This is a genomic window from Pseudomonas sp. Z1-14 (genome assembly GCF_051132005.1).
GTDB lineage: Bacteria > Pseudomonadota > Gammaproteobacteria > Pseudomonadales > Pseudomonadaceae > Aquipseudomonas.
The window spans coordinates 897501-955171 of record NZ_CP071646.1 but is presented as its reverse complement, the minus strand read 5'-3'; the positions used below and the strand labels follow the sequence as shown (position 1 = coordinate 955171).

The window sequence follows — 57671 nt, the reverse complement described above, 5'->3', positions numbered from 1 at the left end:
GAAAGGCGTGGAATTCCTCAGGAAGCGCTTCGAGCTGATGCGCCAGCACCACGCGTTCGCCGACATGGAATACACCGAAGACCGCGAACAGATGGCCGAGTGGATGCCGCTGATGATGCCAGGCCGCCCGGCTGACGAAGTCATCGCCGCGACCCGCGTCATGAACGGTACCGACGTCAACTTCGGCGCCCTGACCAACCAGTTGCTCAAGCACCTGGGCAGCGCGCCGGACACCCAGATCAAATATTGCAAGCGCGTCACCGGCCTCAAGCGCAAGGGCGATGGCTGGACCGTGAGCATCAAAGACGTCAACTCCGGCAGCACCCGTGAAGTCGACGCCAAATTCGTCTTCCTCGGTGCCGGCGGCGCCGCGTTGCCGCTGCTGCAAGCTTCGGGCATTGAAGAGAGCAAGGGCTTCGGCGGTTTCCCGGTCAGCGGCCAGTGGCTGCGTTGCGACAACCCGGAAGTGGTCAAGCATCACCAGGCCAAGGTCTACAGCCAGGCCGCGGTGGGCTCGCCGCCGATGTCGGTGCCGCACCTCGATACTCGCGTGGTCGATGGCAAGAAATCCCTGCTGTTCGGGCCATACGCCGGCTTCACCACCAAGTTCCTCAAGCACGGCTCGCTGATGGACCTGCCGTTGTCGGTACGCGCCGGCAACATCGGCCCGATGCTGGCCGTGGCCCGGGACAACATGGACCTGACCAGGTACCTGATCAGCGAAGTGATGCAGTCCATGGAGCAGCGCCTGGAATCCCTGCGGCGCTTCTACCCCGAGGCGAAAGCCGAGGACTGGCGCCTGGAAGTGGCTGGCCAGCGCGTGCAGATCATCAAGAAAGACCCGAAGAAAGGCGGCATCCTGCAATTCGGTACCGAATTGGTGGCGGCCAAGGACGGCACTCTCGCCGCCTTGCTCGGCGCTTCACCAGGCGCTTCGGTCACCGTGTCGATCATGCTCGAACTGATCGAGCGCTGCTTCCCGGAAAAAGCCAAGGGAGAGTGGGCCGCCAAGCTCGCGGAAATCTTCCCGGCCCGGGAGAAGGTGCTGGAAACCGATGCGGCGCTGTATCGCAAGGTCAACGCGCAGAACAACATCGCGCTGGAACTGGTTGAAGCAAGCAGCGAAACCCAAAGCTACGCTTGATCTCCCGGATGAAAAAAACGCCCCGTTCTCCATGAGAGCGGGGCGTTTTTTTTTGCAGCTTTTCGTGGCGAGGGAGCTTACTCCCGCTGGCCTGCGCAGCAGGCCTGATCAATCAACCGCGAGCTTTCTTGATCAACTCAATATATTCCTCTGCATTGCGCTGATCATGGATCAACGCAACGAAATCGTTACCCTGTTCGTCCTTGCCATTCAGGTCGTAACCCGCCTCGACGAAAAACCCCAGGAAACGCTCGAAATCGTCGACACGCAGCCCACGGTAGGCCTTGATCAGTTTGTGCAGCGACGGCGAAGTGGCATCGACGGGCTCGAAATTGAGGAACAGCTTGATCTGTTCGTCGCCAATCTCGTCACCAATCACTTGTTTCTTGTCTTTACGCATTGCCGGCTCCAGCTCGCACAGTTCACGGGGCGGGCAGTTTACCCCCGGCGGGCCTCGGGGCTCAACGCGGGCGTGCGGCGCCAGTGTGCAGGTCGGCCCAGATATGGCCGTTGGCGTAGCTGAGGAACTGCACGTAGACCGTGTCGTTGCGCAACAGATCGATCACCACCCGGTACTGGGCCTGTGGATAAGACAGCGTCAGGGTCTTGCTCGCCTCATCGAATACCGGTTTCTTCAGGCTTTTGCTTTCGCCATCAAAATTGAGGATCACCTGGCTGATGATGGCTCCCTTGTTCAGGGGCTTGCCCTTGAGCCGCACCATCAGCGGCGAAGTGACCGGGATCGGCTGCTGGTTGGATGGGCGCTGGTTGCCCAGCACCACCGAATACTCGGTGACTTGCAGCAACTGCTGCTGTTCGGGCTGTTCCTGACGCGCCACCAGGTCATCGGGGGGCAGGAACTGGCTGTGCATCGGCGCGGCCACCGCCAGCAATGGCAGGCCGCAGATCAGCAGCAGAGCGGCACAGCGACGGATCGATACACTCATGACAGGCTCCGGAAGGCATGGCCGGGCACGCTAGCATCCCTTGAAAAAATATGCGACCCGGGTCAATACAGCGGGGTTTGCGGCGCGGCATACTCCGTGAGGCCATCGGTGTCGGCCCGCTGGCATATGCCGTTGTGGCGAGGGAGCTTGCTCCCGCTCGGCGGCGCAGCCGTCGTATCGGCTAACGCGTTCCGTCTGAAAGATTTCAATGGCCCGTTTTGGGTCTGCTGCGCAGCCCAGCGGGAGCAAGCTCCCTCGCCACGGGTTTATTGTCCAGTCTATGCGAGGAGCATCATGGCCTTCTCCGCCCCACCCCTGTTCGCCGCCTGGCGCCAAGCCTGGCGTGCCGGTTACACCCTTGAGCGCCTGCGCGGCGACCTGGTAGCCGGGCTTACGGTCGGCATCATCGCCATCCCCCTGGCCATGGCCCTGGCAATCGCCGTTGGCGTGCCGCCACAACACGGTCTTTACACCGTGCTGGTGGCCGCCCCCTTGATCGCCCTGACCGGCGGCTCGCGATTCAACGTGAGCGGGCCGACGGCCGCATTCGTCGTCATCCTGCTGCCCATCACTCAGCAATACGGCCTGGGCGGCCTGCTGCTGTGCACAATGCTTGCCGGCCTGATCCTGATTGCCCTGGGGCTGATGCGCGCCGGGCGCTTGATCCAGTTCATCCCTTATCCGGTGATCCTCGGTTTCACCGCCGGGATCGGCGTGGTGATCGCGACGCTGCAATTGAAGGACCTGTTGGGCCTGAGCACTGCGGGCCAGGCCACGCATTACATCGAACAGCTGGGCGAATTGATCGTGGCGCTGCCCGGCGCACGGCTTGGCGACGCCATTATCGGCGGGGCATGCCTGGCCGTATTGATTGTCTGGCCGCGCTGGGTGCCACGCGTTCCGGGCCATCTGGTCGCGCTGCTGATCGGCGCGTTGCTGGGGCTGGCCATCGAACGCGGCGGGCTGCCGGTCGCAACGCTGGGCGAACGCTTCAGCTATGTCGTCGACGGCATCGTCTACCCCGGCATCCCGCCTTTCCTGCCGCGCTTCGACTGGCCCTGGAACCTGCCGAATGGCCAGGGCGGTGCGTTGATACTTTCCTATGACCTGTTCCGCCAATTACTGGGCCCGGCCTTCGCCATCGCCATGCTCGGCGCCATCGAGTCATTGCTCTGCGCGGTGGTGGCGGATGGCATGACCGGGAGCAGGCACGACCCCAACGCCGAATTGATCGGCCAAGGCCTGGGCAACCTCGTGGCGCCGTTGTTCGGCGGCATCACCGCCACCGCCGCAATTGCCCGCAGCGCAACCAACGTGCGCAGCGGCGCGTCATCGCCCCTGGCGGCAATCATTCACAGCCTGGTGGTGCTGGTGGCGATTGTGTTGCTCGCGCCGCTGTTCAGTTACTTGCCGATGGCGGCACTGGCGGCGTTGCTGGTGATGGTCGCCTGGAACATGAGCGATGCCGGGCATGTGCTGCATACCCTGCGCATCGCCCCGCGCAGCGATGTGCTGGTGCTGCTGACCTGCCTGGGCCTGACGGTGCTGTTCGACATGGTCCTGGCCGTCGCCGTCGGCCTGTTGCTGGCCGCCGGGCTGTTCATCAAGCGCATGAGCGAACTGACCGACAGCGCTGAACTGCCACGCCATGCCCACCAGGCCTTGCTGGACATGCCCGAGCATGTTCGCTGCTACGCCATTCGCGGGCCGCTGTTCTTCGGTGCGGCGGAGAAGGCCCTGGATGTATTGCGCCGGTTCGACCCGAGTGTCCGGGTGGTGGTCGTGGACATGAGCGCCGTGCCGATGCTGGACATGACGGCCCTGGCCGCGCTGGAAAATATCCTCAGGGACTATCGAAAGCAGGGCATCGGCCTGATCCTGGTCGCGACCGCACCGAGGGTACGCCTGAAACTGCGCCGCGCCGGGGTCCACCGCGAGCAGCGGCAGTTGGCGTATGTGCAGACGCTGGAACAGGCGCGGAGTAAAAGTGAGCGCTGGCTGGCCGCGAGCGCAGCGCACTCAAGACTGGTTTGATTGTGTGGCGAGGGAGCTTGCTCCCGCTGGGCCGGCTGGCGCTCCAGTGCGCAGCAGGCCATCTTGCGGTTGCTGCGCAACCGAGCGGGAGCAAGCTCCCTCGCCACAAAAGCGTCCTTGCCACAGGGGATGCCGATCAATCGAACTGAGCGCGCATCCAGGCCTGGTATTGCGCCACGCCGGGCTCACCTTCGCGGGGCGCCCAGTGAGCCAGCTCACCGTCGCCCACCGGCCGGTACGGGCCGGCCTTGCATTCGAACATCAGGCTGTCGGCTTCAAGCACGACCAGGCCGTGATATACCCCGGCCGGCAGGTCGATGCCGAGGCAGTCACCGCCGGCCTGGAGGATTCGCTTGTCGATCACCGTCCCGGTTTCATCGAAGATCAACACACCGAGCCGGCCCCTGAGCACCAACAGGGTTTCCGCCTTGTCGGCGCTCAAATGGCGATGCGGCGGGATGTAGGTAGACGGCTGCAAGCCCACCGCCATGCGATGGCACGGTTCGTCCATCTGGTGAAGGTTGTGGTGTTGCCGTCCACGGGGATTGGCCGCGGCTTTCTCGGCCAGTTCATCGAACAGGGCTTGATCCAGGAACGTCGGCCGATCCATACGGTTACATCCCCTTGACGGCAAAAATACCATTGGCGTTACGCCAGTAGCCTTTGTAGTCCATGCCGTAGCCAAAAATGTAGCGATCGATGCACGGCAGCCCGACGAAGTCGGCCTTCAGGTCGGGACGGGCCTTGCGGTCGTGGTCCTTGTCGATCAGCACGGCGGTATGTACGGCACGGGCACCAGCGTGTTTGCAGAAGTCGATGATCGCGCCCAGGGTGTGACCTTCATCGAGGATATCGTCGATGATCAGCACGTCGCGGTCGATGAACGAGACTTCCGGCTTGGCTTTCCAGAACAGGTCGCCGCCGCTGGTTTCGTTGCGATAGCGGGTGGCGTGCAGATAGGAAGCTTCCAACGGGAAGTTCAGGCAGGTCAGCAGTTTGCCGGAGAAAATCAGCCCGCCATTCATCACGCAGAACACCACCGGGTTGCGGTCAGCCAACTGATCGTTGATTTGCGCACCGACACGGACAATGGCCGCTTCGACTTCAGCTTCGGTGTACAGGCAGTCAGCCTCTCGCATGACTTGACGGATATGCTCGAGATCAGCGGACATGGCGCTCTCCAAGGGTGGCGTTTGCGGAAAAGCGGGCAAAGGTACGCATCCCGCCCGGCCAGATCAAGCGTTTGTGGACTAACGTTCTGTATTGTCTATAGGACAACACCCTCGGATAGATTAATCTAGGCCGGTTTTTTTGCCCGCCGCCGGAGCCTTCCCCATGCCCATCCTCGAGATCCGCCACCCGCTGATCAGACATAAACTCGGCCTGATGCGCCGCGCCGACATCAGCACGAAGAACTTCCGCGAGCTCGCCCAGGAAGTCGGTGCCCTGCTCACCTACGAAGCCACCAAGGACCTGCCGCTGGAGTCCTACGAGATCGCCGGTTGGGCGGGCACGGTGCAGGTGGAAAAAATCGCCGGCAAGAAGATTACCGTGGTGCCGATCCTGCGTGCCGGTATCGGCATGCTCGAAGGCGTCCTGAGCCTGATTCCGGGTGCCAAGGTCAGCGCCGTCGGCGTGGCCCGCAACGAGGAAACCCTGCAGGCCCATACCTACCTGGAAAAACTGGTGCCGGAGATCGACGAGCGCCTGGCGATGATCATCGACCCGATGCTCGCCACCGGCAGCTCCATGGTTGCCACCATCGACCTGCTGAAAAAAGCCGGTTGCCGGGACATCCGCGCCATGGTCCTGGTCGCCGCGCCCGAAGGCATCCAGGCCGTGGAAGATGCCCACCCCGACGTGACCATCTACACCGCCTCCATTGACCAGAAACTCAACGAGCACGGCTACATCATCCCCGGCCTGGGCGATGCCGGCGACAAGATCTTCGGCACCAAGCAGAAGGACGCCTGAGCATGCAGGACGAATTCAACGATCCGCTCTGGCGTCAGGTGCTGTCCGGCGCACAGATGCTGTTCGTCGCCTTCGGCGCGCTGGTGCTGATGCCGCTGATCACCGGCCTGGACCCGAACGTGGCGCTGTTCACCGCGGGCCTGGGGACGATCCTGTTCCAGATCGTTACCGGGCGTCAGGTGCCGGTGTTCCTGGCGTCGAGTTTTGCCTTCATCACGCCGATCATTCTTGCCAAAGGCCAGTTCGGCCTGGCGGCGACCATGGGCGGCGTGATGGCGGCCGGTTTCGTCTATACGTTCCTGGGCCTGGCGGTGAAGATCAAGGGCACCGGCTTCATTGACCGGCTGCTGCCACCGGTGGTGATCGGCCCGGTGATCATTTCCATCGGCCTGGCAATGGCGCCAATCGCCGCCAACATGGCGATGGGCAAGGCCGGCGACGGCACCGAGCTGATTCACTATCAGACGGCGATGCTGATCTCGATGCCGGCGTTGCTCACTACCCTGATCGTCGCCGTGTTCGGCAAAGGCATTTTCCGCCTGGTGCCGATCATCTCCGGCGTATTGGTGGGTTTTGCCATGGCCTTTTTCTTCGGCGTCGTCGACACCGCGAAAATCGCCGCCGCCCCCTGGTTCGCCCTGCCGGCCTTCACCGCGCCGGAGTTCAACTGGCAAGCGATCCTGTTCATCGTGCCGGTAGCCCTGGCGCCAGCGATCGAACACATCGGTGGGGTAATTGCCGTGGGTAGCGTGACCGGTCGCGACTACCTGAAAAAACCCGGCCTGCACCGCACCTTGTTCGGTGACGGCATCGCCACCACCGCAGCCGGCCTGTTTGGCGGCCCGCCCAACACCACCTATGCCGAAGTGACTGGCGCGGTGATGCTGACCAAGAACTACAACCCGAAGATCATGACCTGGGCTTCGATCTTCGCCATCAGCCTGGCGTTCGTCGGCAAGTTCGGCGCACTGCTGCAAAGCATTCCGGTGCCGGTGATGGGCGGGATCCTGTGCCTGTTGTTCGGTTCGATCGCGGCGGTGGGCATGAACACACTGATCCGCCACAAGATCGACCTGGGCGAAGCACGCAACCTGGTGATCGTTTCGGTGACGCTGGTGTTCGGCATCGGCGGCGTACTGGTCGGCACCGGTACCGGCCCGGACGACTTCGGCCTCAAGGGCATCGCGCTGTGCGCCGTGGTGGCGATCGCGTTGAACCTGATGTTGCCGGGCAACGATGGCTGGAAGCAGAAGAAGGCGGATGAGCCGCTGATCTGAGTTTTGTGTCGTCAGTCAGAAAGCTATCGCGAGCAAGCTCGCTCCCACAAGGGGATCTGTTGTGAACACAAATTTTGTGACCACTCGAGATCCACTGTGGGAGCGAGCTTGCTCGCGATGAGGCCCTTGAACCTCACAAAGCAATCGGTGCCCGCTCGCAAAGGGTGCTCAACACCTTCGCCCACTGCGGATCGTCATTGAGACACGGCACCAGTACCAACTCCTCCCCTCCCGCTTCGCGAAACTGCTCGCGCCCGCGGTCGCCGATTTCTTCCAGCGTCTCGATGCAATCGGCAACGAATGCCGGGCACATCACCAGTACTTTCTTCACGCCGCTTTTGGCTAGTTCGTCCAGGCGCGCCTCGGTATACGGTTCGATCCACTTGGCCCGTCCCAGTCGCGACTGAAACGACACCGACCATTTTCCATCCGCCAGCCCCATCTGCCGGGCGAACAGCTCGGCGGTACGAATACACTGGGCGCGGTAACACGTGGCCATGACTTCCGGCGGCGCGTTCCGGCAGCAATCGGCGTCCTTGAAGCAGTGATAGCCCGTAGGGTCGAGCTTGGTCAGGTGCCGTTCCGGCAGGCCATGAAAACTCAGCAACAGATGATCGTAATCCTGCATCAGGTAGGGCTTGGCGCTGGCAGCCAAGGCATCGATATATTCCGGCTGGTCATAGAAGGGCTGGAGAATCGAGAACTGCACCTTGAGCTTTTTTTCGCGCACTACCCGCTTGGCTTCTTCGATGACCGTGGTTACGGTGCTGTCGGCGAACTGCGGATACAGCGGCGCCAGGGTGACTTTCGTGTGCCCCTGGCTTGCCAGGCGCACCAGGGTCGATTCGATCGATGGCTCGCCATAACGCATCGCCAGCTCCACCGGGCCCTGGGTCCATTGCGCTTTCATGGCCTGTTGCAGGCGGCGACTGAGGACCACCAGTGGCGAGCCCTCTTCCCACCAGATCGAGGCATAGGCGTGGGCCGATTGCTCGGGGCGCTTGACCAGGATCAGCGACACCAGCAGCCGCCGCACCGGCCATGGCAGGTCGATGACGTAGGGGTCCATCAGAAATTGGTTGAGGTAGCGGCGTACATCGGCCACCGAGGTGGAGGCAGGCGAACCCAGATTCACCAGAAGCAACGCGTGATCGGTCATGCAACGTCCTATTTCAAAGGCGACCCGACAAATCTTCCAGGGCCGCAGACAACTCAGTGAACCGGAATGAAAACCCCGCCGCCTGCAATCGGGTGGGCGTGGCGCGCTGGCCTCCCAGCAACAGCAATGACAACTCCCCCAATGCGATTTTCAACGCAAGCTCCGGCATCGGCACCACGGCCGGGCGATGCAGCACGTGCCCCAGGGCCTTGGCGAAATCGCGGTTGCGCACCGGGTTCGGTGCGCAGGCATTATAAGGACCGCTGGCATCGCTGCGGTGCAGAAGAAAATCAATCAGGGCGATTTGATCGTCGATATGGATCCAGGGCATCCACTGCCGCCCGCTGCCGATACGCCCGCCTATTGCCAGTTTGAACGGCAGCAACAGCCGCGACAAAAAGCCGCCCTCGGCAGACAGGACCAGGCCGGTGCGAACCAGCACCACGCGTATGCCCAGGGCTTCTGCACGTTGCGCGGTTTCTTCCCAGGCGATGCACAACTGGCTGGCGAAGTCTTCGCTGACCGGCCCGGATTCTTCGGTCAACTCCCGCTCGCCGCCGTCGCCATACCAGCCCACCGCAGAGCCGGAAATCAGCACCCGCGGTTTCTGTTCGCAACGCTCCAGCCAGGCCAGCAGATCCTCGGTCAGCGTGACGCGGCTGCTCCACAGCAGCATCTTGCGTTTATGGCTCCAGGGCCGGTCGCCAATAGGCGCGCCGGCAAGGTTGACGACCGCGTCCACCGGCTCGCCAAGCTCATCGAGGCTGGCGATACCGCGCACCTGCGCGCCACAGATTTTCGCCACCTGTTCGGGCCGACGACTCCAGACCGTCAGGCGATGTCCCTGCTCCAGCCAGTGCCGGCAGAGTTGACGTCCGATCAAACCAGTACCGCCGGTCAGCAATATGTGCATGAGATGTTCCTCGGCTCGCGTTTTACCTGGCCCATTAGTCTATTTTTATAAGTAGGCATTTTTCATATCGGACAGGGTCTGTACCTAACAATAGGACAACCCGCCAAAACGCGAACGGTAAAACTTATACCAAAAACCAGAATTGTACAGGATTAAACGACGGCGTAGTCTGTACAGAAAGGTAAACGAGGCCCTCATGACTGTACCCATCGCAATCATCGGCACCGGCATCGCCGGACTTTCAGCCGCCCAGGCCCTGACGGAGGCCGGGCATGTCGTTCAACTCTTCGATAAAAGCCATGGCAGCGGCGGCCGCATGTCGAGCAAGCGCAGCGACGCAGGCGCGCTGGACATGGGCGCACAATATTTCACCGCCCGGGATCGGCGCTTCGTCACGGAAGTCCAGCGCTGGCAAGCCAACGGCTGGGCGGCGGAATGGAACCCGCAGCTCTATCACTTCCAGGACGGGCAGATGAGCCCCTCGCCGGACGAGCAGACCCGCTGGGTCGGTACCCCGCGCATGAGCGCGATTACCCGCGCCCTGCTCGGCGAGCTGCAGGTGCAGTTTTCCTGCCGCATCACAGAGGTCTTTCGTGGCCAGGAACACTGGCACCTGCAGGACGCCGAAGGATTTACCCACGGCCCGTTCGGCCAGGTCGTGATTGCCACGCCCGCGCCTCAGGCCACGGCATTGCTCGCCGCCGTGCCGAAACTGGCCGGCGTCGCCGCCGGGGTGAAGATGGACCCCACCTGGGCAGTGGCGCTGGCTTTTGAACAACCCTTGGATACGCCCATGGAGGGCTGCTTCGTCCAGGACAGCCCCCTCGACTGGCTGGCCCGCAACCGCAGTAAACCAGGGCGCGATGCCAAGCTCGACACCTGGGTGCTGCATGCAACCAGCGACTGGAGCCGCCAGCACATCGACATGCCCAAGGAAGCGGTGATCGAGCATTTGCACGGCGCCTTCGCAGAACTGCTGCACAGCGCGATGCCCGCGCCGAGCTTCAGCGTGGCCCATCGCTGGCTCTACGCCCGTCCCGCCGGCAGCCACGAATGGGGCGCCCTGGCCGATGCCGACCTGGGCTTGTATGTGTGCGGAGACTGGTGCCTGTCCGGCCGGGTCGAAGGAGCATGGCTCAGTGGCCAGGATGCCGCCCGTCGCTTGCACGCCAGCCTTCAGTGAGCGCATTCCCCAAGCCATCCGCTGCTGTCGCGAGAGGCAGCAGCCGGCGGCCAGGTCACGACACCGCCCTTCGGCCTGGAACAATCGGTTGACTTGTTCGCGTACCGACCTATGATGAAAATATTGTACAAACAATAGTATATGTACAAGATTTACCCAGCAGAGGTCGCCCCATGCCCAACGAAGCTATCGCCAAACCGAAAATTGCCATCAGCGCCTGCCTGATGGGTGCCGAAGTGCGCTTCAATGGTGGTCACAAGCAATCGCCGTTGTGCAGCCGCACGCTGGTCGAGTACTTCGATTTCGTGCCGGTGTGTCCGGAAGTTGCCATTGGCCTGGGCGTCCCTCGCGAGCCGATCCGGCTGGTTGGCAACCCCGCGCGCCCCGACGCGGTCGGCACGGTGAAGCGAGACCTCGACGTGACCCAGCCATTGACCGATTACGGACAACAAATGGCCGCTGAGCTGGATGACATCTGCGGCTATATCTTCATGCAGAAGTCGCCGTCCTGCGGGCTGGAGCGGGTCAAGGTCTACGACCACAACGGCGTCCCGCAGGACGGCGGCGGACGTGGTGTCTACGCCCAGGCCTTTTGCGAGCGCCACCCCGATCTGCCGGTGGAAGAAGACGGCCGCCTCAACGATCCGGTACTGCGCGAGAACTTTCTGACCCGTGTATTCGCCTATGCCGCCTGGCAACCCCTGCGCCGCCGGGGGCTGACCCGACGCGACCTGATTGAATTTCACTCACGCTACAAGTACCTGTTGATGGCCCACAACCCTGAGCAATACAAGGCGTTGGGCAACATGTTGGGCAACATGGGCAAGGCTGATCCCGACGAACTGGGCCAGCGTTATTTCAGCGCGCTGATGGCGGCCTTGAAGAAATGCGCCACCCGACGCACGCATACCAACGTCCTGCAGCACCTGAGCGGTTACCTCAAGCGCGCCATCGATGCCGATGACAAGCAGGAGGTGCAGCACCTGATCGGGCAGTACCGTCTTGGTATCGTGCCACTGGTGGTGCCGCTGACGTTGCTCAAGCATCATCTGCGTCAGCACCCAGACCCCTATCTCGCGCAACAGGTCTACCTGCAACCGCACCCAGAGAACCTCAGCTTGCGAAACGCCATCTGATGAAAGACGAACTCGACTCCAGCGCCAGCGAAGACCTGGGCGCCGATTTCGCCAAGGCCCTCGCGCAGGGCTGGCTGCCCATCCGCGAAGTCGCCCGGCAAACCGGCGTCAATGCCGTCACGCTGCGAGCCTGGGAGCGGCGCTACGGGTTGATCGTGCCGCACCGTACGCCCAAGGGCCATCGCTTGTTCAATCGCGAACATGTGCAGCGGATCCTGAGCATCCTCACCTGGATCGATCGTGGCGTGGCAGTGAGCAAGATAAAACCGTTGCTCGACACACCGCAGCCGTCAGGCGAACCGTTGGAAGACGACTGGCAACGTCAGCGCCATGCCCTGATGCTGGCGGTGACGCAACTGGCCGAGCGTCAGGTCGATGAGTCGGTGAACCAGGCCATGGCGCTGTATCCGCCTTGGACTGTTTGTGAACAGTTGCTCCTGCCCTTGCTGGGCGAGTTGCAATTGCGCTGGCAGAGCCAATTCGGCGCGCAGCTGGAAAAGGTCTTCCTGTACTCCTGGCTGCGCAGCAAATTCGGCAGTCGGATCTACCACAACAACCGCCAGTTGCGCGGCGCACCGCTGTTGATGATCAACCAGTCCGAGGTGCCGCAGGAGCCCCAGTTGTGGCTCACCGCCTGGCTGGCAAGCAGCGCCGACTGCCCCGTGGAGGTGTTCGACGGGCCGCTCCCGGCCGGTGAGCTGGCGTTGGCGGTCGAACGGCTCAAGGCCCGCGGCGTGCTGCTGTATTCCAGCCAGGCACTGAATCTGTCGCAATTGCCCAGGCTGCTGAGCGGGCTCGACTGCCCGATCATCATCGCCGGCCCCGCCGCCTCGATTCACCAGGCCAAGCTGTCTGCAAGCGCGGCAATGAGCAACGTCAGCTGGGCCGAAGACCCGCTATCGGCTCATCGCGAACTGAGCCGCAGAGAACTTCTTTAGTTGGAAAAATCCATGCAATTGATCTGGCTGCGCAGCGACTTGCGCCTGCACGACAACACCGCCCTGGCGGCCGCCGCTGCCCGGGGGCCCTGCGTAGCGGTCTACCTGCCGAGCCCGAAGCAATGGGCGGCCCATGACGATGCACCCTGCAAGATCGATTTCTGGTTGCGCAACCTCGCGGCATTGAGCACGGCCCTGGCGGAACTGAACATCCCATTGCTGATCCGCAACACGGAGTATTGGAATCAGGCCCCGCAAGTGCTGGTCACTTTATGTCGCGAGCTGGGCATCGGTGCCGTACACGTCAACGAGGAATACGGCCTGAATGAAACCCGGCGCGACGCCGACGTCGCCCGGGCGCTAAAGGATGAGGGCGTGGAATTTCACAGCCATCTCGACCAGCTCCTGTTCAAGCCCGGTAGCGTCCTGACCAAGACCGGCAGTTATTTCAAGGTGTTCAGCCAATTTCGCAAGGTCTGCTATAGCCGTCTGCATTTTTCGTTACCGAGCCTGGTGCCCGCGCCTGTCCGCCAGGCGCCTACCGCCATCACCTGCGATCCGCTGCCGACGCAGGTCGAAGGATTCAACCCGCCAAATGCGGCGCTGCGCGATCTCTGGCCCGCCGGCGAAAGCGAAGCCCGGCGCCGGCTCGAGTCGTTCGTCGAGCAACACATCGATTACTACCAGAGCGAACGGGATTTTCCGGCCAGACCCGGGACCAGCCAGCTGTCGGCCTATCTGGTGGCCGGCGTGGTTTCACCGCGCCAGTGCCTGCACGCCGCGCTACAGGCCAATCAGGGCGAGTTCGAAAGCGGAAACGTCGGAACCGTGACCTGGATTAACGAACTGCTCTGGCGCGAGTTTTATAAACACGTTCTGGTGGGATTCCCCCGCGTATCGCGCCACCGCGCGTTCCGCCCGGAAACCGAGGCCCTGGCCTGGCGCAACGACCCCCAGGCACTGGCGGCGTGGAAAGAAGCCCGTACAGGCTTGCCGATCATTGACGCTGCCATGCGCCAATTGCTGGAGACCGGCTGGATGCATAACCGCCTACGGATGGTGGTGGCGATGTTCCTGACCAAGAACCTGTTGATCGATTGGCGAGAGGGCGAACGCTTTTTCATGCAGCACCTGATCGACGGTGACCTGGCGGCAAACAATGGCGGCTGGCAGTGGAGCGCCTCGACCGGCACCGACTCGGCGCCCTGGTTCCGGATTTTCAATCCGTTGAGCCAATCGGAAAAATTCGACCGCGAGGGGTTGTTCATCAAACGCTGGTTACCCGAACTGAACGATCTCGATAAGCCGGATGTCCATAACCCGAATACCCGTGGCGATTTGTTTGGCGCGGTGGACTACCCCGCTCCGATCGTCGACCTCAGCCAGTCCAGGGCCCGTGCCCTGGCAGCATTCAGAAACCTGCCGTCACGGCAGGACGCCGGTTGAGGATTTTTGCGGTGAACGAACAGGGGTCGGCCGATGCGGGCTGCCATTCTCAATAGTATGACGATATAGTCGTTAAAAAAGGCGCATCGTCCGGTAAACAAGGAGTGAGGAATGGGTTCGACACCGCCACGGCGATACTGGCTGACCGGCGCCGGTAACGGAATTGGCGCCACTTTGGCCGAATCGATACTGCGTACCGGCGCCCATCTGGCTGTCAGCTCACGCTTGCCGTGCGATGCGCTTTTGGCAAGATATCCAGGACAGGTCCTGGTCGTGGCCGGCAATCTGACCGACAGTCAGGCCGTACGCGAGGCGGGCGAGCGAATCGCCCAGGAATGGGGCTCCCTGGATACCGTGATCATCAACGCCGGAACCGCCGAATACATCAGCGGACAACCCGTTAACCCATCGATCATCGAACACATCGTGCGCAGCAACCTGCTGGCCGCCAGCCTGTGTATCGAGGCGGCCGCGCCATTGCTGCGCGCCGGCAACGGGACCCATCTGGTGGGCATCGCCAGTCCGCTGACCTATCTGCCGCCCTCGCAATTCGAGGCCGGGGACCAAGGGATGCGCTTTCTATTCGAATCGGCTCGCGGCAAACTGGCCCGCGATGGCATCGACGTGACCATCGTGCACCCAGGGTTCGACAACTCATCGCCGGCCATCGACGATGGCTTGCCGCCGTCGATTCGCTGGTCTGCTGAAGCGGCAGCCGATCACATCCTGACCCAACTGACCGAACGTCCGCCTGAAGTGATCCTGCCTGCCATGACCATGAACCTGCTTTGGCCATTGCCATCGAACGACACGGTGCTGGCGGGCGCGCATTCACGTTCGGACAGTTACCAGTGCCCGATCAAGGGACACCCCTGAACAGCGCGCTTGCCTTACACTGCGCGCCATGAAGACCATCCCGCTGCACGAAATCCCCGCCCCGGCCGTCACGTGTTCAACGTGTGCGGCGTGCTGCTGCCAACTGGAAGTCATGTTGATCACCGACACCGGCGTGCCCGAGCGCTTCATCGACACGGATGACTGGGGTGGAGAAGTGATGCTGCGTCTTGACGACGGCTGGTGCGCGGCGTTGGATCGCGACACCATGAGATGCACGATCTACGAAAGACGTCCGCTGATCTGCCGGGAGTTCGAGATGGGTGCGCCAGAATGCCTGGAAGAGCGACAGGGCATTGCAACGGCATACAGGTAGAAGAAGCTTTTTGTGGGAGCGAGCCTGCTCGCGAATGCGCCGGGTCAGCCAATATTATCCAGGCTGACCCAACGTTTCGCGAGCAGGCTCGCTCCCACAGTGCCAAGCGCTTTGTTACAGCGGCATTGTGTAATGCAATGCGTAGCTTTCCACACCATCGTTGGTCGACTTGATCCCGGCGTTGGAATAGTGAGTGGCACGGATGCCGACTTCATGCCCGCCATTGAAGCGCAGGCCAAAGCCGATGCGGTCTTCGAACTGGAACGCAGTGCCGAGCTTGTTGCTTTCGATTTCAGTGTTTTCAAACAGCGCAACACCGACGCCTGCCTCGATGTAAGGCTTCACGTTCTGACCGGCAAACTCATACACCAGGACTGGCGAGAACGACAGGCTGTGGTTGCTCGAAGTTTCGTCCCCCTCCCAGTACGTATAGGCACCGCTCCAGTAACCGGTCAGGCGACCCACGTCGCTCTGCAGCCAGCTCTTGTCCCAATCGAATTGCATGCCCAGGCGATAGGTCATGGTCGAGTCGCCGGTCTGGCCAACCCCGAATTCCACGCCCGCCGCCTGTGCGGTGTAAGTGTGCCCCAGCAACGCAGCCGCAAATGCGGCAAAGCAGAATAAACGCTTCATTAGAAACATCCTTTTCCGACAGCCTTAGTTAGTTTTTCTTACAGAAGACACAGCTATAGAAATCCACGCCAAATCAGAAGTTCAGCACGATTCACATAATTTTCACGTTTTTTTACAGAACGAAGCTTCGCACAATGCCAGACGAATTCCATAGCATCGGTAGGATATTTCTTAAATGTATCGGATCAGCGCTACTCCAGAACTGAGTTTCGCTGGCAGGCCCGTCAGCCAGTAGCGCCCGCTCCGCCAACAAGCGCTGGAGTTGCCGGGCCACGGCGGCGCCCGTATCGATCAGGCTGATATGGGCCGGGATCATCTGTTTGAGCAACGGCTTGAGGAATGGATAGTGGGTACATCCAAGGATCAGTGTGTCGCAGCCAGCCGCCAGCAACGGGTTGACGTAGCCCTGTAGCAGTTGGTGCAAGGCCGAACTGTGCAGGTCGCCCGCCTCGATCAATTCCACCAGCCCCGGACAGGGCTGCGTGATCACGCGGACATCCGTGGCGAAGCGGTCGAGCAACGCGGCAAATTTGGCGCTCTGCAAGGTGCCAGTCGTTGCCAGCACGCCAACGATGCCGCTTCGCGTCGCGGCGGCAGCCGGCTTGACCGCCGGCTCCATACCAACGATGGGCCAGTCGGGGTAGTCGCGACGCAGGTCAGCCACCCCGGCAACTGTCGCGGTGTTACAGGCCACCACCAGGGCCTTGGCGCCCTCGCGCTGGAAAAAGTCGGCAATGACCGCGCAGCGCTGCCGGATGAATTCCGGGCTTTTTTCGCCATAGGGAATATGCCCGCAGTCACCAACGTACAGCAGCGACTCATTGGGCAACAGCCGACGGATTTCCCCCAGCACCGACAGCCCGCCGACACCCGAGTCGAACACACCGACCGGCGCCTCACGCATGCCGGTTACCGCAGACACCGCAGCGCGGATCGCGCTTGACGCGTAGTTCGCGAAAACGCGTGCCCAGGGCATCGATCAGCAGCAGGCGCCCCACCAGGGGCTCACCGAAACCCGCCAGCAACTTCAAGGCTTCCAGCGCCTGGAGACTGCCTACCAAACCCACCAGCGGCCCAAGCACACCGGCTTCGCTGCAGGTCAGCTCGGCTTCGCTGCCATGCCCGTAAAGGCAGTGGTAACAAGGACTTTCGGGGCGACGTGGGTCGAATACCGACAGTTGCCCTTCCAGGCGAATCGCTGCGCCGCTGACCAGGGGCTTGGCGGCGGTGACACACGCCGCATTCACCGCTTCGCGGGTAGCAAAGTTGTCGGAACAGTCGAGCACCACATCCACCGCCGCCACCGCGCCGGCCAGGGAGTCTTCATCCATGGCGGTCGAATGGGAAACCAGGCGAACCTCGGGATTGATGGCGGTCAGGCGACGCACCGCCGAATCGACCTTGGTGAGGCCGACGCTATCGGTGTCGTGAATGATCTGTCGCTGAAGATTGGTCAGGTCGACCGTGTCGAAATCCGCCAGGTGCAACTCGCCGACGCCGGCGGCGGCCAGGTACAACGCCACCGGGGCGCCCAGGCCCCCGAGGCCGATGATCAATACGCGGCCCTGCTTGAGGCGCAGCTGCCCATCGATGTCGATGTGCTGCAACAGAATCTGGCGACTGTAGCGCAGCAGTTCTTGATCATTCAGCACGGCAGGCGTCCCAGGCTGATGCGTTCGTGATTACCCAGATCCTTGCGACTGTGGACTTCGGCAAACCCTTGCTTTTGCAACAGACCGCGCACCGCCTCGGCCTGGTCATAACCGTGCTCCAGTATCAGCCAGCCGCCTGTCTCGAGATGATCGGGGGCCTGGGCGATGATTGCACGCAAGTCGTCGAGACCGTCCGCCCCCGCCACCAGCGCACTGGCCGGCTCGAAGCGCACATCGCCCTCGGCCAGGTGCGGATCGCTGGCGGCTATATAAGGCGGGTTGCTGATGATCAGGTCGAAACGCTCGCCTTCCAGGGCGCTGAACCAGTGACTGCTGAGCACCGTGACATTGCGCAGGCCCAGGCGCTGACGATTGCGCTCGGCCAGGGCTACGGCTTCCAGCACCCGGTCGACCGCCGTGACATTCCAGGCCGGACGCTCGCTGGCCAGCGCCAGGGCAATCGCGCCGCTGCCGGTGCCAAGGTCGAGGACCCGGGCGGGCGTGGCTGGCAACAATGCCAGTGCGGTCTCGACCAACAGTTCGGTGTCGGGTCGTGGGATCAGCGTATGGGGCGCGACTTCCAGATCGAGCTTCCAGAAACCCTGCTGCCCGAGAATATAAGCCACCGGCTCGCCGGAGCGACGGCGACGCAAGTATTCGGAAAACAACAGCGCCGCCTCGCTCGGCACGATTCGCTCGGGCCAGGTGTGCAGGAAGCTGCGGGACTTGCCCAGGGCGGCGGCCAGCAACAGCTCGGCGTCCAGTCGTGGGCTGGGCGAATCCGGCAATTGCGCGGCGCGAAGCAAGCTGGCGATGATGGTCATGGGTTTACCTCTGCTTACTCGCCAATCGCGGCCAGCTGGTCGGCCTGGTATTCAGCGAGCAAGGGCTCGATGACGGCGTCGACACCACCTGCAAGAATTTCGTCGAGGGAATACAGGGTCAGGTTGACACGGTGGTCGGTGACCCGGCCCTGGGCAAAGTTGTAGGTACGGATCCGCTCGGAACGGTCGCCCGAGCCCACCAGCAGCTTGCGTTCGCTGGCGATGGCATTGGCGGCGGCGCTGGTTTGCTGGTCGTTGAGCTTGGCCGACAACCAGGCCATCGCCCGCGCGCGGTTCTTGTGCTGGGAGCGCTCTTCCTGGCACTCCACCACGATGCCCGAGGGCAAGTGCGTGATGCGGATCGCCGAGTCGGTCTTGTTCACGTGCTGGCCGCCCGCGCCGGAGGACCGGTAGGTGTCGACGCGCAGGTCCGCCGGGTTGATCTCGATGGCTTCCTGTTCGTCCGGCTCGGGCAAGACCGCCACGGTGCAGGCGGACGTGTGGATGCGCCCCTGGGATTCGGTGGCCGGCACGCGTTGTACGCGGTGGGCGCCGGACTCGAACTTCAACTTGCCATAGACGTTATCGCCCTCGACCCGGGCGATGACTTCTTTATAGCCGCCGTGTTCGCCTTCGTTTTCCGAGAGGATCTCGACCCGCCAGCCGCGACGCTCGGCGTAGCGCGAATACATGCGGAACAGGTCGCCGGAAAAGATCGCCGCCTCGTCGCCGCCAGTGCCGGCGCGGATTTCGAGGAACACGTTGCGCCCGTCGTTCGGGTCCTTGGGCAACAGCATGCGTTGCAGGTTGCTTTCCAGCTCGACCAGTTGCTCCTTGGCTTCGCGAACTTCTTCCACGGCCATCTCGCGCAGGTCCGGATCGCTGTCCTTGAGCAGCGCCTGGGCGCCCTCAAGGTCGCTCTGCACCTTGAGCAACTGCTTGTAGGTCGCAACGATCGGCTCGACTTCCGCGTACTCCTTGGAGTAGGTGCGAAATTTGTTCTGGTCGGAAATGACTTCGCCATCGCCCAGCAAGGCGGTCAGTTCCTCGAAACGGTCCTGGAGAATATCCAGCTTATTGAGCAGTGACGCTTTCATTGCGGTTTCTTATCCGATAAGCCATCCGGTGAAGCTTCACCGAGGGCGAAAAGTTCCTGGGCCATGGCCAGCGCATCGAGGCGGCCTTCGGCGGTCAGCTTCTTGAGCTGGACACTGGGCGCGTGAAGCAATTTGTTGGTCAGGCCACGCGCCAGTTGCACCAACACCTCTTCGGCGCTGCCGCCGTTGGCCAGCAGGCGCTGGGCCTTTTGCAGTTCTTCGTCGCGCAGCCGCTCGCTTTGCTGACGATACGCCTTGAGCACATCCACCGCCGCCAGCTCGCGCAGGCGCACCATGAAGTCCTCGGCGCCGACGGTGATCATTTCCTCTGCCGCCTGAGCCGCGCCCTGACGGCTCTTGAGGTTCTCGGCGACGACTTCGTGCAGGTCATCGACACTGTAGAGGTAAACGTCGTCGAGTTCGCCAACTTCCGGCTCGATGTCGCGGGGAACGGCGATATCGACCATGAAGATCGGCTTGTGCTTGCGCAGCTTCAGGGCACTTTCCACCGCGCCCTTGCCGAGGATCGGCAATTGGCTGGCGGTGGAACTGATGACGATGTCGCTGTGCACCAGCTCGGCGGGAATGTCCGAGAGCAGCACTGCATGAGCGCCAAACTGCTCGGCCAGGGTGCTGGCGCGCTCCAGGGTGCGGTTGGCGACCACAATGCGCTTCACGCCGAGGTCGTGCAGGTGCCGGGCGACCAGGGTGATGGTCTCGCCCGCGCCGATCAACAGCGCCTGGCTGCGTTGCAGATCACTGAAAATCTGTTTCGCCAGGCTGACGGCGGCGAACGCCACGGACACCGGGTTTTCGCCAATGGCCGTGTCGGTGCGTACTTGCTTGGCGGCATTGAAGGTGGCCTGGAACAGACGCCCCAGCAGCGGGCCAACCGTTCCGGCCTCGCGGGCCACGGCGTAGGCCGATTTCATCTGGCCGAGAATCTGCGGTTCGCCCAGCACCAGCGAATCGAGCCCGGAGGCGACGCGCATCATGTGACGAACTGCCGCATCGTCCTCATGCACATAGGCACTGGCGCGCAGCTCTTCAAGGCTCAGATCATGGTATTGGGCCAGCCAGCGCAGCACCGAGTCGGCCGAAACGTGATCCTGCTCTATATAAAGCTCACTGCGATTGCAGGTGGAGAGAATCGCGGCTTCTCGGCTGTCGGTGAGTCGGCAGAGCTGCTGCAGGGCCTCCACCAGCTGCTCAGGCGTAAAGGCCACGCGCTCGCGGACGTCTACTGAAGCAGTCTTGTGGTTGATACCAAGTGCAAGGAAGGCCATTCAAGGTCGCTGGTGGTGACGTGAAGCCGGCAATTGTCCTACTTCGTCAGATTCAGAACAACCACCACCGACTATTGTCACAATTACCTGTGCCTATGAGGCATCCACCGAGACTCGGTTATGTTTGGCCGATGGCTTGTGTCATGATGATCCGACCGCAGGTTAGTCGCCCTCTTCCTATATGAATAGATCTTTCGCGTTGCTCCTCGCTTTTGCCTTCCTCGGCGGCTGCCAGTCCATGGCCCCCGTCTCGACGGACGGTACGCCACCGGTCGAAGACACCACCCCGACCCCCGAAAAGCCCAAGGTCTACGGATCGTTCAGCGAAGAAACCATCTTCAGCCTGTTGAGCGCCGAACTCGCCGGCCAGCGCAATCGCTTCGATATTGCCCTGGACAACTACGTGACCCAGGCCGTCAACACCCAGGACCCGGGCATCTCCGAGCGGGCCTTTCGCATCGCCGAATACCTGGGGGCCGACCAGCCCGCGCTGGATACGGCGTTGATCTGGGCCAGGAACGCACCGGACGATCTCGAAGCGCAACGCGCCGCCGCCGTGCAACTGGCGCGCGCCGGCCGTTACGACGACTCCATGATGTATATGGAGAAAGTCCTGCTGGGCAAGGGCGATACCCATTTCGATTTCCTCGCGCTGTCTGCGGCCGATACCGACCAGGAAACCCGCGACGGCCTGATGAAGAGTTTCGACCGCCTGCTGCAGCGTCACCCGAACAACGGGCAGCTGATTTTTGGCAAGGCCTTGCTCTTGCAACAGAACGGCGACTCCCAGGGCGCCCTCACGCTGCTGGAAGACAACCCGCCGGAACCCGGCGAAGTGGCGCCTATCCTGCTGCGCGCCCGCCTCTTGCAAAGCATGAATCGCGGCGATGAAGCCCTGCCGCTGATGGAAAAAAGCATCAAGAAATACCCGGACGACAAACGCCTGCGCCTCACCTATGCACGCATGCTGGTGGAAAACAACCGCATGGATGATGCCAAGGTCGAGTTTTCCAGCCTGGTCCAGCAGTACCCTGAAGACGACGACCTGCGCTATTCGCTGGCGTTGGTCTGCCTGGAAGCCAAGGCCTGGGAAGAAGCCAAGGGCTATCTGGAAGACCTGATCGCCCGCGAAAGCCACGTCGATTCGGCCCACCTGAACCTGGGGCGCATCGCCGAAGAACGCAACGACCCCGAAAGCGCGCTGATCGAGTACGCCCAGGTCGGCCCGGGTAACGACTACCTGCCCGCGCAGTTGCGCCAGGCCGACATCCTGATCGGCAATGGTCGGGCGGCCGAGGCCCAGAGTCGCCTGGCCATCCAGCGCGACACCCAGCCGGACTACGGCATCCAGCTCTACCTGATCGAGGCCGAGACCCTGGCGGCGAACAACCAGAGCGACAAAGCCTGGGCCGTGCTGCAACAAGCCTTGAAGCAATACCCGGACGACCTGAACCTGTTGTATACCCGATCCATGCTGGCGGAAAAACGCAATGACCTGGCCCAGATGGAAAAGGACCTGCGTCTGATCATCCAGCGTGATCCCGACAACGCCATGGCGCTCAACGCCCTCGGCTACACCTTGTCGGATCGCACCACCCGCTACGATGAAGCCAAGGTGCTGATCGAGAAAGCCCATCAGATCAATCCGGAAGACCCTGCTGTGCTCGACAGCCTTGGCTGGGTGAATTTCCGCCTGGGCAATCTCGACGAAGCCGAACGCCTGTTGCGCCAGGCCCTGGAGCGCTTCCCCGACCAGGAAGTAGCCGCTCACCTGGGTGAAGTCCTGTGGGCCAACGGCAAACAGCGCGAGGCCCGGCAAATCTGGAGCAAATTCCTCAAGGAACAGCCCGACAGCCCGATTCTGCGCAGCACCATCAAACGCCTGACCGGATCAGAGACTCTTTAAGCCATGTTTTTGCGCCACTTCATCGTCTTCAGCTTTATCGCCCTGCTCGCCGGTTGCGCGGGCTTCGGCGCCCGTGAATCCGTCCAGGGCCAAGGCAACCAGGCCCAGTGGCGCGCGCACAAGGAACAACTGAGCGGCCTCGACGGCTGGCAGATCGACGGCAAGATCGGTATTCGCGCGCCTAAAGACTCGGGCAGCGGCACCTTGTTCTGGTTGCAGCGCCAGGATTACTACGACATTCGCCTTTCCGGCCCGCTGGGTCGTGGCGCGGCACGGCTGACCGGCAGGCCAGGCCAGGTTTCGCTGGAAGTCGCCAACCAGGGACGCTACGAGGCGCCCAGCCCCGAGGCGTTGCTGGAAGAACAGCTGGGCTGGAAACTGCCGGTATCGCACCTTACCTGGTGGGTCCGCGGCCTTCCGGCGCCGGACAGCAAAAGCCGCCTGACCTTGGATGCCGACAGTCGCCTGTCCAATCTGGAACAGGATGAGTGGCAGATCGAATACCTCAGCTATGCCCAGCAGAACGGTTACTGGTTGCCCGAGCGCATCAAGCTGCACGGCAGCAACCTCGACGTCACGCTGGTCATCAAGCAATGGCAGCCGCGCAAGCTGGGGCAATGACATGAGCGCAACACGCCTGACGCTGCCCTCCCCGGCCAAGCTCAACCTGATGCTGCATATCCTCGGCCGGCGTCCGGACGGTTACCACGAATTGCAGACGATTTTTCAGTTCCTCGACTACGGCGACGAGATCACCTTTGCCGTACGCGATGACGGCGTGATCTATCTTCACACCGAGTTCGACGGCGTACCCCATGACAGCAACCTGATCGTCAAGGCCGCGAAAAAACTCCAGGAGCAATCCGGTTGTTCACTGGGCATCGACATCTGGATCGAAAAAATCCTGCCCATGGGCGGCGGTATCGGTGGCGGCAGTTCGAATGCGGCGACGACTCTGCTGGGCCTAAACCATTTGTGGCAGCTTGGCTGGGACCTGGATCGCCTGGCAGCGCTGGGCCTGACACTGGGCGCCGACGTACCGGTTTTCGTGCGTGGCCACGCGGCTTTTGCCGAGGGCGTCGGGGAAAAACTCACCCCGGTGGAACCCGAAGAACCCTGGTATCTGGTACTGGTGCCGCAAGTATCTGTAAGTACAGCAGAAATTTTTTCAGATCCGCTGTTGACACGTAACTCGGAGCCCATTAAAGTGCGCCCCGTTCCCAAGGGAAACAGTCGAAATGACTGCTTACCGGTGGTAGCAAGGCGTTATCCAGATGTTCGTAACGCTTTGAATTTGTTAGGTAAATTTACCGAAGCAAAACTCACCGGAACTGGAAGTTGTGTGTTTGGGGGCTTCCCAAGCAAAGCTGAAGCTGATAAAGTCTCGGCCCTTCTGACAGAGACCCTTACAGGGTTTGTAGCAAAGGGAAGCAACGTTTCGATGTTGCATCGCAAGCTGCAAAGTCTGCTCTAAAAGGAATCGAGTGCTGGGCACTCGCAGCAACAGATACAGGGGCGTCGCCAAGCGGTAAGGCAGCAGGTTTTGATCCTGCCATGCGTTGGTTCGAATCCAGCCGCCCCTGCCATTTTCCTATACTCATCCAGGTATACCCTCAGCCTTCAGGTACTGCGCGTGTCCAAGATGATGGTCTTTACGGGGAACGCTAACCCCGATCTGGCTCGGCGTGTAGTACGTCAGCTGCATATCCCTCTCGGTGACATTTCTGTCGGTAAGTTCTCCGACGGCGAAATCACTGCCGAGATCAATGAAAACGTTCGCGGTAAAGACGTCTTCATTATTCAGCCGACTTGCGCTCCGACCAACGATAACCTGATGGAACTCGTCGTGATGGCTGATGCCTTCCGCCGCTCCTCGGCTACTCGTATTACTGCTGTTATTCCTTACTTTGGTTATGCCCGTCAGGATCGCCGTCCGCGTTCCGCACGTGTGGCTATCAGCGCGAAAGTCGTCGCCGATATGCTGACCGTAGTCGGCATCGATCGTGTACTCACGGTCGATCTGCATGCTGACCAGATCCAGGGCTTCTTCGATATTCCCGTGGACAACATCTACGGCTCCCCGGTCCTGGTGGATGACATTGAAGATCAGCGCTTCGAAAACCTGATGATCGTGTCCCCGGATATCGGCGGCGTCGTGCGTGCACGGGCTGTTGCCAAATCCCTGGGCGTGGATCTGGGTATCATCGACAAACGCCGTGAGAAGGCCAATCACTCCGAAGTGATGCACATCATCGGCGACGTCGAAGGGCGTACCTGTATTCTGGTCGATGACATGGTCGATACCGCCGGCACCCTGTGCCACGCGGCCAAGGCCCTGAAAGAGCATGGCGCTGCCAAGGTCTTTGCCTACTGCACACACCCTGTGCTGTCGGGTCGAGCGATCGAAAACATTGAAAATTCCGTGCTGGACGAGCTGGTGGTAACCAATACCATCCCGCTGTCCGCTGCAGCACAAGCCTGTGCGCGTATCCGTCAACTGGATATCGCACCGGTGGTTGCCGAGGCGGTTCGCCGCATCAGCAATGAAGAATCGATCAGTGCGATGTTCCGTTAAGGGCCCTGCCCTTTCCAGGATGTCTCGTTGACGAAAAGCGCCCCGCCCCGGCATCACCTGTCGGGGCGGGGCTTTTTTGCCCATACCGTGCCTGGCGCTGGTCGCAAACGCCACTCGGTTATGGCTATTTTGGAGATACAACATGAACGATTTTACTCTGAATGCTGAAGTGCGTTCCGACCTGGGGAAAGGTGCGAGCCGCCGCCTGCGTCGTCTCGCAAGCCTGGTTCCAGCTGTAGTCTACGGTGGCGACAAAGCCCCTGAGTCCATCAGCATGCTGGCCAAAGAAGTTGCCAAACTGCTCGAAAACGAAGCGGCCTACAGCCACATCATCGAGCTGAACGTTGGTGGCACCAAGCAAAACGTCGTGATCAAAGCCCTGCAGCGTCACCCGGCCAAAGGCCACGTGATGCACGCTGACTTCGTCCGCGTTGTTGCCGGTCAGAAGCTGACTGCTGTTGTTCCAGTGCACTTCATCAACGAAGCTGCTCCGGTCAAGAAAGGCGGCGAGATCTCGCACGTGACTTCCGAGCTGGAAGTTTCCTGCCTGCCGAAAGACCTGCCTGAATTCATCGAAGTCGACCTGGCTGACGCCGAAATCGGCACGATCATTCACCTGTCCGACCTCAAGGCCCCTAAAGGCGTTGAGTTTGTTGCCCTGGCTCACGGTGATGACAAGGCTGTTGCCAACGTCCACGCTCCACGTGTTGCTCCAGAAGCTACTGAAGAAGGCGCTGCAGAGTAATTTCACTCTGTCGCCGGGGTGACCGGAAACATCGCGGACTGGAACGTAGCGAGACAACGGGCAAGAACGCGAAGTTTACTTAACGGTAGATCCGCAATTTTCGTTCGTTGTCGCCATACACCTGACCGCGACATGTTATCCACACTCCAGGAAGGGCCCCTATCGTGACTGCCATCAAACTGATCGTTGGCCTGGGAAATCCAGGCGCTGAATACGAACAGACCCGGCATAACGCAGGGGCCCTTTTTGTTGAGCGCATCGCGCACGCCCAAGGCGTCAGCCTGGCTGCCGATCGCAAATATTTCGGCCTGACCGGGCGCTTCTCGCATCAAGGTCAGGATGTTCGCCTGTTGATTCCCACCACCTACATGAACCGCAGCGGCCAGGCCGTGGCGGCATTGGCCGGTTTCTTTCGCATCAAGCCTGAAGAAATCCTGGTGGCCCACGACGAACTCGATCTGCCTCCGGGCGTTGCCAAGCTCAAGCAGGGCGGCGGCCATGGCGGTCACAACGGGTTGCGCGACATCATCGCGCAACTGGGCAATCAGAATACGTTCTACCGCCTGCGGCTCGGCATCGGCCACCCGGGCGTTGCCAGTATGGTTTCAAACTTTGTCCTGGGTCGCGCGCCTCGCGCCGAACAGGAAAAACTCGATGCCAGCATCGATTTTGCCCTCGGCGTGCTGCCGGATATCCTCGCCGGTGAATGGAACCGTGCGATGAAAAACCTGCACAGCCAGAAGGCTTGACACTTATCCGAGGGGAAACACCATGGGATTCAATTGCGGCATCGTCGGCCTGCCTAACGTCGGCAAGTCCACCCTGTTCAACGCCCTGACCAAATCCGGGATCGCGGCCGAGAACTTCCCCTTCTGCACCATCGAGCCGAACAGCGGCATCGTGCCGATGCCCGACCCGCGCCTGGAAGCTCTGGCAGCCATCGTCAACCCCAAGCGCATCCTGCCGACCACCATGGAATTCGTCGATATCGCCGGCCTGGTGGCGGGCGCCTCGAAAGGTGAAGGCCTGGGCAACAAGTTCCTGGCGAACATCCGTGAAACCGATGCAATCGCCCACGTGGTGCGCTGCTTTGAAGACGAAAACGTGATTCACGTTTCCAACAGCGTCGACCCGAAACGCGACATCGAAATCATCGACCTGGAATTGATTTTTGCCGACCTCGACAGTTGCGAAAAACAACTGCAGAAAGTCGCTCGCAACGCCAAGGGTGGCGACAAGGACGCAGTAGTCCAGAAGGGCCTGCTTGAGCAGTTGATCGCCCACTTCACTGAAGGCAACCCTGCCCGCAGCTTGATGAAGAACATGAGCACCGATGAAAAACTGGTGATCAAGGGCTTCCACCTGCTGACCACAAAGCCGGTCATGTACATCGCCAACGTCGCTGAAGACGGCTTCGAGAACAACCCGCACCTGGACGTGGTCAAGGCCATCGCCGAAGAAGAAGGTGCCATGGTCGTTCCGGTCTGCAACAAGATCGAAGCGGAAATCGCCGAGCTGGACGACGGTGAAGAGAAGGACATGTTCCTCGAGGCCCTGGGCCTGGAAGAGCCTGGCCTGAACCGCGTGATCCGCGCCGGCTACGAAATGCTTCACCTGCAGACCTACTTCACCGCCGGTGTCGAAGAAGTCCGCGCCTGGACCGTTCGTGTTGGCGCGACCGCCCCGCAAGCCGCCGGCGTGATCCACACCGACTTCGAAAAAGGCTTCATCCGCGCCGAAGTCGTCGCCTACTCGGATTTCATCCAGTACAAGGGCGAAGCCGGTGCCAAGGAAGCCGGCAAATGGCGTCTGGAAGGCAAGGAATACATCGTCAAGGATGGCGACGTGATGCACTTCCGCTTCAACGTTTGAAATAAAAAAAACACCGCGTGGCAGCAACTGTCACGCGGTGTTTTTTTATGGGCGTCAACTCAACAAATGCCATTGATCGACGTCTGGCACCACCCCGATCAGGCCTAATTCGGCGTCGGGAGCCGCAGCGGGAGCAAAGACCATGTTGTCTTCGCCAAGGCTTTCCCGCCAGTCCCCAGCCAGCGCAATCTGGAACGCATGGCCTTGCGCGTCCGCTTCCGCATCCTTCAGGTAAGTGCGGTCCAATGCCTCGTTGTAAACCAACTTCAGCGTCGTGTCCGTCCCCTCTCCGAAGCCGGTATAGCCCAGTGCCGATACATCGATCTTGTCGTCAACCGTAAAGCCCTCGATAAGGTCGGCAAAGCTCTGGCTGTCGGTACGGTAGCTGTCTTCGGTGGAGAGATAGCGGAATACGTCGGCGTTTTCCCGATTGTCCGTCCACAACGAAATGTCGGCCCTGTCTCCGCCGTTGAGACGGTCGGCGCCCGCGCCACCGATGATGACGTCTGGTCCGGCGCCGCCATTGATACGGTCATTGCCGTCCAGGCCACGGATGATCTCTGACAAGGCCGAACCGGTGATCGTATCGTTGGCAGACGTACCTTCGACGGTGGGCGCGGTAAACACCAGATTGGTGCTGTTCAGTTGCCCTACCAGATTGCCGTCCAGGGACAGTTCAAAGCGTTGCCCGGCGGCATCGGCGTCGTAGCTCTTGAGGTAGGTGCGGGAGCCGTCCGCGCTGGCCTGGATGGCCAAGGTGCCGTCATGGCCGTCGCCAATTCCGGTGAAGCCCAGGCCAATCAGGTCGATGCGGTCCTGTGACACATCGAAGTCCCGGACCCGGTCGCTATTGTTCAGCGCAGCCGTGCGGAAACTGTCGCCCAGTTCGGTAAAGCGGAAGATGTCCGCGCCAGCGCCACCTTGCAGAACGTCACGCCCGCCATTGCCCTGGAGCACATCGTCGCCGGCCAGGCCGTGGATGATTTCGGCGGCAGCGGTCCCCCGCAGGATTTCCTCACCGGCGTGCCCATCCACATGGAGCTTGCCATCCTGGCTGCCGAAACTGCTGTCCAGACTGCCATCGGCGTTCAAGCGGATGACATTGAAATCGCCGTTGCTCGTGCCGGCGGCCAGGATCCTGCCATCTGCCTGTACCGTCAATGCCACTGGCGTGTCGGCCTCGAAGGTCACCCTGCCGTTATCGCCAAAGTGGCTGTCGAAGGACCCGTCAGCGTTAAGCCGCGCGATGGTGGCCAAGGTACCGCCCTGAGCGTGGCCCATGACAACGATCTTGCCGTCAGCCTGAATAGTGACCGTCGAGTCTTCGCCAAAACCCATCGCAGCGCTCAAGCGCAGGACACCGTTGTCACCAAAACGGGTGTCCAATTGACCGTCGGGGTTGTAGCGCTGTAACGCGAACGTCGGATCACCCGCCCCGGCGGCATTGTAGGCAGCCCCGACCACGACACCTCCATCGGCCTGCACCGCAGTAGAGATTGCTCCGTTGAAATACGGGTCTTCGGCAATGTTGACGGTCAGCACGCCCTCGCTGCCAAAGCCGTCGACGAAGGTGCCGTCATCGCCGACCTTGGTGATAGTGGCCTGGTCGAACCCGCGCGCGCTGACCTGGAAGGTGCCGTCCGTGTTGGCTGTCAGGTCGATGTCCTTGAAGTCATGGCTGATGGCGACCGTCACGGCGCCGTTCTGACCAAAGGCTGCATCGCGTGTCCCGTCGCTGTTGAAGCGCTCCACCTGTATGCCGGTGTTCAGCGCGACAGCGACAAGCACCTTGCCATCGGCCTGCACCGCCGTCAGCTCGTAGCGGGACGACGGGGCTATTGTGGCAGGAACAATGTCGACGCCGCCGTCGTGGAAGCCGGTGTCCAGGCTGCCATCCGCGTTCAGGCGGACAACCGAATGGTTCTGTTCGTAGCCGTAGCTTTCCTCGCCTGGCGCGCCGGGGTAACCCCATGCCAGGTATTCGGTATAACCGCCAATCAGTATCTTGCCGTCCGGCTGGATAATGATGCTCTGGTTGTCATCGGAATGGCCGGTGAGGTCGACCTGGACAGTGCCCGGGCCCGTTCTCACGATATGGGAACCGGTTCCCGTGCTATCGGTAGTTGCCATGGTTTAATCCTTTAAATGGGTGCTGGATTCGTCACTCTAGTAAAGCGATCAGGGTTTGCACGCCGCCCGCCCCTGAGCAAGACCAGTGGTTTTGGTGGCCACTGGCCTCGTCGGAGCTGATCGAGATGATCGCTTTTTTACGGAGATATCAACGAGCGGCAAGTTCACTTGCGGCTGGAGGAAGACGACCAAAGGAACGTCTGGCGTCGGGGTGCACTGGTGACGGAAACCATCGACTCGCTCCCGTACATGGAGCGAGCCAACGACTCAGTCAGGTGAAGGGTGATTCGTCTATTCGAACCTGGCAACGGCTACGGATCGGTGACGGTGGGTAGCAAAGCGCCTTGTGCGATCAACCCCGCCGTGGCTAAAAAAGATAGCCCATATAGATCGCAGCGCCACCACCGGCCTGCAGGCCAGCGTTCACCCCCCCCATGAGCAGCGCTCCCTTGGCTGACAGAGCCAATCGGCGACTGACGGTGGCGGACGCAATGAGCGAGGTCGCCGGGTTGGAGCTCAGGGCCACCGACAATGCCAACAGCTTCGGATCGAGCCCGAACAGCAGAGCAGTGCCCGAAACGCCTCCCACCAAGCCGAAGCCCGCCTCGGTATACATGCAAGGCCCCGTGATATCGTCGCTGGTGAGGTCGCGATCGGCCAGGGCGTCGCTGACAAACACCCGGCCAATGCTGAAAAAAGACTCCGCCGCACCCGCACCCGATACGCTCTTGCCCTTGATCTGGATATTGATCTTGCCAAAGCGCGGCAATCGCGCGCCAATCCCCGCACCTACACCGACGCCGCCATAGCGGTAACTGATGTCCTCGCCCTGGGGCGAACGCAGGATGATCGAACCGCCACTGCCCGCCACCATGACCACGGTCAGACCGCCACCGCTGGCGGTCTGATATGTCCAGCGACTTTTGTTGACCGGGATCGGGATGTTATAGCTCATACGTTCAAAGTCCTTTAAGTGAATGAACCGCACCGCGACCGCGCTGGCGGATGGCTTTCAGCGAGCCGACCAGCGTGAAGAACAGCCCCATTGCCCCCAGCATCACAGGCGTCCCCCACAGGGCGCCTCGATCAACGATGATGGGGTTGTCGGCCGGCTGCTCGGGCAAGTAATACACTCGCACCGGCTGCCCCGGCTCATAGCCGAAGATGAAGCCACCCTGGGGGTAGGAAATTTTTTCACCTTTGCCGGTAGTGAACGCGATTTCGGGGTGAGAACCACCGGCATTCAACCGACTGACGATGCCATCGGCGATCTGCGCTCGGGCGAGAAATTCGTGGCGTTCGAGGATGAGAAGAACGGTGCCGCCCAACAACACAATGCCAATCAGGGCGAAGAGCAGGCCCAGCAGTGTTTGTCCAAGGCGTGAAGGGGCGTGTCCAGCCATAGCGTGTCCAGTATCCGTCCATGATAGAAGGCGCTCAGAGTAGCAAAGAAGCCTCACCGTCCGCATCCGTGCCAGATTATTGCGAGTGTCTGAGGACCGTAGCGAGGACGCTTGCTCACTCGCCACGGTCAGAAACGAATATCAGGAAGGAGCATTGCGCCCGACTCAGGCCTTTTTGGTCCTCGGCAGGAAAATCGCCAGCACCCCAAGCAGCGGCAGGAACGAACACAACCAGTACACATATTCGATGCCACGGATGTCTGCCAGATGCCCCAGCAGCGCGGCACCGATCCCACCGAAACCGAACATCAGGCCGAAGAACACGCCGGCAATCATCCCGACATTGCCCGGCACCAGTTCCTGGGCATACACCACGATGGCGGAGAATGCCGAGGCCAGGATGAAGCCGATCACCACGCTGAGGATACTGGTCCACAGCAGATCAACGTGAGGCAGGATCAGCGTGAATGGCGCCACGCCGAGGATCGAGAACCAGATCACCGCCTTGCGTCCGATCCGGTCACCGATCGGTCCGCCAAAAAACGTTCCGGCCGCTACCGCGCCAAGAAAGAGGAACAGGTGCAACTGGGAAGACGCCACCGACAAGTCGAATTTCTCGATCAGGTAGAAGGTGAAGTAGCTGGTGAAACTGGCCATGTAGAAATACTTGGAAAACACCAGTAACCCCAGCACCACCAAGGCGCTCAAGACCCGGCCCCTGGATAAGCCGTGGGTCGCCGCCTGGCCTTGCTTGAGCTTGAACAGGTTCAGGTGATTGGCGTACCAGCGGCTGATGCGGTACAGCACGAACAAGGCGAACAGCGCGAACAAGCCAAACCAGGCCACGTTGCCCTGCCCGTAGGGAATGATGATCGCCGCCGCCAGCAACGGCCCGAAGGCGGAACCGGCGTTGCCGCCCACCTGGAACGTCGATTGTGCCAGGCCGTAGCGGCCGCCGGAGGCCAGGCGTGCCACGCGCGACGCTTCGGGGTGGAAGGTCGAGGAGCCGATTCCGATCAATCCGGCCGCCAGCAGGATCAAGGCAAAACTGCCGACCATCGACATCATCACGATACCGACCAAGGTGCAGATTGTTCCTGCCGGCAAAAGCCAGGGCTTGGGGTGTCGATCAGTGTGGTAACCCACCCAGGGCTGCAGCAGCGAGGCCGTGAGCTGGAAGGTCAGCGTGATCAGGCCGACCTGGGTAAACGTCAGGCCGTAGCTTTCCTTGAGCATTGGATAGATTGACGGCAGCACGGCCTGGATCAGGTCATTGATCAGATGGGCCAGCGCCACCGCACCAATGATGCGCATGACTAACGGGCTGCTTTGAGGCGTAGCGGCTGGCGACGTCGTGTCGGCCTGGGTATTGCTGATAGCCATGGGAGTTTCCATACGGCGGATGGGTGCACACGGGCAGGTGCGTCAATGTGCCATTTTTCGGTGCGGCAAGGCTATCCCCTTAGCTTGCTATCTACCTATAAAAAATAGTCGCCGAACAAGGTGATAGCGCAACGCCATGGTCTGAATCTTGCCTTGTTTATGCTCTACGACGCGGCTCCTTACAAAGGGGACCGAGAATGGGAAGTTTCGCTACAGAGCAGGCCCACAGAGCCAGCCTGGACAAACTTTCGAGGCCTTTTAAAAGGGCACCTGTTTCGACAAGCGTGTCGAAACGCACAAAAACAGTGCAAAGGGTGTTCAGGGGAGTATGGGCATGCAGGCTTTTCTATCACCGGGCATCCGGTTGCTGGGGCATTTTGGTTTCGCCCGTAAATTCCAATTGTTGTTCCTGTTGTTCATCCTGCCGCTCATGGGCAGCCTGTGGCTGATCGGCCAGGATTACCGGGACAAGCTCAACCTAATTTCCGGGGAACGTGCCGGGGTGCGTCAGTTGCTGGCGCTGGACAACCTGGACAACCTGCTCGCCGCCCAGCGCAATCGCGCGGCGCGCTGGAGAGCAACGGAAACCAACCGCCAACCGACCCCGGCGACACTGGCCGCCATGGCCGCGTTCGATGCCGTGCAACCGGCGCTCAACCAGGCCGCCAGCGACCTCGGCGCGACCCTGCAAGCCGAAGGCGCGGAGGCCGACACCCTCGCCCGCTATCAGACATTGCAAACCAGCCTCAACGGCCTGGATTCCAAAAGCCTCGGCACGGTCGGTTGGTGGCCGGACGGCTATGATCGTTTCACCGCGGCCCTCGGCGCGCTGCAAGCGTTGCGTGAACAGATCGTCATGGACAATCGCCTGACGCTCGCCTCCTGGCTGGAAACCTATCTGCTGACCCAGATCTCGACCCAGCAGACACCCGACCTGATCGAACGTGTCGGCCGCCTGGCCAGCGTTGGCCAGGCCTCGGTGGTGTCAGGCCAGTTCACTTTGCAGAGCCGCCTGCAACTGCGCGACTTGCGCAGCCGCATCGGCGATGCCCGGGACCAGTTGGTCAAGACCGGTGCGCTGCTGGAAACGCGCCTGCCCAGCGAGCTGCAAACCTGGGCCGGCCAGTTCCAGGGCAGCCTGAAAAACCTCGACGGTGGTTTGAAAATCCTCGATGACGGCGTGTTCGGCGGCGCCATCAATCTCAAGCCGGAAGGCTTCGAGAAACAGATGGATGCCCTCCTCCTCGATCTGGCGACCCTGCGCCAACAATCATTGACCGCTCTGGATAACCGGCTGGAGCACTATCACAGCTCGGCGATCCGTCAGTTCACCTTGGTGGCCACCGTGCTGGGCTGCCTGCTGCTGGCCGCGCTGTATCTGTTCATCTGCCTGCAGACCTCGATCCGGCGCAGCGCCAGCGGCATCACCGTGCTGGCCGAAGCCCTGCGTGACGGGAACCTGAGCGTGCAAGTGCCGGTGCAGGGCCGCGACGAACTGGCGGCGATCAGCACCGCTCTCAACGTCGCCGTGGTGCAATTGCGCAACAGCCTGCTGGGCGTCGACCACGAGACCCTGCAACTGAGCGATGCCGTGCGCACCCTCAACACCCATTCCAGCGGAGCCCTGGGCGAGGTCGAGGCACAACAGATACAGATCAGCCAGATCGCCGCTGCCGCGACGCAACTGGCGGCAACGTCCCAAGGCGTCGCGAGAAGTTGTGAACAGGCATCCGACAGCGCCCAACAGACCCGCCAGATCGCCGCCGACAGCAGTCGCGACAGCCAGCGCACCACGGCGAGCATCCAGCAACTCAACCAGCGTCTCAACGAAACCGCCGCGGCGCTGGGCCGGGTCAGCGAGCAGGGCCAGCAGATCCAATTGGTGGTCGACACCATTCGTGGCGTGGCCGAGCAGACCAACCTGCTGGCGCTCAACGCCGCCATCGAGGCCGCCCGCGCCGGCGAACAAGGCCGCGGGTTTGCCGTGGTTGCCGATGAAGTGCGCAGCCTGTCGCAGCGCACCCAGTCCTCGACGCAGCAGATTGCCGGCACCGTCGACAGCCTGCGCGCCACGGTCAACGAGGCCGTCAACCTGATGGAAGCCGCCTGCGGCCAGGCCCAGACCGACGCCCAAGCCGTCACCGGGCTTGGCGAACGACTGGGCGAAATTGCCAGCGCCGTGCAAAGCGTCACCGATACCCTGGCGCAAATCGCCACCGCGGTTGACGAACAGGCCAGCACCGCCGACGAAGTCAGCGGCAATATCCAACAGGTGGATCAGGCCGCCATGCGCTTGCTGGAAGGTGCCCGCGCCGTGAACCTGGCGGCGGACACATTGAGCCAAGGCAGCCAGGCCTTGAGCGCGAACACGGGGAGATTTCAACTCAACTGACGAGCGCTGGCGGCGGGGATGGATAAGCGGTTGAAAGCGCAGAGAAATATTTTGGATTCACGCTTGACACATCTTCGTTACCAGCGAATAATGCGCGCCACTTGGCTACATAGCTCAGTTGGTTAGAGCATAGCATTCATAATGCTGGGGTCCGGGGTTCAAGTCCCTGTGTAGCCACCAAGTCCTGTTCAAAGATGTTCTCGAATGTCTTTGAACAACAAGAAGCCCGCCTAGTGCGGGCTTTCTTGTTTCTGGCTGTATCTCCTTCTCCCCTCCTTCGTATATCCCTCCAGGTTGCAGTGCGGTTATGCAGTCTCCTGGAAATCCATCTCCGGTGGCTGGCGCTGGAAGCCGCCCGTCAGCACCGCCAGGTACACCACGCCGATCGCCAGCCAACTCAGGCCAAGATAGATCGCCAGGTGGTCGAGGCTGACCATCAGCCACACATCCGCTGCCAGCCCTATGAACGGGAACAGCAGGAACAATACGAATTCACGCGGGCCCTTCTTTTCTGCGCCGATCCAGTAGTGAAAGATCACCGACAGGTTCACCAGGCTGAACGCCAGGAACGCGCCGAAGTTGATGAACGAGGTGGAGGTGGTGACGTCCAGTTTCAGCGCCAGCAACGCGACCACTGCGCACAACAGGATGCTGTTGATCGGCGTCCCGAAGCGCTCATGCAAGGTACCGAAGAAGGATTTTGGCAGCACACCGTCACGGCCCATGGCGAACAGCAGCCGCGAGCCGCTGGCCTGAGCCGACAGCCCCGACGCGAACTGACCAACGATCAGGCCGATCAGGAAGATCGACACGAACAGGTCGCCACCGATATTGCGGGCAATTTCATAGGCCGCCGCATCGACGCTGTCGAACTGGAACGACGGATGCGCGGCCTGCACGAAATACGACACGCTGACGAAGATCAATCCGCCGATCAGGGTGATCAGCATGATCGCGCGCGGAATGGTCCGGCGTGGGTCGCGGGTTTCTTCGGTCAAGGTGCTGACCGCGTCGAACCCGAGGAACGAATAACAGGCAATGGCCGCACCGCTCATGATCAGCGGCATCTGCATGTCTCCATTGAAGAACGGCTTGACCGACCACAACGGTGTGCTCGCATCACCACCGATGTAATGGACGCACAGCGCAACGAAGGCGATCAGTACCAGGAACTGCACCAGCATCAATAACGCGTTGATACCGTTGGCCAGTTTCAGACCGACGATATTGATCGCACTGGTTATGCCGATGAACAGCAGCACCCAGATCCACTGCGGCACCGCCGGGAATGCGGAATGGAGGTAGGCCGCGCCGATCAGCCAGATCGCCATGGGCAGGAACAGATAATCGAGCAGCACCGCCCAACCGGCGATGAACCCGAGTTTCGGGCTGATCGCCTTGCGCACGTAGCTGTAGGCCGAACCGGCGACGGGAAACGCTGCGGCCATGCGGCCGTAGCTCATCGCGGTGAAAAACATCGCCACCAATGCCGCGAGATAAGCGGCGGGGACCATGCCGGCGGTGGACTGAGCGAGGATGCCGAAGGTGCCGAGGACAATGATCGGTGTCATATAAGCGATGCCGAACAGCACCACCGACCCCAATGACAGGGTGCGTTGTAAACGAGCCATGAGCGACTACTCCGAATTATTGGATTTATGGCAGAGCCGAGTTCGGCGCAAGTTTTCGGGTGTTACGTTGTTGTTCTGGTTTTTCTTCAGCAAAGAGATTTTGCTGCTCAGGGCCTCTTCGCGCGCGGGCCCGCTCCCACAGTTGATCTCTGGCGTTCACACACCCAGTGTGGGAGCGGGCCTGCCCGCGAAGGCGTCAGCCCTACCCACACAGGATCAGGATCAACGCGCAGGAATCAGCAGCTCGCGCAACCCACAGGCATGCTCGACAATTTCCCCCGGCAACTTCAGGCGCTGATCATCCAGATACCGATAATCATGCCGCGCCGCCGTCAGCTGGTTCAGGTCCAGCTCCACCGCAAACTGCCCTTCCTCCCGCCCGGCCTCGAACAACAATTTGCCCAGCGGGTCCACCAACGCACTGCCGCCTGCAAACACCAACCCGCCGTCGCCCTCTTCCACCCGGTTGACCATCAGCGCAAACGCCTGGTTTTCCTGGGCGCGGGCCATGATCGCGGTGCGGTGGGTCGGGCCGTAGGGGTCCATGTTGCCGTTGGTGACGATCAGCAGTTCGGTCCCCAGTTGCGCCAGGGCCCGGGCGGTTTCCGGGAATTCGATGTCGTAGCAAATCAGCAGGCCGACCCGCACACCCTTCCATTCACACGTGGCGTAACGGTCGCCGGCCTCGAACACCCCGCGATCCGACGCCCACAGGTGTGTCTTGCGATATCTCAGCGCAATGCCTTGTGGCGTGACCAGCAGCGTGGTGTTGTAAAAGCGGCCGCGGTCGTTCTCGGCCACGCCGATCACCACGGCAACGTCATGTTCCCGAGCCGCAGCGAGCACCGCGCTGACGGTCGGACCGTCCAGCGGTTCGGCGGTTTCTGCCACCGTCTCAAGCGACGGAAACCCCATCAGGTGGGTTTCGGGGAACACGATCATCTGCGTATTGGCGGCACACGCGGCAATCGCCTTGAGCGCGCGTTCGAGGTTGTAAGCCGTGGCGTTATCACGGCCCGCCAACTGGGCGAGTTCGACTTTCATGGGTATTCCTTGTTCTTGATCGGCGGGTAGAAAGATTGCCCGCTCGGTGTCTGTGCGCCAGTATGCGCAGCAAGCCCGCGGCCGGGAAATCACGCCGCTGGGGTAACCCGATAGGGGTAGGGGCATGACACTTTCGCTGGATGACATCGCGTGGCACCGCTCGGTCGGGCAACTGATCGACGCCTTGGACAAGCCCAATTTCTGGACGCAGCTGGTACGGCTGTTGGATCAGTACGTGCCCTTCGACAGTTGGGTGGCGCTGCTTTTCAGTGCCGACCAGCGCCCGCAAGTGTTCGCCGAGTGCCCGGGCGCGGACGGCAGCCCCGATCAGTTGTTCCAGGATTACCTGCGCGGTTTGTATCTGCTCGATCCGTTCTACATCGCCTGTCGCGAGCAGTCGCGCACCGGGCTGTATCGCCTGTCGGAAGTCGCACCGGAACATTTCGAGCTGACCGAGTATTACCAACGCTACTTTCGGCTGAATGTGGTATCCGATGAAATCCAGTTCAATTGCCAGCTCGAAGGCGACCGCACGCTGTGCCTGTCGTTGGGCAGCAAGCAGCGCTTCAGTGGCGAGCAGATTGCGCTGCTGTCGCTGATCCAGCCTTGGGTACTCGGCTTGTTGCGCCAGCGCCTGCCTTACGAAATTAATGAAGTCGTGGCCCTCGCGCCAGCACCGTCGCAAGTCGACTGGCGAGTGCAGCTGGAAGCGTCAGTGCAGCAGCTCAAAGGCGCGCAATTGACGGCGCGGGAATTGGATGTCGGGCGCTTGATGCTCAGTGGCTGCTCCAGCAAGGAAGTCGCCCGCAAGCTGGAAATTTCTGTCGAGACCGTGAAAGTACATAAGAAGCACATGTACAGCAAACTGGGGATCAAGTCCCAGTCCGAGCTGTTTTCGATTTTTCTCCAGGCGCAGAATGCCTGACGTGTCTATCGGAGCGACGCTGAAAAGCGCTTATTGAAAGAAGCACGCCCTTGCTGATTTGCGCCCCACGTCCCGCATCGCTACAGTCGGCCTCAATATCCCTGGCCCATGGATGGAGCGACACGTGCTTTCAGACCTCAAACCGAATCTTCATCGCCTGTCAGCCGTTTCGCTGCTGGCCGTCGCCCTGACACTTGTTGCCTGTAAGACGCCGCCCGCCTCCACGACTGCCCCGCCATTGCCCACCGCTCCGGAAATCGCTTCCGGCTACCGCACCGACCTGCAGACTCGCCACGCCGACCGGCACATGGCCGCTGCGGCCAATCCTCTGGCGGCCGAGGCCGGGCGGGAAATGCTCCGGCGTGGAGGCTCGGCCATCGACGCGGCGATTGCGATGCAGGCAGTGCTGACGCTGGTGGAGCCGCAGTCTTCCGGCATCGGCGGTGGCGCGTTCATTGTGCTGTGGGACGGCAAGGCGGTGCGCACCTACGACGGTCGCGAAACGGCACCGGCCGGCGCCAGCGAAAAACTCTTCATCCAGGCCGACGGCAAACCCATGCCGTTCACCGCCGCGCAGATTGGCGGCCGTTCGGTAGGCACGCCTGGCGTGTTGCGCGCGCTGGAACTGGCTCATCGCAAACACGGTCGCCTGGAATGGTCGACGCTGTTCGAGCCGGCCATCAAACTGGCGGAACAGGGCTTCAGGATTTCCCCCCGGCTGCACTCGATGATCGCCGCCGATACAGCCTTGCCCAGCTCGCCCGAGATGGCCGCCTATTTCCTCAACGCCGATGGCAGCCCGAAAGCGGTGGGCACGCTGCTGAAAAATCCTGCCTTGGCCGGCGTACTTTCGCGTATTGCCCACGAAGGTCCCAGCGCTTTGTATGAGGGGCCGGTGGCTGCGGAGATCGTCGCCAAAGTGCAAGGCCATGGCAATCCCGGCAGCCTTTCGCTGAGCGACCTCAAGGGTTACGCCGCCCGGGAACGCGCGCCGTTGTGCACCGACTACAAGCGCTGGCAAGTCTGTGGCATGGCGCCACCGTCGTCCGGCGGGATCGCCGTGGCGCAGATCCTCGGGACATTGCAGGCCCTGGAACATCGCGACAGCCGCTCGGCCCTCGCGCCGTTGAAACCGCTACCGTCAGACAAGCCCGCGGGTATCGAGCCGGCGCCGCAAGCGGTGCACCTGATTTCCGAGGCTGAACGCCTGGCCTACGCCGACCGCGCCCAGTATGTCGCCGATGCGGACTTTGTCCCGGTGCCGCTCAAGGGTCTGGTCGACCCGGCTTATCTGGCCAGTCGCGCGAACCTGATCGGCCCACGCAGCATGGGTATCGCCAAGCCCGGCACACCGCCGGGTATTCAGGTGGCCTACGCACCGGACCGCTCGCCCCTGCGCATTTCCACCTCGCAAGTGGTGGCGGTGGATGACCAGGGTGGCGCCGTGTCGATGACCACCACGGTGGAGTCGGCCTTCGGTTCGCACTTGATGGTGCAGGGCTTCATGCTCAACAACCAGATGACCGATTTCTCGTTCATACCCGAAGAGAACGGACAGAAAGTCGCCAACCGCGTCGAGCCCGGCAAACGCCCGCGATCGTCCATGGCGCCGACGCTGATCTTCGATCGCCAGAGTGGCGAATTCCTAGCCGCGATTGGTTCGCCGGGCGGATCGCAGATCATCGAATACGTCGCCAAGTCGGTGATCGGCCTGCTGGACTGGAACCTGGACCCGCAAGCCGCCATCAACCTGCCCAACTTCGGCAGCCGCAACGGCGCCACCGAACTGGAGCAGGGCCAGTTCAGCCCGACGCTGATCCAGGCGCTGAAAGACCAGGGCCACACGGTGAGCGAGATCGACATGACCAGCGGCACCCAGGCCATCGTTCGGGTGCGCGATGCGCAAGGCAAGGCTTCACTGGCTGGCGGGGCGGATCCGCGGCGTGAGGGAGAGGCGCTGGGGGATTGAGCGCGCGGGGATCAGGTGAGGCCCGCTTGGTTTGATGGTGGATGGGTTGACGCCTTCGCGAGCAGGCTCGCTCCCACAATGGATCTGCGTGATACCTGTGACAACCCCGATCAACTGTGGGAGCGCGCCTGCTCGCGAAGGCGGCTCACTCAGCAAGTTCTCAAGTCGACAGCTGATTGGCGAACTGGCTCACCGCATCCACCACCTTTTTCGCCCCGTCCTGGATCTCGACGATGACCGTTCCCGCCTCGGCTGCCAGGGCCAGGCCCTGTTCGGCCTGATGTTGACCATCGGTCATCAGCGCCACGGCATTGCGAGCCATGTCCTGGTTCTGGCGGACCACGCCGATGATCTCGTCGGTCGCCTGACTGGTTCGCGAAGCCAGTTGCCGGACCTCATCGGCGACCACTGCGAAACCCCGTCCCTGCTCACCGGCCCGAGCAGCCTCGATGGCCGCGTTGAGCGCCAGCAGGTTGGTCTGCTCGGCGATGCCGCTGATGGTCTTGACGATGGTCCCGATGACCAGGGATTGCTCGTTCAGGGCCTCGATACCTTGACCGGCGGTTTGCATGTGTCGGGCCAGGTCACGCATCACGTCCACCGCCTGGGTCACGACTGTGGTTCCGCGCTGGGCGCTGCTATCGGTCTGCAATGACGTGCTGTAGGCGATGCTGGCGGCTTCGGCGACGGCTTTTTCCTGGTTGACCTGATCGGTGATATTGGTCGCGAACTTGACCACTTTGTAAAGACGCTCGTTGGCGTCGAGTACCGGATTGTAGGACGCCTCCAGCCACACCTCACGGCCATTGCTGTCGATGCGCTTGAAGCGGCCGGCGACAAATTCCCCGTTGTTCAGGCGTTTCCAGAAGTTCTGGTAGGCCGCGCTGTTGTACTCCTCGGGTTCGCAAAACGTGCGGTGGTGCTTGCCCTTGATCTGCGCAAGGTTGTAGCCCATGGCATTGAGAAAACGATCGTTCGCTGTCAGGACGTGGCCGCCCAGGTCGAACTCGATCACCGCTGTCGAACGCACCAAGGCGCCGATCAGGTTTTCATGCTCGCGGGAATTTTCGATGGTGCGGGTCAGGTCACTGGAATACATCGAGAAATAGCGGATTCGCCCATTGGCATCCCGTACCGGCTGGAGGATCGAGCGTAGCCAGGCCTCGTCGCCGTTGCCTCGTACCAGGCGAACGGCACCGGAGAAGTGCTCACCGCGGGTCAGCGCGGTCTTGAAACGAATCTGGAATTCGTTGGACCTCAGGTAGGCCGGCACCAGGTCCTCGACAGCGCGGCCAATCAAGTCCTGGCTCTTGTAGTGCATCTCATCGAGAAAGTTCTGATTGACCGATTGCACCCGCCCCTCGGCGTCCAGGGTCAGCGCCAACATCTCTCGATCCAGGCTTTCCTTGACTTGCATGATGCTCGAGAGTTCTTGGCGAAGAGCCAGCAGCTCCTGCTTGAGGCGGGTGTTGAACATGGGCATGCTCCGGCAGGCAGAGAATCTGTTGTGTTCCCATGCCATCGGCTTGGCGATTTGTTTCTGAAGAGTGCCGCTGGTCGGCCTGAAAAATAATCCAGTGGCGCTCGAACGCCGGTCCGGCTTCCACGGTCATTGGAATGTTCCGCCGTTGGCGTCCGACCGCTGATGCTTCGTCGCACCAGATACCCATAACCATAAAAACCGAGGTGATTGCCGTGACCACTGACATTGAAGACAGCCGCTCCGCCCGCTTCGCATTGCGCTGCTCCAGTTTCGCCGAGCGCTGGTTTCCCGACTCCTGGGTCTTCGCCGCGCTGGCGGTGCTGGTGGTCGCAATCGCCACGCAGTTCATCGGCGCGACGCCCACGGCAGCGGCGATGGCGTTTGGCGATGGCTTCTGGAGCCTGATTCCGTTCACCATGCAAATGGCCTTCGTGGTGATTGGCGGTTACGTGGTCGCCAGTTCGCCGCCCGCCGTCAAGCTGATCGATCGCCTGGCACGGATTCCAAAAAACGGCCGCAGCGCGGTGGCCTGGGTGGCCTTGATTTCCATGGTCGCGTCGCTGCTCAACTGGGGCCTGTCGCTGGTGTTCGGCGGCCTGCTGGTGCGGGCACTCGCCCGGCGCAGCGACTTGAAAATGGATTATCGCGCCGCTGGTGCCGCCGCCTATCTGGGCCTGGGCGCGGTGTGGGCGCTGGGATTGTCTTCATCGGCCGCGCAACTGCAGGCCAACCCGGCCAGCCTGCCGCCATCGATCCTGTCCATCACGGGCGTCATTCCGTTCACCCAGACCATTTTCCTCTGGCAGTCCGGGGTGATGTTGCTGGCGCTGATCGTGATTTCGCTGATCGTCGCCTACGCCACCGCTCCAGGGCCCAACAGCGCCCGTGATGCCGCCGCCTGCGGGATCGATCCGAGTTTCAGCATGTCGGCGTTGCAGCCTCGCACCCGTCCAGGAGAATGGCTGGAACACAGCCCGCTGTTGACCATCGCCTTGGTGCTGCTGGCTGCCGGCTGGCTGTTCCATGAGTTTTCCACCAAGCCTGCGATCAGTGCCATTTCCGGGCTGAACACCTACAACTTCCTCTTCATCATGCTCGGTGCATTGCTGCACTGGCGCCCGCGCAGCTTTCTCGACGCCGTGGCCCGCGCGGTGCCGACCACCACCGGGGTGTTGATCCAGTTTCCGCTGTACGGTTCGATCGCCGCGCTGCTGACCACGGTCAAGGGCAGCGACGCGCAGACGCTGGCCCACCATATCTCGACCTTTTTCGTACAGATCGCGTCGCATGACACCTACGCCTTGTTGATGGGCGTCTATTCGGCGGTGCTGGGCTTCTTCATTCCCTCGGGCGGGGGCAAGTGGATCATCGAAGCGCCCTACGTCATGCAGGTGGCCAATGACCTGAACTATCACCTGGGCTGGGCGGTGCAAATCTATAACGCCGCCGAGGCGCTGCCGAACCTGATCAATCCGTTCTACATGCTGCCGCTGCTGGGTGTCCTGGGGCTGAAGGCCAGGGATCTGATCGGTTTTTCGTTTGTACAGTTGCTGGTGCACACCCCTCTGGTGCTGGTACTGCTCTGGGCCTTGGGGACCACGCTGACCTATTTGCCGCCGGTGATGCCATAAAGCCATAAAAAAGGGCCGATATTTACATCGGCCCACTTCTTCTTCGGCTCCGTCTGTTTCAGTATGGATACACCCTGTTCAAAGGGACCCACACGCTGAAAAGGATCTGAGCATGTCCAAACTCGCCGTATTCTCTCTCGCCGCCCTGGCCTTCAGTGCCGCCGCCCATGCCGCCGACATCGATGTACAACTGGGCAGTACCGAACGTGTCACCCGTCTCTTCGCCTACCCCAACAACTGCAACGTCATCTGTTTTCGCAACTGGACGCTGGAGCAGACCGTCGAGCATTACCTGACGCAAAGCGTGCAACGCGACGGCTACGGTGCGGCCAAGGTCAGCGTCAAGCGCGATAACGACATCGTCTACGCGAACATCAGCGGGGTGCCGAAAAGCTACGGCCAACCGCTGGCCGCCCTGCTCAACGCCGGAGACCTGGCGTACAACGGCGCGACGAAACTCAACAATGACAAAAAGTGGGCCTACAACTGGTACCTGTTCCTGCCCCTGGGCATGGCCCTGGAAAACCGCAAGAGCGTCGAGTTGCTGCACTTCCCGCCGGATTACTCGCTGACCCAGGCCCAGGATTACCTCGAATCGGCCACTACCGACCGCTGGGCCACGCTGCTGACCGCCAATGGCATCGCCGCCGACCAGACGCCGGCTTACCAGACGATCATCGACATCGCGCCGATCGCCGCCCCGTCCAACGCCGGCCAGGCGCTGGAAGGCGTCTACGATTATTTCAACGACTACCAGACCACCATGGTCAAGCAGGTCAGCCAGAACGCCAGCGGCAATGCACTGCCGATGGTGGCCTTCGGCGCCCCGGTTCGGAACTGGATCAAGACCCAGTACGGCCCGACCGTGAATGTGCTCGGCCTGGCGACCATCACACCGACAGAAGGCGTCAAGGTTCCGGTACTCGGCTCCAATCACCCCAGCTATATCTGGTACGCCGCCGACCCTGAAAGCTATGACGGTGACCAAGCCAAGGCAGATGCTGCCGGCTTGAAAGTCATGGGACAGGACCTGAGCGCCGCATGCTGGCAAGCCGGGATGGGCAGCAAGCCCGATACCGATCCGACCCAGCAACTGAGCCAATGCACGCAGACCTGGCAGGTTACCCAGAAAGAGAAGACCTGCGAGTTGTTCTATACCTCGATTCGCAAACTGACGCCGGCCGAAGCGGCGACAAAATGCGCGGCGCCGGCGATCAAGTCGCAACTTCAGCAATTGAAGGTGCCGATGCCGCTGCCAGCTGAATCAGTCTGAACCTGACGGAGCCTTCCCGCGTGAGCCTTGGCTGACGCGGGAAAGCGCCGCTGCCGTCAATCAGCGACGATGCTGATCACTGACGTCTACGCTCAGGGCGCGTCTACAGGACGCAAGCGATACTGCGGCGGCAACTGCTCGAAACCGCTGATCGTGGTGTCCAGGCTTTTCCAGCGCCCGTCCTTGATCCCGTAGATGCAACCATGAATGGACAGTTTCTGCCCGCGGTGCCAGGCATTCTGGACGATGCTGGTGTGACCGACGTTCGCCACCTGCTGGATCACGTTGAGTTCACATAGGCGGTCGACCTGTTCCTCTTCGGTCGGCAATTTGGCCAACGCTTCGCGGTGCTCGTAGTACAAGTCGCGAATCGAGCGCAGCCAGCCGTCGATCAGGCCGAGCTGGCGGTCCTGCATAGAGGCACGCACGCCGCCGCAGCCGTAATGGCCGGTGACCAGGATGTGCTTGACCTTGAGCACGTCCACCGCGTACTGGATCACCGAAAGGCAGTTCAGGTCGGTGTGCAACACCACGTTGGCCACGTTACGGTGCACAAACAGATCACCTGGCAACATGCCGACAATTTCGTTGGCCGGCACTCGCGCGTCGGAGCAGCCGATCCACAGGTATTCGGGGGTTTGCTGACGAGCCAGCTTGGCGAAGAAGTCAGGATCCTCCTGCTTGATCGCATCGGCCCAGCGCGCGTTGTTATCAATCAGATCTTGTAATTCATTCATGCTGTCCAGCCTCGATAGAGAGTGCGCAACTGTGACAGACGACCGCCGGTCGAGGTCACGTCGGCAGCGCGTTGGAATTCCTGGCACCGCAGCCGGTCGACTCATAGTAAGGCCCACAGTATGAGGAATTGCCATGAATGATTCACGACGTCCCTACGATGCGGTGCAACCGGAACCCATCGACGACAACGAAGACCGCATGGGCTCGATGCGCGAGCTGGAATTCGATGACGATGAATACGAGGCCAGGATCGGCGACGAGCTGCCTGAAAACGAGCGCGAGCAACTGATACCGGACGAACGTGTGCGCGAAGCAGGCATGACGGGGGCTTCGATGGATGACCGCCAGCCGACCGACGATGATCTGAGCCCCGAGACCCTGATCCGTGATGATGGCGCCAGGGACGCCCTGGAGGCCGGTGAAGGTGAACAGGCCGATTGGGACCTGAGCGTCGTGGATGAAAATGATATCGGCGGCGGCGACGGCCTGGACGAAGCGGAAATGGCCGATATCGACCCGTTGAATGGCAAGCGCTGAACAACCTCGCCAGTCCCTTGTGGGAGCGAGCCTGCTCGCGAAAGCGGTGGTTCAGCTTGCAGTGATGCCGACTGTACTGCCGCCATCGCGAGCAAGCTCGCTCCCACATTAGCCTTCTGCTTGCCTTAAATCTGATGTACGCCGCCAATCCCCTGTGGGAGCGAGCTTGCTCGCGATGGCGGTGATTCAGCTTGCATCAATGCTGAATGTACCGCCGTCTTCGCGAGCAAGCTCGCTCCCACATGGGTCGTGGCAGTTCAGTCCACCAAGGTACAGGCCATGACCACCGCATCTTCACGCCCGCCCACCGCCGGGTAGTAATCCCGCCGCCGGCCAATCTCGTTGAAACCGTAACGCTCATACAACCGGAACGCCGTGCGATTGCTGTCGCGCACTTCCAGGAAGCATTCGCGTGCCTCCGCCTTGTAGGCAATCGACATCAAGTGTTCCAAGAGCCGCAAACCCAGGCCGCGCCCCTGGTTTTCCGGCTTGACGGTGATATTGAGCAGGTGCGCTTCATCGAGGATTATCTGCACCACGCCATGGCCGACTTGCTGCTGGCCTTCGAACATCAACCAGATCTGGTATTTGCCCAGCCCGTCGAGAAATATCCCGCGGGTCCAGGGATGGCTGTAGGCCGCGTATTCGATCTTCAGTACAGCGTCGAGGTCCGCCTCGGTCATCGGGCGGAACGATACAGCGTCACTCATTCGATTCTTTCCAGCGCGCCATCAGCCGGCGCATGGCTTGCCAGACGTCAGCCTTGTGGCGTGGCGTTTCCATTAACGATTCCAGTCCAGGCAATGCCCAGGCCGAGCCCAGGCCTTCGACCTGCAACTCACGGTTGAACGCTTCGGCATCCGCCTCGCCGGCGAACCTCACTGCCGGCAGGCCGATCAGCCACAGACACACGCACGGTTCATCTTCCAGACGCGCCGAAACAAATCCCTGGACAAAATCCCGCGCCGCCTCCGGCCCCTGGTCCATCGTGCCGCGCGACAACAATGGCCAGCGCACCGGCTCGCCGATGATTTGCGGGCTGTCCGGCAGGCCGGCGGCACGCAGCATGTCCTTGAGCAGCAAATAGGCTGGATCGCGGCTCTGGAAGGGTTCGCCGGTGGGTAACTCCACCAGCAGCAGGCAACGCCCGGCTCGCAGCAGTTGCAGGGCGAAACGTGGCGGCGGCACCTGTGCAACCTTCACCGGGGCCGGCGCTTCGTCGACCTCTTCCACCGGTTTGGCGTTGGTCCGGGTCGAGGCCAGGCTCGGACGCGGGACTTCGACTTTCGGCCGTTCGACAGCGGGCGCCAACGGTTCGGCAACGGTCTTGGCGACGGGCGCGGCCTGGGGCGGCGCGACCTCCATCGGCTCAGGCGCTTCCAGCAGCTCGGGCCGCGACGGGGCGGCAAATGGCAATTCGGTACGCGGCAGCCAGTTGACCACCTGCATGGCGGTCAGATAGGCGCGGCGGCGGGACTCGATAAGCAAAGGGTCGGCCACTTGTGGATAACTGAAGTGGGGAGGATTCTACCGCCCTTCGGCGCGGATCGCTTCCCTGTTGAGCCGATAGTTGAGCGATACGCGACGACAGTCCGTCTCGGGGGTGAATAGCAACCGGCGCGATGCAGTACAATCGCCGCTTTTAATTGCCAACCCGACGGCCATTGCGATGATCGAACCCAAGCGCGTCTTGCGCGCCCTTGCTGAACACTGGGCATTGCTGGAACCTTTGTGCGAGCACTTCGACCAGGGCACCCTGAGCCTCAACGAACTGCGTTCACAACTGGCCGCCCAACAACTGGACAGCACGCCCCAGGACATTACCCACCTGCTGGACGTGTGGATCCGCCTGGACATCCTCGTGCCGGTGGCGAAAAGCCCCAACCGTTTCGAGCTCAACGCCCAGATCCACGACTTCCTCGCCTACCTTCGCCGCGAACACCGCCTGGGCCTGTGCCTGGAAATCGAAGCCTACCTGCGCCACCTCGAGCGCCTGGCCGGTTACATCCAGGACGCTTTCGAGGTGCGCGACGGCAATGACCTGGCCCGCCAGTTGCGCTTGCTGGACATGCGCGTGCGCGACGTCCTGAAGAAGCTCGCCAACGATGAGCAGGCACTGGTGGCCGTGGCCGAACGGGCCAAGACCAGCGACCGGCAGATTCCGCTGCGCCAGCGCTACGCCGAAGTACTGGCGACCTGGGACGAATACGTCGAACCGATGATTCAGTTGGTGAACGCCGACGGCGCCTTCGAGCAAGGCGTGCGCAAGGTCGAGAACGTGCTGTTGCGCATGCTCACCGAACAACAGCGCCTCGGCCACCTTGTCGACGACGACATGCTGCTGCGCACCCATGCACGCATCCTCGAAATGCAGACCAGCGCCCAATTGACCCTGCGCCACGCCCGGGAACTGCTCCTGCCGCTGCGTGAAGAGGCCCGCCGCCACAACGCCGTGACCCGTGGCGCGGCGCTGGCCCTGGCGGCCATTCGCCGCAAGGGCATCGATGCCGTGCCGCAAGCCGCCATGCCGCTGTTCACCCGGCCGCAAAGTACGTTTTTGGGCAGTGCCAGCCAGGTCGAAGCCTATGTCTACGCCCTGGCCCGTTTCGAGCCCAAACCGGCGCGCTTTCCAAAGTCCCACAAGACCCACAAGGGCGGTGAGGCACCACGGGCGCCGCGAACCGTGCGCGAGATGGTCGAGCGTTGCGAAGACGCCCTGCCGATGCCGGACCTGATGAGCTGGCTGCTGGAGCAGGAACCGGACGGCGCCACCGACGAATTGCTGTACTGGTTCTCGCGCCTGTCGCGGGAAAAACGTTTCAAGCGCGAGCGTCTGGAACGCCGCGATTATCACACCCACGAGCATCAGGTCAGCCTGCGCTCCTTCGCCCTGCTCTCGGCCGGCGACACCGCCGCCGAGGATTCTGCGAGCATCCCCCATGCATCTTGATCTATCCGAACTGTCCCAGCTGGCGCCGATCTTTCGCGAGCTGTTCAAGGGTTACCACGTCAGCCGCCGCGACCCGGAGCTGTACGCGCAACTGTCGAACTTCCAGGACCAGTACCGCACGCTGTTCAAGGCCCTGGGCTTCGAACTGGTGTGCGATACCCGCGGCTTCTATTACTTCGTCCCCGACCTGGCCGCCGCCGCGGTGAACAAGACCGCCCAGCGCCTGGCCCTGTTCACCTTCATCCTCGTCGAACACCTGGCCGATCAGGGTCGCGACCCAATCGCCGTGCTCGACGGTGGCAGCCTCGGCCGCGATGAGTTGCCGTCGCTGCTGGAAAAATACCGCGACCTGTTCATCCAGGCCGAAGTACAGACCCAGGAAGAGCTGGAAGAAAAAATCATGCGCCGCATGACCCAGCTGGGTTTTGCCAGCGAAGAAAACGGCGTGTATCGCTTCCTGCCGCCGATGCATCGTTTTCTCGACGTCTGCCTGTCGGTCCAGCAGGACCGCGACCTGGCCGCTAGCCTGCACAGCGTGTTGCCGCTGCCGGCGCCGGTACTGATCGACGAAGACAGCGACGAAAAACTGCTGCAGACCGATGACCCGCTGGACCTCAGTGAATTCGACGGTGAAAGTGAAGAAGACGCACTGGCCCGTGCCATTGCCGAAGAACAGGAGACCGACGCATGAGCACGGAACGCTACGGCATCCGCCGCTTTGCCCTTTTGAACACCGCCGGCTATAGCCTCGGCCTGTTCCCGCTGGAAGAACCGTTATCAGTTTACGGCGCGAACAACCTCGGTAAATCCGCCTCGATCAACGCTTTGCAGTTCCCGATCCTGGCGCGCATGTCGGACATGAGCTTCGGCAAGTACAGCCTGGAGCAATCCCGGCGTTTCTACTTCGCCTCGGACACCAGCTACATCCTCGTGGAAGTTGCCCTGCCCCACGGCCCGCACGTGATTGGCGTGGTCGGTCGCGGCCCTGGCGGCGGTTTCGGCCATCAGTTCTTTGCCTACGCCGGCAAACTGGACCTGGCCCACTATCAGAAAGATGACACTTGCCTGCGCCAGAAAGAGCTGTTCACCAATCTGGAGCGCGAAGGCCTGAAGGCCTACGAACTCAAGCCGGATGAACTGCGTCGTCTGCTGGTCGGCGGACACACCTCGATTCCCCTGGACCTGACGCTGATCCCGCTGCGCTCCACCAGCGAGCAAAGCCTCAAGACCTTCCGCGCGTTGTTCATCAACCTGCTGCACATGCGCGAAATCACCGCCGCCAAGCTCAAGCAACTGTTCCTCGATGCCTTCGAGCACAGCCTGCGCTCCGGCAGCGTGGACTACATAGCCGCGTGCGAAGAAGCCTTCCGCGACGTGCGACGCATGGAACAGGACTACAACTCCCTGGTGGCGGCCGGCCCGTTGGTGGAAGCCTTGGCCAACGGCGTGAAGCAGCGCGATATCCTGCGCGGCAAACTGCATCGCCTGTCGCCATTGCTCGACTCGCTGCTGGGCACCTGGTCGGACTATGCGAGTGCGCGCAAGGAAGAGCTGACCATCCAGGCCGAGCACTACCGCAACGAGCAGGATTCGCTGCAGAACGACCAGCGCGGCGGCACCCAGGAGCTGATGCGCCTGGAGCGTGAAATCAGCGGCATCCAGCGCTGGCTCGGCGAACTGTCGGTGCTCAAGCATCGCTTTGCCCTGGTGGACAACGTCAAGGTCCTGGAGCAGCAACTGCTCGCCGCCAAAGACGCCCACGACGAACTGGCCGGCGCTCTGGCTCAGTCCCGGCAGTTCAGCGCCGAAGACCTGGAAGAGCGCCTGCGGGATCTGGAAAAACGCCTGAAGTCGGTCAAGCAGCAACTCGATCACGCCGACAACAACAGCTACGCCCGCCTGCGCGAAGAATTCTCCCAGCAGGACGTCGAGCGCCTGATGCGCCTGTTCAACAGCGCTTTGTTCAGCCTGCCGCTGGGCGAACACGGCATCGCGCTGGACGAGAATGGCGAGTGGGTCAAATCCATGGAGCTGATTCTCGACGGCTTCAAGGGCGAGCGCTTCGAAGTGCCCGGCCTGTCCATCGACCTGTCCCACATCGAACCGCCGGCCCTGCAAGCGCTTGCCGACCGCGCCGCGCTGCGCGATCAGAAAGAGCGTCTGGAAAAAGAGCTCAAGCAGCTCAAGACCCAACAAGCCGTGGCCGCCGACCGTGCCGCGAGCAAGACCCAGACAGAAGCGCTGTACCAGCAGGTGCTGGATGCACAGAAAGCCCTGGAGGATTTCCGTCGCACCCAGACCTTGAGCGCCGAGGAAAGCGAGAAACTCGAGCAACTGGCGCAGATGGAAGCCGCCCAGGACGAACTCAAGCGCTCCAGCGATGCCTTCACCGAGCGCGTCCAGCAATTGTCCGCCAAGTTGCAACTGGTGGGCCGGCAGATCGCCGACATGGAAGCCAAGCAACGCACCCTCGACGATGCCCTGCGCCGTCGTCAGTTGCTGCCGGCGGACCTGCCATTCGGCACGCCGTTCATGGACCCGGTCGACGACTCCATGGACAACCTGTTGCCGCTGCTCAACGATTATCAGGACAGTTGGCAGGGCCTGTTACGGGTCGATGGCCAGATCGAAGCGCTGTACGCCCAGGTGCGCCTCAAGGGCGTGGCCAAGTTCGACAGCGAAGACGACATGGAGCGCCGTCTGCAACTGCTGATCAACGCCTATGCCCACCGCACCGACGAAGCCCTGACCCTGGGCAAGGCGCGCCGTGCGGCCGTCACCGACATCGCCCGGACCTTGCGTAACATCCGCAGCGACTACGACAGCCTCGAACACCAGTTGGCGCTGTTCAACCGCGAGATCAACAAGCGCCAGGTGTCCAACCTGCAAAGCTTCCGCATCGTCCTGGCGCCGAACAAGGAAGCGCTCAAGCACATCGACCAGATCATCCACAGCGCCGGCCAGTACGAAGAAGGCGAGACGCTGTCGGTGTTCGATCTGAGCCAGAGCGCCGAGCAGGACAACAAGAACGAAGAAGCCAAGGAATACCTGGCGCGGCTGGTGGCGGCAAACCACAACCAGCTCGGCCTCAAGGACCTGTTCGAACTGGCGTTCGAGATCACCAAGGTCAACGGCCAGCCAGTGATCCACACCGACATCGACGGCGCGGCGTCCAACGGCACCACCATGACCATCAAGGCGCTGACCAACATGTACTTGTTGCTGCACCTGATGGACCGCGAACAGGCTGGTCGCGTGCGCCTGCCGTACTATCTGGACGAAGCGGCGGACATCGACGAGAAGAACCAGGCAGCGCTGCTGGAAACCAGCTTGCAACTGGGCTTCGTGCCGATCCTCGCCAGTGTGAAGCCGCAGGTTTGCGCCAGTGTCGCCATCGACCTGGAAGGCGGCAGCGGCCCGAACGGCATCTACATCGACGAGGCGGACTGGAAGTACATCCGTCGTCACGATGCGGTGAAAGCCACGGTGAACGTCCAGGCCGATGAGCCGGAGCTGGATCCGGTCTGAGGTGAATAGCCGGGTATGAAAAAGGCCGCGATCCATTGGATCGCGGCCTTTTTTGTTATCGCATACTCCGTGGCGAGGGAGCTTGCTCCCGCTCGACTGCGCAGCGGTCGCAGGCTTTGGGGCCGCTACGCCCGAAGCGTCGGACCGGCCCAGCGGGAGCAAGCTCCCTCGCCACAGGTGTCACATCCTATAAGCTCACTTGCCGAGCGTGATCTTCGGCGCCCAGGTCAGCCACTCATCTTCAAACTTGTCGAACAGCGGGAACGTCTGCTGCGGCCGCGCCGGGTTGCCCATCCGCTCGCCGTCCGGTGTCGCAAAAGCGATACCGCCCTGGATCAGTGTCTCCAACGACTCGGTCCGCACCGTCGCGCCCTTGAACAGGCCGAAGTCCAGGCCAAAACCGCTGCTGTTCCAGAAGCGAGTGCCGCTGCGCACCAACGGCGCATACTTGGGCTCGATCAGGATATGGACCAGCACCCGGTCCGCCGTCTGGCCCAATTCGTATCCCGTGACTTTACCCACCGTCACCTCGCGATAGGTCACCGGCACGCCAATCTTCAACGAACCACGGCGCGCCGCACTCAATACCAGGCTCAAACCAGCCTCCGGAACCGCGCTTTCGGGTGGTTCGGCCAACGCAACAAAGCTTTTCTGTGGGCCCTGGCTTTTCACAGCGGGCTGCACTTCGATGTATTGACCGGTCACCAGGGTTTCCAGGTTCGACGTCTTCATCAACCCCAGCTCTGGCTTGACCACCCAGAACTGGGTCCCGACGCGGGCGATACGCTCCGGCACCTCGGTGATACGCGCGGTGACCAGCACCGACTGCATGTCGGCGCTGAGATCGACGTTCTCGATCTTGCCCACATCCAGCCCCTTGAAACGGATCGGCGTACCGCTGCGCAAGCCGTCGGCGCGATCGACCTTGATCGTCACGACCGTGCCGTTCTGCTGTGCCGCTTCGCGGTCTTCATGCAAACGGAACCGAGGGATGCGTCTTTTCAACGGTACATTCGGCTCCGGCGTCTCGAAGGCGATCCCGCCGGCCATCAGGCTCTGCAGGGACTCGCTCTTGACCTGTATCCCGCCAGTCAGACCGCCCGTGAGGGTGACGCCGCTGGCGTTCCAGAATCGCGTCGAACCGTTCACCAACCCTTCGTATTCCTTCTCGATGTGCACACCGATGATCAACTGTTTTTTCTTGCGGGAGAATTGGTAGCTCTGCACCGAGCCGACCTTGACCTGCTTGTAGAGAATCGGACTGCCGACTTCCAGCGATCCCAGATTCTCAGTCAGCAGCACCAGATGCAGGCCAGGGGAACGCAGGTCCAATGGCGGAGCCTTCGCCCTGGCTTCGAATTCGCGCTGCGGCGCCGCGCCCTTGTCGCCCGGGCGCACGGCGATGTAGTTACCCTTGACCAGCGCTTCGAGGCCAGTGATACCCGCGAGGGAAATCGATGGCTTGACGACCCAGAACTGAGTGCCGGTCACCAGGTAGTCCTCGGCCAAAGGATCAAGGGTCAGCTCGGCGCTGGCGCTGGACAAGTCGGGGTCGACCTTCAACGTCTTCAGGCTACCAACCTGGATACCTTTGTACATGACCGGCGTGCGCCCCGCCTGTAACCCTTCGAAATCGCTGAGCTTGACCTTTACCCGGATCCCGGCGGCGGCCGCATCGAAGTCTTCGTACAGACGAAACGGCAGGCTTGGGTCCGTGGGCGGGCTGTCCTTGCGGTTTTCCGGCGTGGCGAACGCGATACCGCCGGCCACGATACTGGCCAGTGATTCACTGCGTACTTTGACGCCCGACAGGTTGGCATCGATGCTGATGCCGCTGGCGTTCCAGAACCGTGTGTGTTTGCGAACCAGGCTGGCGTAGGTCGGCTCGATGAAGACCTTGACCTCGACTGTGCGCTGATCTTCGGACAGGGAATAACTTTTCACCTGGCCAACTTGAATCTGTTTGTAGAAAACCGGGCTGCCACGGTCCAGCGAACCCAGGCGCTCAGCCTTGATTGTCAGGTGCAAACCTGGTTTGGCGTCCGATAGCGGCGGCTCTTCGGCCAAGGCCTTGAACTTGCGTGTCGATTCGCCTTCTCCCGGGCTTATGGCCACGTAGTTGCCTGATACCAGCGTCTCCAGGCCGGTGATCCCGGCCAGGCTCACACTCGGCTTGACCAGCCAGAAACGTGTGCCGGTCTTGAGGTATTGCTCGACGTCCTTGTTCATTTCGACGGTCGCGATAACGCCTTTCGAGCTGCCCTCGTCATCAAGCGTAAGGTCCTTTACCTTGCCCACCGTCATGCCTTTGTAGACGATCTCGGTCTTGTTGACCTGGATGCCCTCACCGCTTTCAAAACGTACGCTGATCTCGATACCGGTCTCGTTATAAGCCCGCCAGCCGAGCCAACCGCCGATGATCAAGGCAATCAGCGGCAAGACCCAGATGGCCGACCAGTTCGAAGCCGGTCGGGTTTTAGCAGTAGGCAAATCAGTCATGGTCGTCATCCGACTCCGTGTTATCCCAAATCAGTCGGGGATCGAAGGTAACTGCGGCAATCATTGTCAAAATCACTACGCTGGCAAAGGCGATGGCACCGAGACCGGCTTCAACACTGGCAAGCCGCCCGAAATTGACCACCGCCACCAGGATTGCGATTACGAAAATGTCCAGCATCGACCAGCGGCCGATGAACTCAATGAAGCGATACATGAGGATGCGCTGACGCGCGGACATTGGCTGGTGCCGTTGCACCGAAAACAACAACAAGGCGAGCCCCACCAGCTTGAAAGTGGGCACGACGATACTGGCAACAAACACCACCGCGGCAATGGGGATCATGCCGTGCTGAACCAGCTCGATGACGCCGGCCATTATGGTGCTGGGCGATCCCTGGCCCAGCGAATTGATGGTCATGATCGGCAGCATATTGGCCGGAATATAGAGAATCGCGGCCGTGATCAATAATGCCCAGGTCCGCATGAGGCTGTTCGGACGACGGGGATGGATGCGTGCGCCACAACGGGAGCAGGTCTGTTTGTCAGCGCCTGCATCCTGTCGATTCAACTCGTGACATTCGACGCAGATCAGAATGCCCGCATCAATCGCCCGCATGAGAATCCTCTCCTGACAGCGCCTGCCAGATCTGATGCGGTGACATCACCACTTCCAGCCAGACCTGAACCAGCAACAAGCTGACAAAACACACCAGGCCCAGGCCCACGGTAATAGCCGCCATGTCGGCAAGTTTGACGATGGCAACCAGCACGCCCATGAAATAGACCTCGAGCATCCCCCAATCCCTTAAGTGATGGTAAGTGCGGTACAACAACAAGCCGTAACTTCGCCCGACGTTCCAGCGAATGCTCAGCAGCACAATCAGCTGACAGAGCAACTTGAGCAGCGGAATCCCCATGCTGCACAGGAACACCACCACCGATACACCGTGCATACCGGTACTGAACAGCCCGACCACGCCACTCCAGACGGTGTCCTGGGACGACTGTCCGAGCAGATTGAGCTGCATGATGGGTAAAAAGTTCGCCGGCACAAACAACAGCAAAGCCGCAACTACCAGGGCGAGGCTACGTTCGACCACGTTATGTCGGTGTGCATAAAGTTCGTATCCACAGCGGGGGCATTCGGCTTTTTCGCCGCGGGCAAGCTGTGGCTTGCGCATCAACAAGTCGCATTCATGACACGCCACCAGACCGTCCAAGGGTAGATCTGACAACCTATCGATGTCTGACGGATCGGGCATATAGCGCTCTGGCTCAACTAAGGTGGGGCTATTCTAGTGCGCCAGCTCGAAAATAACTGCGCAAATTTACCACGAGCTTCGGCCGGTTTTATTACAGATAAAACAAAACCCCTACCTGCGTCAGCAGATAGGGGTTTCGGAATTTAATCTTGACGATGACCTACTCTCACATGGGGAAACCCCACACTACCATCGGCGATGCATCGTTTCACTTCTGAGTTCGGGATGGGATCAGGTGGTTCCAATGCTCTTTGGTCGTCAAGAAATTCGGTAGCCAGCGCGTGCCTTGCGGTCACGTTCCAGCGAATGGGTATGTGATAGTTTGTGGGTTTTGACTCGAACTTTCGGTTCATTTCGTCTTCACACACCGCAATCTGGCGCCTTTCTCCGTTTCCAGAGCAGGATCAGCAAATTGCTTGGGTGTTATATGGTCAAGCCTCACGGGCAATTAGTACAGGTTAGCTCAACGCCTCACAGCGCTTACACACCCTGCCTATCAACGTCGTAGTCTTCGACGGCCCTTCAGGGGACTCAAGGTCCCAGTGAGATCTCATCTTGAGGCAAGTTTCCCGCTTAGATGCTTTCAGCGGTTATCTTTTCCGAACATAGCTACCCGGCAATGCCACTGGCGTGACAACCGGAACACCAGAGGTTCGTCCACTCCGGTCCTCTCGTACTAGGAGCAGCCCCTCTCAAATCTCAAACGTCCACGGCAGATAGGGACCGAACTGTCTCACGACGTTCTAAACCCAGCTCGCGTACCACTTTAAATGGCGAACAGCCATACCCTTGGGACCGGCTTCAGCCCCAGGATGTGATGAGCCGACATCGAGGTGCCAAACACCGCCGTCGATATGAACTCTTGGGCGGTATCAGCCTGTTATCCCCGGAGTACCTTTTATCCGTTGAGCGATGGCCCTTCCATACAGAACCACCGGATCA

50 protein-coding genes, 2 tRNA genes, 2 rRNA genes and 2 pseudogenes (2 of these 56 cut by a window edge) are annotated in these 57671 nt (G+C 61.3%); 28 read left to right on the top strand and 28 right to left on the bottom strand.

Features of this window, described 5'->3' with window-relative positions; all coding sequences use genetic code 11:
• Positions 1-1144: the 3' portion of a malate dehydrogenase (quinone) gene (gene mqo / locus J3P89_RS04510; RefSeq protein WP_434696814.1), read on the top strand. 365 nt of this gene lie to the left of the window's left edge; 1144 of the gene's 1509 nt are visible here — the last part of the coding sequence; its start codon lies off the left edge, out of view; the stop codon is at positions 1142-1144.
• 112 nt (positions 1145-1256) lie between these two features.
• Here mqo and J3P89_RS04505 read toward each other — a convergent pair whose 3' ends face one another.
• Positions 1257-1544, bottom strand: coding sequence for a PA4642 family protein (locus J3P89_RS04505; protein ID WP_434628377.1), 288 nt, complete (start codon positions 1542-1544; stop codon positions 1257-1259).
• Between the two features lie 61 nt (positions 1545-1605).
• The gene (locus tag J3P89_RS04500) at positions 1606-2091 is read right to left on the bottom strand and encodes a hypothetical protein (protein WP_434696813.1); all 486 of its coding nucleotides are present in this window, start codon (positions 2089-2091) and stop codon (positions 1606-1608) included.
• 294 nt (positions 2092-2385) lie between these two features.
• On the opposite strand from J3P89_RS04500, the gene dauA reads away from it, so the two are divergent.
• Positions 2386-4125 carry a C4-dicarboxylic acid transporter DauA gene (dauA, locus tag J3P89_RS04495; protein WP_434696811.1) on the top strand — a complete coding sequence of 580 codons (1740 nt, stop codon included), beginning with the start codon at positions 2386-2388 and terminating at the stop codon, positions 4123-4125.
• Between the two features lie 136 nt (positions 4126-4261).
• On the opposite strand, the gene J3P89_RS04490 is transcribed toward dauA, so the two are convergent.
• Positions 4262-4735 carry a WbuC family cupin fold metalloprotein gene (locus J3P89_RS04490; protein WP_434696810.1) on the bottom strand — a complete coding sequence of 158 codons (474 nt, stop codon included), beginning with the start codon at positions 4733-4735 and terminating at the stop codon, positions 4262-4264.
• A 4-nt stretch (positions 4736-4739) separates the two neighbouring features.
• Entirely contained in the window at positions 4740-5297 is a 558-nt protein-coding gene (locus J3P89_RS04485) for a hypoxanthine-guanine phosphoribosyltransferase (protein WP_434696809.1), read from the bottom strand.
• A 163-nt stretch (positions 5298-5460) separates the two neighbouring features.
• Here J3P89_RS04485 and upp point away from each other — a divergent pair, with 163 nt between their 5' ends.
• A complete protein-coding gene (upp, locus tag J3P89_RS04480; protein ID WP_434571869.1) occupies positions 5461-6099 on the top strand; it encodes a uracil phosphoribosyltransferase in 639 nt (212 codons plus the stop codon).
• A 2-nt stretch (positions 6100-6101) separates the two neighbouring features.
• Positions 6102-7376, top strand: a complete 1275-nt coding sequence (locus J3P89_RS04475; RefSeq protein WP_434696808.1) for a uracil-xanthine permease family protein — start codon at positions 6102-6104, stop codon at positions 7374-7376.
• Positions 7377-7509: 133 nt separating this feature from the next.
• Here J3P89_RS04475 and hemH read toward each other — a convergent pair whose 3' ends face one another.
• Positions 7510-8535: a ferrochelatase gene (gene hemH, locus J3P89_RS04470; RefSeq protein WP_434696807.1), complete on the bottom strand. Its 1026-nt coding sequence runs from the start codon at positions 8533-8535 to the stop codon at positions 7510-7512.
• Between the two features lie 13 nt (positions 8536-8548).
• Positions 8549-9448 carry a TIGR01777 family oxidoreductase gene (locus J3P89_RS04465; RefSeq protein ID WP_434696806.1) on the bottom strand — a complete coding sequence of 300 codons (900 nt, stop codon included), beginning with the start codon at positions 9446-9448 and terminating at the stop codon, positions 8549-8551.
• A gap of 196 nt (positions 9449-9644) precedes the next feature.
• Here J3P89_RS04465 and J3P89_RS04460 point away from each other — a divergent pair, with 196 nt between their 5' ends.
• The 6 genes from J3P89_RS04460 to J3P89_RS04435 all read left to right on the top strand — a co-directional run bounded on the left by J3P89_RS04460 (position 9645) and on the right by J3P89_RS04435 (position 15361).
• Positions 9645-10631: an NAD(P)/FAD-dependent oxidoreductase gene (locus tag J3P89_RS04460; protein ID WP_434571861.1), complete on the top strand. Its 987-nt coding sequence runs from the start codon at positions 9645-9647 to the stop codon at positions 10629-10631.
• A gap of 173 nt (positions 10632-10804) precedes the next feature.
• Positions 10805-11767, top strand: a complete 963-nt coding sequence (locus J3P89_RS04455; RefSeq protein WP_434628357.1) for a YbgA family protein — start codon at positions 10805-10807, stop codon at positions 11765-11767.
• Entirely contained in the window at positions 11767-12705 is a 939-nt protein-coding gene (locus J3P89_RS04450) for a MerR family transcriptional regulator (protein ID WP_434628354.1), read from the top strand. The genes J3P89_RS04455 and J3P89_RS04450 overlap by 1 nt, the downstream gene beginning before the upstream one ends.
• Positions 12706-12717: 12 nt before the next feature.
• Positions 12718-14151: a deoxyribodipyrimidine photo-lyase gene (phrB, locus tag J3P89_RS04445; RefSeq protein ID WP_434696805.1), complete on the top strand. Its 1434-nt coding sequence runs from the start codon at positions 12718-12720 to the stop codon at positions 14149-14151.
• Between the two features lie 111 nt (positions 14152-14262).
• Complete coding sequence (locus J3P89_RS04440) at positions 14263-15027, top strand: SDR family NAD(P)-dependent oxidoreductase (RefSeq protein ID WP_434696804.1); 765 nt, start codon at positions 14263-14265, stop codon at positions 15025-15027.
• Positions 15028-15055: 28 nt separating this feature from the next.
• The gene (locus tag J3P89_RS04435; protein WP_434655708.1) at positions 15056-15361 is read left to right on the top strand and encodes a YkgJ family cysteine cluster protein; all 306 of its coding nucleotides are present in this window, start codon (positions 15056-15058) and stop codon (positions 15359-15361) included.
• A 114-nt stretch (positions 15362-15475) separates the two neighbouring features.
• Here J3P89_RS04435 and J3P89_RS04430 read toward each other — a convergent pair whose 3' ends face one another.
• The 6 genes from J3P89_RS04430 to hemA form a co-directional block, all read right to left on the bottom strand.
• Positions 15476-15994, bottom strand: a complete 519-nt coding sequence (locus tag J3P89_RS04430) for an acyloxyacyl hydrolase (RefSeq protein ID WP_434571851.1) — start codon at positions 15992-15994, stop codon at positions 15476-15478.
• Between the two features lie 112 nt (positions 15995-16106).
• A complete protein-coding gene (murI, locus tag J3P89_RS04425; RefSeq protein WP_434628342.1) occupies positions 16107-16898 on the bottom strand; it encodes a glutamate racemase in 792 nt (263 codons plus the stop codon).
• Positions 16891-17646 (bottom strand): molybdopterin-synthase adenylyltransferase MoeB, encoded by a 756-nt coding sequence (locus J3P89_RS04420; protein ID WP_434571848.1) that lies wholly within the window; start codon positions 17644-17646, stop codon positions 16891-16893. Before J3P89_RS04420 ends, murI begins: the two co-directional genes overlap by 8 nt.
• Positions 17640-18470 (bottom strand): peptide chain release factor N(5)-glutamine methyltransferase, encoded by an 831-nt coding sequence (prmC, locus tag J3P89_RS04415; protein WP_434696803.1) that lies wholly within the window; start codon positions 18468-18470, stop codon positions 17640-17642. Before prmC ends, J3P89_RS04420 begins: the two co-directional genes overlap by 7 nt.
• A 14-nt stretch (positions 18471-18484) precedes the next feature.
• Positions 18485-19567, bottom strand: coding sequence for a peptide chain release factor 1 (gene prfA / locus J3P89_RS04410; RefSeq protein ID WP_305498846.1), 1083 nt, complete (start codon positions 19565-19567; stop codon positions 18485-18487).
• A complete protein-coding gene (hemA, locus tag J3P89_RS04405; RefSeq protein WP_305498845.1) occupies positions 19564-20853 on the bottom strand; it encodes a glutamyl-tRNA reductase in 1290 nt (429 codons plus the stop codon). Before hemA ends, prfA begins: the two co-directional genes overlap by 4 nt.
• 181 nt (positions 20854-21034) lie before the next feature.
• Here hemA and J3P89_RS04400 point away from each other — a divergent pair, with 181 nt between their 5' ends.
• The 8 genes from J3P89_RS04400 (at position 21035) to ychF (ending at position 27951) form a co-directional block, all read left to right on the top strand.
• Positions 21035-22759 (top strand): tetratricopeptide repeat protein, encoded by a 1725-nt coding sequence (locus J3P89_RS04400; protein ID WP_434696802.1) that lies wholly within the window; start codon positions 21035-21037, stop codon positions 22757-22759.
• Between the two features lie 3 nt (positions 22760-22762).
• Entirely contained in the window at positions 22763-23380 is a 618-nt protein-coding gene (gene lolB / locus J3P89_RS04395) for a lipoprotein insertase outer membrane protein LolB (RefSeq protein WP_434696801.1), read from the top strand.
• A gap of 1 nt (position 23381) precedes the next feature.
• A complete protein-coding gene (ispE, locus tag J3P89_RS04390) occupies positions 23382-24233 on the top strand; it encodes a 4-(cytidine 5'-diphospho)-2-C-methyl-D-erythritol kinase (RefSeq protein WP_434696800.1) in 852 nt (283 codons plus the stop codon).
• 37 nt (positions 24234-24270) lie between these two features.
• A tRNA-Gln gene (locus J3P89_RS04385) sits at positions 24271-24345 on the top strand.
• A 47-nt stretch (positions 24346-24392) separates the two neighbouring features.
• Positions 24393-25334, top strand: coding sequence for a ribose-phosphate pyrophosphokinase (locus tag J3P89_RS04380; RefSeq protein WP_003171603.1), 942 nt, complete (start codon positions 24393-24395; stop codon positions 25332-25334).
• 142 nt (positions 25335-25476) lie between these two features.
• Positions 25477-26079 carry a 50S ribosomal protein L25/general stress protein Ctc gene (locus tag J3P89_RS04375; protein WP_186612429.1) on the top strand — a complete coding sequence of 201 codons (603 nt, stop codon included), beginning with the start codon at positions 25477-25479 and terminating at the stop codon, positions 26077-26079.
• A gap of 164 nt (positions 26080-26243) precedes the next feature.
• Positions 26244-26828, top strand: coding sequence for an aminoacyl-tRNA hydrolase (gene pth / locus J3P89_RS04370; protein WP_047735973.1), 585 nt, complete (start codon positions 26244-26246; stop codon positions 26826-26828).
• A 22-nt stretch (positions 26829-26850) separates the two neighbouring features.
• Positions 26851-27951: a redox-regulated ATPase YchF gene (gene ychF / locus J3P89_RS04365; RefSeq protein ID WP_434696798.1), complete on the top strand. Its 1101-nt coding sequence runs from the start codon at positions 26851-26853 to the stop codon at positions 27949-27951.
• Between the two features lie 54 nt (positions 27952-28005).
• Here the strand turns inward: ychF and J3P89_RS04360 are convergent, their stop codons facing one another.
• From J3P89_RS04360 to J3P89_RS04345, 4 genes are all read right to left on the bottom strand, one after another.
• A complete protein-coding gene (locus J3P89_RS04360; protein ID WP_434696797.1) occupies positions 28006-30081 on the bottom strand; it encodes a calcium-binding protein in 2076 nt (691 codons plus the stop codon).
• 367 nt (positions 30082-30448) lie between these two features.
• Entirely contained in the window at positions 30449-31036 is a 588-nt protein-coding gene (locus J3P89_RS04355; protein WP_434696796.1) for a hypothetical protein, read from the bottom strand.
• A 4-nt stretch (positions 31037-31040) separates the two neighbouring features.
• Positions 31041-31484 (bottom strand): DUF3592 domain-containing protein, encoded by a 444-nt coding sequence (locus J3P89_RS04350; protein WP_434696795.1) that lies wholly within the window; start codon positions 31482-31484, stop codon positions 31041-31043.
• 165 nt (positions 31485-31649) lie between these two features.
• Positions 31650-32867, bottom strand: a complete 1218-nt coding sequence (locus J3P89_RS04345) for an MFS transporter (RefSeq protein ID WP_434571834.1) — start codon at positions 32865-32867, stop codon at positions 31650-31652.
• A gap of 334 nt (positions 32868-33201) precedes the next feature.
• On the opposite strand from J3P89_RS04345, the gene J3P89_RS04340 reads away from it, so the two are divergent.
• Positions 33202-35259, top strand: coding sequence for a methyl-accepting chemotaxis protein (locus tag J3P89_RS04340; protein WP_434696794.1), 2058 nt, complete (start codon positions 33202-33204; stop codon positions 35257-35259).
• A gap of 103 nt (positions 35260-35362) precedes the next feature.
• Positions 35363-35439: transfer RNA gene (locus J3P89_RS04335), tRNA-Met, on the top strand.
• Positions 35440-35564: 125 nt separating this feature from the next.
• On the opposite strand, the gene J3P89_RS04330 is transcribed toward J3P89_RS04335, so the two are convergent.
• Both J3P89_RS04330 and J3P89_RS04325 read right to left on the bottom strand, forming a co-directional pair.
• Positions 35565-36890, bottom strand: coding sequence for an APC family permease (locus J3P89_RS04330; RefSeq protein WP_434696792.1), 1326 nt, complete (start codon positions 36888-36890; stop codon positions 35565-35567).
• A gap of 222 nt (positions 36891-37112) precedes the next feature.
• Entirely contained in the window at positions 37113-37934 is an 822-nt protein-coding gene (locus J3P89_RS04325) for a carbon-nitrogen hydrolase family protein (RefSeq protein ID WP_434696791.1), read from the bottom strand.
• Between the two features lie 124 nt (positions 37935-38058).
• Here J3P89_RS04325 and J3P89_RS04320 point away from each other — a divergent pair, with 124 nt between their 5' ends.
• Positions 38059-38859 (top strand): helix-turn-helix transcriptional regulator, encoded by an 801-nt coding sequence (locus tag J3P89_RS04320; RefSeq protein ID WP_305498821.1) that lies wholly within the window; start codon positions 38059-38061, stop codon positions 38857-38859.
• A gap of 124 nt (positions 38860-38983) precedes the next feature.
• Positions 38984-40828, top strand: a complete 1845-nt coding sequence (gene ggt / locus J3P89_RS04315) for a gamma-glutamyltransferase (RefSeq protein ID WP_434696790.1) — start codon at positions 38984-38986, stop codon at positions 40826-40828.
• A gap of 160 nt (positions 40829-40988) precedes the next feature.
• Here ggt and J3P89_RS04310 read toward each other — a convergent pair.
• Positions 40989-41420, bottom strand: a pseudogene (locus J3P89_RS04310) (methyl-accepting chemotaxis protein); the annotation flags it as partial.
• A gap of 108 nt (positions 41421-41528) precedes the next feature.
• A pseudogene (locus tag J3P89_RS04305) lies at positions 41529-42215 on the bottom strand (PAS domain-containing protein); the annotation flags it as partial.
• A gap of 308 nt (positions 42216-42523) precedes the next feature.
• Here J3P89_RS04305 and J3P89_RS04300 point away from each other — a divergent pair.
• Together J3P89_RS04300 and J3P89_RS04295 are read left to right on the top strand one after the other, a co-directional pair.
• Positions 42524-43942, top strand: coding sequence for a short-chain fatty acid transporter (locus tag J3P89_RS04300; protein WP_434696789.1), 1419 nt, complete (start codon positions 42524-42526; stop codon positions 43940-43942).
• Between the two features lie 112 nt (positions 43943-44054).
• Entirely contained in the window at positions 44055-45215 is a 1161-nt protein-coding gene (locus J3P89_RS04295) for a hypothetical protein (RefSeq protein WP_434628304.1), read from the top strand.
• A gap of 92 nt (positions 45216-45307) precedes the next feature.
• Here the strand turns inward: J3P89_RS04295 and can are convergent, their stop codons facing one another.
• On the bottom strand, positions 45308-45952 hold the full coding sequence (can, locus tag J3P89_RS04290) for a carbonate dehydratase (RefSeq protein WP_434655675.1): 645 nt from the start codon (positions 45950-45952) through the stop codon (positions 45308-45310).
• A 133-nt stretch (positions 45953-46085) separates the two neighbouring features.
• Here can and J3P89_RS04285 point away from each other — a divergent pair, with 133 nt between their 5' ends.
• Positions 46086-46490, top strand: a complete 405-nt coding sequence (locus tag J3P89_RS04285) for a serine kinase/phosphatase (protein ID WP_434601841.1) — start codon at positions 46086-46088, stop codon at positions 46488-46490.
• Between the two features lie 257 nt (positions 46491-46747).
• Here the strand turns inward: J3P89_RS04285 and rimI are convergent, their stop codons facing one another.
• Together rimI and J3P89_RS04275 are read right to left on the bottom strand one after the other, a co-directional pair.
• The gene (gene rimI, locus J3P89_RS04280) at positions 46748-47200 is read right to left on the bottom strand and encodes a ribosomal protein S18-alanine N-acetyltransferase (protein ID WP_003205585.1); all 453 of its coding nucleotides are present in this window, start codon (positions 47198-47200) and stop codon (positions 46748-46750) included.
• Positions 47193-47978, bottom strand: a complete 786-nt coding sequence (locus J3P89_RS04275) for an energy transducer TonB (protein ID WP_434628299.1) — start codon at positions 47976-47978, stop codon at positions 47193-47195. Before J3P89_RS04275 ends, rimI begins: the two co-directional genes overlap by 8 nt.
• Positions 47979-48159: 181 nt before the next feature.
• Between J3P89_RS04275 and mksB the strand changes: the two genes are divergently transcribed.
• The 3 genes from mksB to mksF are packed head-to-tail and all read left to right on the top strand — an operon-like array spanning position 48160 to position 52968.
• A complete protein-coding gene (gene mksB, locus J3P89_RS04270) occupies positions 48160-49440 on the top strand; it encodes an Mks condensin complex protein MksB (protein WP_305498806.1) in 1281 nt (426 codons plus the stop codon).
• The gene (gene mksE, locus J3P89_RS04265; RefSeq protein ID WP_434558641.1) at positions 49430-50131 is read left to right on the top strand and encodes an Mks condensin complex protein MksE; all 702 of its coding nucleotides are present in this window, start codon (positions 49430-49432) and stop codon (positions 50129-50131) included. Before mksB ends, mksE begins: the two co-directional genes overlap by 11 nt.
• Positions 50128-52968: an Mks condensin complex protein MksF gene (gene mksF / locus J3P89_RS04260; protein ID WP_434696788.1), complete on the top strand. Its 2841-nt coding sequence runs from the start codon at positions 50128-50130 to the stop codon at positions 52966-52968. The genes mksE and mksF overlap by 4 nt, the downstream gene beginning before the upstream one ends.
• A 195-nt stretch (positions 52969-53163) precedes the next feature.
• On the opposite strand, the gene J3P89_RS04255 is transcribed toward mksF, so the two are convergent.
• The 5 genes from J3P89_RS04255 to J3P89_RS04235 form a co-directional block, all read right to left on the bottom strand.
• A complete protein-coding gene (locus J3P89_RS04255) occupies positions 53164-55467 on the bottom strand; it encodes an MlaD family protein (RefSeq protein WP_434571816.1) in 2304 nt (767 codons plus the stop codon).
• Complete coding sequence (locus tag J3P89_RS04250) at positions 55460-56083, bottom strand: paraquat-inducible protein A (RefSeq protein ID WP_434571814.1); 624 nt, start codon at positions 56081-56083, stop codon at positions 55460-55462. Before J3P89_RS04250 ends, J3P89_RS04255 begins: the two co-directional genes overlap by 8 nt.
• A complete protein-coding gene (locus J3P89_RS04245; RefSeq protein WP_434696787.1) occupies positions 56070-56729 on the bottom strand; it encodes a paraquat-inducible protein A in 660 nt (219 codons plus the stop codon). Before J3P89_RS04245 ends, J3P89_RS04250 begins: the two co-directional genes overlap by 14 nt.
• Positions 56730-56876: 147 nt before the next feature.
• Positions 56877-56992, bottom strand: a 5S ribosomal RNA gene (rrf, locus tag J3P89_RS04240).
• A 164-nt stretch (positions 56993-57156) separates the two neighbouring features.
• Positions 57157-57671, bottom strand: a 23S ribosomal RNA gene (locus tag J3P89_RS04235) (it continues 2377 nt past the right edge of the window).

What these genes read in the sequence shown, in the direction of transcription:
- J3P89_RS04505 (WP_434628377.1), bottom strand. Translation starts at nt 1,544, where the DNA reads ATGCGTAAAGACAAGAAACAAGTGATTGGTGACGAGATTGGCGACGAA.
- J3P89_RS04500 (WP_434696813.1), bottom strand. Translation starts at nt 2,091, where the DNA reads ATGAGTGTATCGATCCGTCGCTGTGCCGCTCTGCTGCTGATCTGCGGC.
- dauA (WP_434696811.1), top strand. Translation starts at nt 2,386, where the DNA reads ATGGCCTTCTCCGCCCCACCCCTGTTCGCCGCCTGGCGCCAAGCCTGG.
- J3P89_RS04490 (WP_434696810.1), bottom strand. Translation starts at nt 4,735, where the DNA reads ATGGATCGGCCGACGTTCCTGGATCAAGCCCTGTTCGATGAACTGGCC.
- J3P89_RS04485 (WP_434696809.1), bottom strand. Translation starts at nt 5,297, where the DNA reads ATGTCCGCTGATCTCGAGCATATCCGTCAAGTCATGCGAGAGGCTGAC.
- upp (WP_434571869.1), top strand. Translation starts at nt 5,461, where the DNA reads ATGCCCATCCTCGAGATCCGCCACCCGCTGATCAGACATAAACTCGGC.
- J3P89_RS04475 (WP_434696808.1), top strand. Translation starts at nt 6,102, where the DNA reads ATGCAGGACGAATTCAACGATCCGCTCTGGCGTCAGGTGCTGTCCGGC.
- hemH (WP_434696807.1), bottom strand. Translation starts at nt 8,535, where the DNA reads ATGACCGATCACGCGTTGCTTCTGGTGAATCTGGGTTCGCCTGCCTCC.
- J3P89_RS04465 (WP_434696806.1), bottom strand. Translation starts at nt 9,448, where the DNA reads ATGCACATATTGCTGACCGGCGGTACTGGTTTGATCGGACGTCAACTC.
- J3P89_RS04460 (WP_434571861.1), top strand. Translation starts at nt 9,645, where the DNA reads ATGACTGTACCCATCGCAATCATCGGCACCGGCATCGCCGGACTTTCA.
- J3P89_RS04455 (WP_434628357.1), top strand. Translation starts at nt 10,805, where the DNA reads ATGCCCAACGAAGCTATCGCCAAACCGAAAATTGCCATCAGCGCCTGC.
- J3P89_RS04450 (WP_434628354.1), top strand. Translation starts at nt 11,767, where the DNA reads ATGAAAGACGAACTCGACTCCAGCGCCAGCGAAGACCTGGGCGCCGAT.
- phrB (WP_434696805.1), top strand. Translation starts at nt 12,718, where the DNA reads ATGCAATTGATCTGGCTGCGCAGCGACTTGCGCCTGCACGACAACACC.
- J3P89_RS04440 (WP_434696804.1), top strand. Translation starts at nt 14,263, where the DNA reads ATGGGTTCGACACCGCCACGGCGATACTGGCTGACCGGCGCCGGTAAC.
- J3P89_RS04435 (WP_434655708.1), top strand. Translation starts at nt 15,056, where the DNA reads ATGAAGACCATCCCGCTGCACGAAATCCCCGCCCCGGCCGTCACGTGT.
- J3P89_RS04430 (WP_434571851.1), bottom strand. Translation starts at nt 15,994, where the DNA reads ATGAAGCGTTTATTCTGCTTTGCCGCATTTGCGGCTGCGTTGCTGGGG.
- murI (WP_434628342.1), bottom strand. Translation starts at nt 16,898, where the DNA reads ATGCGTGAGGCGCCGGTCGGTGTGTTCGACTCGGGTGTCGGCGGGCTG.
- prmC (WP_434696803.1), bottom strand. Translation starts at nt 18,470, where the DNA reads ATGACCATCATCGCCAGCTTGCTTCGCGCCGCGCAATTGCCGGATTCG.
- prfA (WP_305498846.1), bottom strand. Translation starts at nt 19,567, where the DNA reads ATGAAAGCGTCACTGCTCAATAAGCTGGATATTCTCCAGGACCGTTTC.
- hemA (WP_305498845.1), bottom strand. Translation starts at nt 20,853, where the DNA reads ATGGCCTTCCTTGCACTTGGTATCAACCACAAGACTGCTTCAGTAGAC.
- J3P89_RS04400 (WP_434696802.1), top strand. Translation starts at nt 21,035, where the DNA reads ATGAATAGATCTTTCGCGTTGCTCCTCGCTTTTGCCTTCCTCGGCGGC.
- lolB (WP_434696801.1), top strand. Translation starts at nt 22,763, where the DNA reads ATGTTTTTGCGCCACTTCATCGTCTTCAGCTTTATCGCCCTGCTCGCC.
- ispE (WP_434696800.1), top strand. Translation starts at nt 23,382, where the DNA reads ATGAGCGCAACACGCCTGACGCTGCCCTCCCCGGCCAAGCTCAACCTG.
- J3P89_RS04375 (WP_186612429.1), top strand. Translation starts at nt 25,477, where the DNA reads ATGAACGATTTTACTCTGAATGCTGAAGTGCGTTCCGACCTGGGGAAA.
- ychF (WP_434696798.1), top strand. Translation starts at nt 26,851, where the DNA reads ATGGGATTCAATTGCGGCATCGTCGGCCTGCCTAACGTCGGCAAGTCC.
- J3P89_RS04360 (WP_434696797.1), bottom strand. Translation starts at nt 30,081, where the DNA reads ATGGCAACTACCGATAGCACGGGAACCGGTTCCCATATCGTGAGAACG.
- J3P89_RS04355 (WP_434696796.1), bottom strand. Translation starts at nt 31,036, where the DNA reads ATGAGCTATAACATCCCGATCCCGGTCAACAAAAGTCGCTGGACATAT.
- J3P89_RS04350 (WP_434696795.1), bottom strand. Translation starts at nt 31,484, where the DNA reads ATGGCTGGACACGCCCCTTCACGCCTTGGACAAACACTGCTGGGCCTG.
- J3P89_RS04345 (WP_434571834.1), bottom strand. Translation starts at nt 32,867, where the DNA reads ATGGCTATCAGCAATACCCAGGCCGACACGACGTCGCCAGCCGCTACG.
- J3P89_RS04340 (WP_434696794.1), top strand. Translation starts at nt 33,202, where the DNA reads ATGCAGGCTTTTCTATCACCGGGCATCCGGTTGCTGGGGCATTTTGGT.
- J3P89_RS04330 (WP_434696792.1), bottom strand. Translation starts at nt 36,890, where the DNA reads ATGGCTCGTTTACAACGCACCCTGTCATTGGGGTCGGTGGTGCTGTTC.
- J3P89_RS04325 (WP_434696791.1), bottom strand. Translation starts at nt 37,934, where the DNA reads ATGAAAGTCGAACTCGCCCAGTTGGCGGGCCGTGATAACGCCACGGCT.
- J3P89_RS04320 (WP_305498821.1), top strand. Translation starts at nt 38,059, where the DNA reads ATGACACTTTCGCTGGATGACATCGCGTGGCACCGCTCGGTCGGGCAA.
- J3P89_RS04295 (WP_434628304.1), top strand. Translation starts at nt 44,055, where the DNA reads ATGTCCAAACTCGCCGTATTCTCTCTCGCCGCCCTGGCCTTCAGTGCC.
- can (WP_434655675.1), bottom strand. Translation starts at nt 45,952, where the DNA reads ATGAATGAATTACAAGATCTGATTGATAACAACGCGCGCTGGGCCGAT.
- J3P89_RS04285 (WP_434601841.1), top strand. Translation starts at nt 46,086, where the DNA reads ATGAATGATTCACGACGTCCCTACGATGCGGTGCAACCGGAACCCATC.
- rimI (WP_003205585.1), bottom strand. Translation starts at nt 47,200, where the DNA reads ATGAGTGACGCTGTATCGTTCCGCCCGATGACCGAGGCGGACCTCGAC.
- mksB (WP_305498806.1), top strand. Translation starts at nt 48,160, where the DNA reads ATGATCGAACCCAAGCGCGTCTTGCGCGCCCTTGCTGAACACTGGGCA.
- mksE (WP_434558641.1), top strand. Translation starts at nt 49,430, where the DNA reads ATGCATCTTGATCTATCCGAACTGTCCCAGCTGGCGCCGATCTTTCGC.
- mksF (WP_434696788.1), top strand. Translation starts at nt 50,128, where the DNA reads ATGAGCACGGAACGCTACGGCATCCGCCGCTTTGCCCTTTTGAACACC.
- J3P89_RS04255 (WP_434571816.1), bottom strand. Translation starts at nt 55,467, where the DNA reads ATGACTGATTTGCCTACTGCTAAAACCCGACCGGCTTCGAACTGGTCG.
- J3P89_RS04250 (WP_434571814.1), bottom strand. Translation starts at nt 56,083, where the DNA reads ATGCGGGCGATTGATGCGGGCATTCTGATCTGCGTCGAATGTCACGAG.
- J3P89_RS04245 (WP_434696787.1), bottom strand. Translation starts at nt 56,729, where the DNA reads ATGCCCGATCCGTCAGACATCGATAGGTTGTCAGATCTACCCTTGGAC.